Source organism: Actinacidiphila rubida (assembly GCF_900110255.1).
GTDB classification, from domain to species: domain Bacteria; phylum Actinomycetota; class Actinomycetes; order Streptomycetales; family Streptomycetaceae; genus Actinacidiphila; species Actinacidiphila rubida.
In genome coordinates this window covers 1-57,671 of record NZ_FODD01000044.1, presented here as the reverse complement: position 1 = coordinate 57,671, position 57,671 = coordinate 1, and the positions used below count along the sequence as shown (strand labels likewise).

General features: G+C 73.6%; 40 protein-coding genes and 4 pseudogenes (1 of these 44 running past the window's edge). 18 read left to right on the top strand and 26 right to left on the bottom strand.

The window, feature by feature from the left end:
- A protein-coding gene (locus BMW99_RS32365; protein WP_075018072.1) for an RICIN domain-containing protein crosses the window boundary here: on the top strand, positions 1-284 show its 3' portion. It extends 862 nt beyond the left edge of the window; 284 of the gene's 1,146 nt are visible here — the last part of the coding sequence; its start codon lies off the left edge, out of view; it ends in the stop codon at positions 282-284.
- Positions 285-626: 342 nt separating this feature from the next.
- The gene (locus BMW99_RS32360; RefSeq protein ID WP_069466422.1) at positions 627-3,614 is read left to right on the top strand and encodes a beta-galactosidase; all 2,988 of its coding nucleotides are present in this window, start codon (positions 627-629) and stop codon (positions 3,612-3,614) included.
- A gap of 196 nt (positions 3,615-3,810) precedes the next feature.
- Here BMW99_RS32360 and ligD read toward each other — a convergent pair whose 3' ends face one another.
- Together ligD and BMW99_RS32350 are read right to left on the bottom strand one after the other, a co-directional pair.
- Positions 3,811-4,749, bottom strand: a complete 939-nt coding sequence (gene ligD / locus BMW99_RS32355; RefSeq protein ID WP_245791720.1) for a non-homologous end-joining DNA ligase — start codon at positions 4,747-4,749, stop codon at positions 3,811-3,813.
- Positions 4,725-5,360 carry a DNA polymerase ligase N-terminal domain-containing protein gene (locus BMW99_RS32350; protein ID WP_069466429.1) on the bottom strand — a complete coding sequence of 212 codons (636 nt, stop codon included), beginning with the start codon at positions 5,358-5,360 and terminating at the stop codon, positions 4,725-4,727. Before BMW99_RS32350 ends, ligD begins: the two co-directional genes overlap by 25 nt.
- Before the next feature lie 252 nt (positions 5,361-5,612).
- Here BMW99_RS32350 and BMW99_RS42375 point away from each other — a divergent pair, with 252 nt between their 5' ends.
- Positions 5,613-6,104: a hypothetical protein gene (locus BMW99_RS42375; protein ID WP_069466423.1), complete on the top strand. Its 492-nt coding sequence runs from the start codon at positions 5,613-5,615 to the stop codon at positions 6,102-6,104.
- A gap of 469 nt (positions 6,105-6,573) precedes the next feature.
- Complete coding sequence (locus BMW99_RS32340; RefSeq protein ID WP_069466424.1) at positions 6,574-8,649, top strand: phosphocholine-specific phospholipase C; 2,076 nt, start codon at positions 6,574-6,576, stop codon at positions 8,647-8,649.
- A gap of 39 nt (positions 8,650-8,688) precedes the next feature.
- Here the strand turns inward: BMW99_RS32340 and BMW99_RS32335 are convergent, their stop codons facing one another.
- The 8 genes from BMW99_RS32335 to BMW99_RS32300 form a co-directional block, all read right to left on the bottom strand.
- Positions 8,689-9,930: an RNA polymerase sigma factor gene (locus tag BMW99_RS32335; protein WP_069466425.1), complete on the bottom strand. Its 1,242-nt coding sequence runs from the start codon at positions 9,928-9,930 to the stop codon at positions 8,689-8,691.
- A 144-nt stretch (positions 9,931-10,074) separates the two neighbouring features.
- Positions 10,075-10,434, bottom strand: a complete 360-nt coding sequence (locus BMW99_RS32330) for a YciI family protein (RefSeq protein WP_218108495.1) — start codon at positions 10,432-10,434, stop codon at positions 10,075-10,077.
- 180 nt (positions 10,435-10,614) lie between these two features.
- Complete coding sequence (locus BMW99_RS32325) at positions 10,615-11,022, bottom strand: hypothetical protein (RefSeq protein WP_245791718.1); 408 nt, start codon at positions 11,020-11,022, stop codon at positions 10,615-10,617.
- Between the two features lie 391 nt (positions 11,023-11,413).
- Positions 11,414-13,162, bottom strand: a complete 1,749-nt coding sequence (locus tag BMW99_RS32320; RefSeq protein WP_069466426.1) for an MFS transporter — start codon at positions 13,160-13,162, stop codon at positions 11,414-11,416.
- A 34-nt stretch (positions 13,163-13,196) separates the two neighbouring features.
- Entirely contained in the window at positions 13,197-13,637 is a 441-nt protein-coding gene (locus BMW99_RS32315; protein ID WP_075018071.1) for a MarR family winged helix-turn-helix transcriptional regulator, read from the bottom strand.
- A 474-nt stretch (positions 13,638-14,111) separates the two neighbouring features.
- Complete coding sequence (locus BMW99_RS32310; RefSeq protein ID WP_069466974.1) at positions 14,112-14,588, bottom strand: GNAT family N-acetyltransferase; 477 nt, start codon at positions 14,586-14,588, stop codon at positions 14,112-14,114.
- Positions 14,576-15,112: an NUDIX hydrolase family protein gene (locus BMW99_RS32305; protein WP_176735702.1), complete on the bottom strand. Its 537-nt coding sequence runs from the start codon at positions 15,110-15,112 to the stop codon at positions 14,576-14,578. Before BMW99_RS32305 ends, BMW99_RS32310 begins: the two co-directional genes overlap by 13 nt.
- Before the next feature lie 49 nt (positions 15,113-15,161).
- Positions 15,162-15,377 (bottom strand): hypothetical protein, encoded by a 216-nt coding sequence (locus tag BMW99_RS32300; protein WP_069466975.1) that lies wholly within the window; start codon positions 15,375-15,377, stop codon positions 15,162-15,164.
- 668 nt (positions 15,378-16,045) lie between these two features.
- On the opposite strand from BMW99_RS32300, the gene BMW99_RS32295 reads away from it, so the two are divergent.
- Positions 16,046-19,378 (top strand): GH92 family glycosyl hydrolase, encoded by a 3,333-nt coding sequence (locus BMW99_RS32295; protein WP_245791717.1) that lies wholly within the window; start codon positions 16,046-16,048, stop codon positions 19,376-19,378.
- Between the two features lie 221 nt (positions 19,379-19,599).
- Here BMW99_RS32295 and BMW99_RS32290 read toward each other — a convergent pair whose 3' ends face one another.
- Both BMW99_RS32290 and BMW99_RS32285 read right to left on the bottom strand, forming a co-directional pair.
- Positions 19,600-20,085, bottom strand: coding sequence for a (2Fe-2S)-binding protein (locus BMW99_RS32290; protein WP_069466976.1), 486 nt, complete (start codon positions 20,083-20,085; stop codon positions 19,600-19,602).
- An 8-nt stretch (positions 20,086-20,093) separates the two neighbouring features.
- Positions 20,094-22,427: a molybdopterin cofactor-binding domain-containing protein gene (locus tag BMW99_RS32285; protein ID WP_075018070.1), complete on the bottom strand. Its 2,334-nt coding sequence runs from the start codon at positions 22,425-22,427 to the stop codon at positions 20,094-20,096.
- A gap of 209 nt (positions 22,428-22,636) precedes the next feature.
- On the opposite strand from BMW99_RS32285, the gene BMW99_RS32280 reads away from it, so the two are divergent.
- Together BMW99_RS32280 and BMW99_RS32275 are read left to right on the top strand one after the other, a co-directional pair.
- The gene (locus tag BMW99_RS32280) at positions 22,637-23,140 is read left to right on the top strand and encodes a DUF1990 domain-containing protein (RefSeq protein WP_075018069.1); all 504 of its coding nucleotides are present in this window, start codon (positions 22,637-22,639) and stop codon (positions 23,138-23,140) included.
- Between the two features lie 134 nt (positions 23,141-23,274).
- Positions 23,275-24,081, top strand: coding sequence for a trypsin-like serine peptidase (locus BMW99_RS32275; RefSeq protein ID WP_079176258.1), 807 nt, complete (start codon positions 23,275-23,277; stop codon positions 24,079-24,081).
- Here BMW99_RS32275 and BMW99_RS32270 read toward each other — a convergent pair.
- The 4 genes from BMW99_RS32270 to BMW99_RS32255 form a co-directional block, all read right to left on the bottom strand.
- A complete protein-coding gene (locus BMW99_RS32270) occupies positions 24,006-26,153 on the bottom strand; it encodes a S9 family peptidase (protein WP_075018068.1) in 2,148 nt (715 codons plus the stop codon). The genes BMW99_RS32275 and BMW99_RS32270 overlap by 76 nt on opposite strands.
- A gap of 44 nt (positions 26,154-26,197) precedes the next feature.
- Positions 26,198-26,989 carry a helix-turn-helix transcriptional regulator gene (locus tag BMW99_RS32265; RefSeq protein WP_141726298.1) on the bottom strand — a complete coding sequence of 264 codons (792 nt, stop codon included), beginning with the start codon at positions 26,987-26,989 and terminating at the stop codon, positions 26,198-26,200.
- Positions 26,982-27,926, bottom strand: a complete 945-nt coding sequence (locus BMW99_RS32260; protein WP_075018067.1) for a serine hydrolase — start codon at positions 27,924-27,926, stop codon at positions 26,982-26,984. Before BMW99_RS32260 ends, BMW99_RS32265 begins: the two co-directional genes overlap by 8 nt.
- Positions 27,927-28,122: 196 nt before the next feature.
- Positions 28,123-30,942, bottom strand: coding sequence for an alpha-L-rhamnosidase-related protein (locus tag BMW99_RS32255; protein ID WP_141726297.1), 2,820 nt, complete (start codon positions 30,940-30,942; stop codon positions 28,123-28,125).
- Positions 30,943-31,425: 483 nt separating this feature from the next.
- Between BMW99_RS32255 and BMW99_RS32250 the strand changes: the two genes are divergently transcribed.
- The 3 genes and pseudogenes from BMW99_RS32250 to BMW99_RS32245 all read left to right on the top strand — a co-directional run.
- Positions 31,426-35,397 carry a family 78 glycoside hydrolase catalytic domain gene (locus BMW99_RS32250; RefSeq protein WP_075018066.1) on the top strand — a complete coding sequence of 1,324 codons (3,972 nt, stop codon included), beginning with the start codon at positions 31,426-31,428 and terminating at the stop codon, positions 35,395-35,397.
- A 113-nt stretch (positions 35,398-35,510) separates the two neighbouring features.
- Positions 35,511-35,948 (top strand): annotated as a pseudogene (locus BMW99_RS43335) (glycoside hydrolase family 78 protein); the annotation flags it as partial.
- Between the two features lie 585 nt (positions 35,949-36,533).
- Positions 36,534-38,753, top strand: a pseudogene (locus BMW99_RS32245) (family 78 glycoside hydrolase catalytic domain); the annotation flags it as partial.
- 118 nt (positions 38,754-38,871) lie between these two features.
- On the opposite strand, the gene BMW99_RS32240 reads toward BMW99_RS32245, so the two are convergent.
- Positions 38,872-39,876 carry an alpha/beta fold hydrolase gene (locus BMW99_RS32240; protein ID WP_075018064.1) on the bottom strand — a complete coding sequence of 335 codons (1,005 nt, stop codon included), beginning with the start codon at positions 39,874-39,876 and terminating at the stop codon, positions 38,872-38,874.
- 382 nt (positions 39,877-40,258) lie between these two features.
- Between BMW99_RS32240 and BMW99_RS32235 the strand changes: the two genes are divergently transcribed.
- Positions 40,259-41,764, top strand: a complete 1,506-nt coding sequence (locus BMW99_RS32235; RefSeq protein ID WP_075018063.1) for an FAD-binding protein — start codon at positions 40,259-40,261, stop codon at positions 41,762-41,764.
- Positions 41,765-41,788: 24 nt separating this feature from the next.
- Here the strand turns inward: BMW99_RS32235 and BMW99_RS32230 are convergent, their stop codons facing one another.
- The 3 genes from BMW99_RS32230 to BMW99_RS32220 form a co-directional block, all read right to left on the bottom strand.
- Positions 41,789-42,190 carry an SRPBCC family protein gene (locus tag BMW99_RS32230; protein ID WP_069467649.1) on the bottom strand — a complete coding sequence of 134 codons (402 nt, stop codon included), beginning with the start codon at positions 42,188-42,190 and terminating at the stop codon, positions 41,789-41,791.
- Positions 42,191-42,285: 95 nt separating this feature from the next.
- A complete protein-coding gene (locus BMW99_RS32225) occupies positions 42,286-43,089 on the bottom strand; it encodes a nucleotidyltransferase domain-containing protein (RefSeq protein ID WP_075018073.1) in 804 nt (267 codons plus the stop codon).
- A 43-nt stretch (positions 43,090-43,132) separates the two neighbouring features.
- Positions 43,133-43,774: an NAD(P)-dependent oxidoreductase gene (locus BMW99_RS32220; RefSeq protein WP_075018062.1), complete on the bottom strand. Its 642-nt coding sequence runs from the start codon at positions 43,772-43,774 to the stop codon at positions 43,133-43,135.
- A 210-nt stretch (positions 43,775-43,984) separates the two neighbouring features.
- On the opposite strand from BMW99_RS32220, the gene BMW99_RS32215 reads away from it, so the two are divergent.
- Positions 43,985-44,176 (top strand): DUF6381 family protein, encoded by a 192-nt coding sequence (locus tag BMW99_RS32215; RefSeq protein ID WP_069463731.1) that lies wholly within the window; start codon positions 43,985-43,987, stop codon positions 44,174-44,176.
- A gap of 184 nt (positions 44,177-44,360) precedes the next feature.
- On the opposite strand, the gene BMW99_RS32210 is transcribed toward BMW99_RS32215, so the two are convergent.
- From BMW99_RS32210 to BMW99_RS32190, 5 genes are read right to left on the bottom strand one after another with little or no spacing between them, the layout of a single operon-like run.
- Positions 44,361-45,566, bottom strand: a complete 1,206-nt coding sequence (locus tag BMW99_RS32210; protein WP_069463730.1) for an MFS transporter — start codon at positions 45,564-45,566, stop codon at positions 44,361-44,363.
- 5 nt (positions 45,567-45,571) lie between these two features.
- On the bottom strand, positions 45,572-46,141 hold the full coding sequence (locus BMW99_RS32205; RefSeq protein WP_069463729.1) for a GNAT family N-acetyltransferase: 570 nt from the start codon (positions 46,139-46,141) through the stop codon (positions 45,572-45,574).
- Positions 46,138-47,370: a type III PLP-dependent enzyme gene (locus BMW99_RS32200; protein ID WP_069463728.1), complete on the bottom strand. Its 1,233-nt coding sequence runs from the start codon at positions 47,368-47,370 to the stop codon at positions 46,138-46,140. Before BMW99_RS32200 ends, BMW99_RS32205 begins: the two co-directional genes overlap by 4 nt.
- A gap of 7 nt (positions 47,371-47,377) precedes the next feature.
- The gene (locus BMW99_RS32195) at positions 47,378-48,697 is read right to left on the bottom strand and encodes a DUF6271 family protein (RefSeq protein ID WP_069463727.1); all 1,320 of its coding nucleotides are present in this window, start codon (positions 48,695-48,697) and stop codon (positions 47,378-47,380) included.
- Positions 48,679-49,743, bottom strand: coding sequence for a phytanoyl-CoA dioxygenase family protein (locus tag BMW99_RS32190; RefSeq protein WP_069463726.1), 1,065 nt, complete (start codon positions 49,741-49,743; stop codon positions 48,679-48,681). Before BMW99_RS32190 ends, BMW99_RS32195 begins: the two co-directional genes overlap by 19 nt.
- Before the next feature lie 398 nt (positions 49,744-50,141).
- On the opposite strand from BMW99_RS32190, the gene BMW99_RS32185 reads away from it, so the two are divergent.
- The 6 genes and pseudogenes from BMW99_RS32185 to BMW99_RS32165 all read left to right on the top strand — a co-directional run.
- A complete protein-coding gene (locus tag BMW99_RS32185) occupies positions 50,142-51,653 on the top strand; it encodes a glycoside hydrolase family 3 protein (protein WP_069463725.1) in 1,512 nt (503 codons plus the stop codon).
- Positions 51,654-51,871: 218 nt separating this feature from the next.
- The gene (locus BMW99_RS32180; RefSeq protein WP_069463724.1) at positions 51,872-52,540 is read left to right on the top strand and encodes a class I SAM-dependent methyltransferase; all 669 of its coding nucleotides are present in this window, start codon (positions 51,872-51,874) and stop codon (positions 52,538-52,540) included.
- Between the two features lie 182 nt (positions 52,541-52,722).
- Positions 52,723-53,859 carry a DUF3533 domain-containing protein gene (locus BMW99_RS32175; RefSeq protein ID WP_107451568.1) on the top strand — a complete coding sequence of 379 codons (1,137 nt, stop codon included), beginning with the start codon at positions 52,723-52,725 and terminating at the stop codon, positions 53,857-53,859.
- Between the two features lie 334 nt (positions 53,860-54,193).
- Positions 54,194-54,964: a GNAT family N-acetyltransferase gene (locus BMW99_RS32170; protein ID WP_075018061.1), complete on the top strand. Its 771-nt coding sequence runs from the start codon at positions 54,194-54,196 to the stop codon at positions 54,962-54,964.
- A gap of 224 nt (positions 54,965-55,188) precedes the next feature.
- Positions 55,189-55,557: pseudogene (locus BMW99_RS43210) on the top strand (hypothetical protein); the annotation flags it as partial.
- Between the two features lie 96 nt (positions 55,558-55,653).
- Positions 55,654-56,754 (top strand): annotated as a pseudogene (locus BMW99_RS32165) (glycoside hydrolase family 64 protein); the annotation flags it as partial.
- A 59-nt stretch (positions 56,755-56,813) separates the two neighbouring features.
- On the opposite strand, the gene BMW99_RS32160 reads toward BMW99_RS32165, so the two are convergent.
- On the bottom strand, positions 56,814-57,332 hold the full coding sequence (locus BMW99_RS32160; RefSeq protein ID WP_079176259.1) for a hypothetical protein: 519 nt from the start codon (positions 57,330-57,332) through the stop codon (positions 56,814-56,816).
- Positions 57,333-57,671: the final 339 nt, after the last annotated feature.

The following is a 57,671-nucleotide window of genomic DNA, read 5'->3' as shown; positions in this document are numbered from 1 at the left end:
GCGGCGCCAACCAGCAGTGGGCCCAGCCCGGGGGCAACGAGCTGACCGTGAACGGCATGTGCCTGGACGCCACCGCCGGCGGCACGACCCCGGGCACCAAGGCCGAGATCTGGGACTGCCACGGCGGCACCAACCAGCAGTGGACGTTCGCCGCCGACGGCACCGTGCGCGGCGTGCAGTCGGGATTGTGCCTGGGACCCGTGGGCAACGCGACCGGCAACGGCACGGGCGTGGAGCTCCAGACCTGCGACGGCCGGGCGAGCCAGGTCTGGAGCCGCGGCTGACCCGAGCACCGTTCGCGACGCGGGCCGGAGGTCCTGGTCCTCCGGCCCGCGTTCGCCTGCCCGGCCCCGTCGACTCGGCATCCCCGGCCGCCGGGCGATCGGGACGGCGACTCCCCGCCGTCCCGTCAGCAACCTTGCACCCCATGCGTATCAGCAGGTGAGCGCGGTCTACGCGCGTCCGCTGTGAAGGTGGTGCACGGGCATTGACGGACCCCCATGACGCCGTTAGCGTTCACACGCTCACGTTCCAACATTCTTCGACACTTTCGAACGCTGAGCTCTGTTGACATCGCATCGGTTCGCATCGGCCCTCACCGGCCGCATCCGCCCAAGGGGACCGCAGTGGATCTGTCTCGTCGTGCCTTCGGAGCCCTCACCGGCTCCGCGCTCCTCTCGCTCGCCCTGCCCGCCGGCGCCGCCATGGCCGCGGACGCCGTGCCCCGGCCCGCCCGCCCGGGCGCCGGCGGCACCGTCACCTTCGACGCCTACTCCATGATCATCGACGGGGTGAGGGTCCCGCTGTGGTCGGGGGAGGTGCACCCCTTCCGGCTGCCGAGCCCCTCGCTGTGGCGGGACGTCCTGGAGAAGATGCGCGGCAACGGCTACAACGCCGTCAGCATCTACGCCTCCTGGAACTACCACTCGCCCGCGCCCGGCCAGTACGACTTCTCCGGAGTCCGCGACCTCGGGCTGTTCCTGCGGATGGCCGCCGACGCGGGCCTGTACGTGATCGCGCGCCCCGGTCCGTACATCAACGCCGAGGTCGACGCCGGGGGTTATCCCGGCTGGCTCGCCACCACGCCCGGGCGCGCCCGCAGCAACGACCCCACGTACCTGGGACATGTCGACGAGTGGCTGACCGCCGTGAACGCGGTCATCGCCCAGCACCTGCACACCGACGGCGGCGGCAGCGTCGTGCTGTACCAGCTGGAGAACGAGTACGCGTCCCACACCGCCGACGCGGTCGGCCAGGGGTACATGGCGCACCTGTACGCCAAGGTGCGGGCCGACGGCATCGACGTGCCGCTGTTCCACAACGACAAGGGCCGCAACGGCTACTGGATCCCTGGCAGTTTCGACACGGCCGGGGAGCAGGGCCGCTACCTGTACGGCTTCGACGGCTACCCCTCGCCGACCGGACTCCCGCCGGACTGGGGCTACTTCGGCTCCGGCGGCGCCAAGGGCGGTTCCACCGCCAGCCCCTCCACCCCCGGCCTGATGGCCGAGTTCGGCGGCGGCTGGTTCGACCCGTGGGGCGGCGCGGAGTTCGCGGGCAAGGGGTACGCCGAGTCCCGCCGCACCCGGGACGCCGCCTACGAGCGACGCTTCTACCTCACCAACCTCGCCAACGGCGTCAAGATCCACAACGTCTACATGACGTTCGGCGGCACGTCGTGGGGCTGGCTGCCGGCCCCCGTCGTCTACACGTCCTACGACTACGGCGCCGCCATCGACGAGGCCCGCAACGCCACCTCCAAGGTGGTGCCGATGCGCCAGACCGGCTCCATGCTCGCCTCGTTCCCGGAGTTCTCGGCGCTCGACCGCGCAGCGGACACGGTGGCCGCCGGCAGCGCCGTGCGGGTGTACCACCTGACCGCCGACGGGAGCGGCGCGCACGTCTACTTCCTGCGCAACGACGCCTCCGCGGACGCGACCTGCACGCTGCCGGTCGTCACCGCCGCCGGCACGGTCACCGTCCCCGCCGCCCCCGGCGGGCTGCGGGTCGTCGCCAAGGACATGGCGGTGGTCGCCACCGAGCTGTCCCTGGGCCGCCGCACCCTGCGCTGGACCACCGTCCAGCCGATGCTGCGCACCACGGGGGAGCGCCTGGACGTCACCGCCTTCGCCGGACGCCCCGGCGACCCCGCCGAGGCCGTGCTCGCGGTGTCCGCGCCGCCCACCGCGACCGTCCTGGACGGCACCGCCGACACCGTCTACGACGCGTCCGCCGGCACCCTGCGGATCAACACCGTCCTCGACGGCCTCACCCGGGTCCTGGTCGAGGGCGGCGGCACCGCCACCCCGATGCTGTTCCTCTTCGCCGACGACGGTGCGTCCGCCGTGCTGAGCTCGCTCACCGCGGACGGCGAACCGGTGGTCGTCACCGGCCCCGCCCTCGTCAGGTCCGCCGAACGTGAGGGCGCCGTGCTGCGGCTCACCGGCGACACCACCCAGGACAGCCCGCTGGAGGTGTGGGCGGCACCCGCCGTACGCGAGGTGTTCTGGAACGGCCGGCACGTCGCCGTCGCCCCGACCGCCTCGGGCGGCCTCCAGGCCCGCGAACCCCTCGCCGGCCCGCCGGCCGTCGACCTCCCCGCCCTCACCGGGTGGCGGTACGCCCCGGAGAACCCCGAGTCGGAGCCGGCGTTCGACGACAGTGCCTGGCGCGCCTGCGACCTGACGGCGTCGGCGAGCACCACCCCCGTGCCCGCGGGCACGCCCGTGCTCTTCGCCGACGACTACGGCTTCCACTACGGCGACGTCTGGTACCGCGCCCAGGTCGAGAGCGACGGGACCGCGGCCACGCTGAACCTGTCCTACTCCAGCGGCACCCAGGGCATGCTGATGGCCTGGTGGGACGGCCGGCCGCTGGGCACCCACCGCCAGCCGGTGCCCGCCAAGTCCCAGGACACGCAGGGCACGTGGGCGGCCACCGCGGCGTTCCCCGTGCCGGGCGACCTCGCCGCGGCCGGCAGCCACACCGTGGCGGTGCTGGTGCGCAGGATGGCCCACGAGGAGGACGGCGGCGCCAACGACGCGTTCAAGTCGGCACGCGGCCTCACCGCGGCGAACCTCGACGGCACACCGGTCGCGTCGGCCTGGCGCATCCAGGGCGGCACCGGCGGAGACGCCGCCCGCGGCCCGCTCAACACGGGCGGCCTGTACGGCGAGCGGGCCGGCTGGCACCTGCCGGGCTTCCCCGACCGCGACTGGGCATCCGCGGACACCCTGCAGGCCGGGCCCCGGCAGGGCGTGTCCTGGTACCGCACCCAGTTCCGCCTGGACATCGACCGCGGTGTCGACGCCTCGGTCGGCCTGACGCTGGACGACGACCCGGCGCACGCCTACCGCGTGCAGATCTTCGTCAACGGCTGGAACATGGGGCAGTACATCAACGACGCGGGCCCGCAGCACACGTTCGTGCTCCCCAACGGGATCCTGCGGCCCCGCGGCAGCAACACACTGGCGCTGGCCGTGCTCGCCGACGGCACCACTCCCGCCGGGCCGGCGGGCGTCTCCCTCGCCCTGCTCGGCAGCGCCGCCGGCGGCGTGCCGCTCACGCTCGTCGACGCGCCCGGGTACACGGACCTGCGGCCCTCGGCGGGCTGATCCGCCGGGAGCCCGGGAGCCCGGGAGCCCGGGGCCCGGAGCCGGGTGCCGGGTGCCCTGAGCCGAGTGGGGCGTGGCCGGTTCGTGCACGGCCGCTCCAACCGGGGCCACGCTCCGTCGCCGCGCGGGACCACGTGTCCCGCGCGGCGGCCGACCCGGCCGGTATCCCGGGAAGGCCGGCGACCGGAAGACGGCCTCACTCCTCCCGCAGCATCGCGTCGAGGTGTTCGCGGGCGGGAGCGAGGGAGCGACCGCGCGGGGCGTGGCGCCAGGGGTTGCCCTTGAGCAGCTCGTCGACGGAGTCGATGGTCCAGCGCCGGGGCGTCAGATCGGGGTCCTCGACGTCCTCCCACGTCAGGGGAGCGGCGACCGGCGCGCCGGGCAGCGCGCGGACCGCGTAGGGGGCGACCGCGGTCTGCGCGTAGGCGTTGCGCTGCACGTCGAGGTACAGACGTCCGCGCCGCGCCTGCTTGCGGGTCTCCGTGGTCAGCGTGTCCGGGTGGCGTGCGGCCAGCAGCGTCGCGAGGTCGCGGGCGAACGCCCGGGTCTCGTCGAAACCGGCCCGTGCGTCGAGCGGGACCACGACGTGCAGGCCCCGCGACCCGGTCGTCATCACCGTGGACGGCAGCCCCAGGTCGTCCAGGAGGTCCCGCAGCAGCAGCGCCGCGGTCCGCACCGGCCCGAAGTCGTGGCCGGCGGGGTCCAGGTCGACGATCAGCCGGTCCGGCCGGTCGGGGTGACCGGCCGTCGACAGGAACCGGTGCGGGGTGATGCACGCCTGGTCGGCGAGGTACACCAGCGTCGCCTTGTCGTCGCACACGGCGTACGTGACCGTGCCGCCCTCCTGTTTCGGCAGTTCCACCCGGTGCACCCAGCGCGGGAAGTAACGGGGCACGTCCTTCTGGATGAACCCGTGGTCGTCGATGCCGCCCGGATGCCGCTCCAGCATCAGCGGCCGGCCGCGCACCTGCGGGACCATCCGCCGGGCCACGCCCCGGTAGTAGTCCGCGAGGTCCCCCTTGGTGAAGCCGTCCCCGGGGAAGAGCACCTTCGACGGGCGGTGGATCTCGACCGTGCGCCCCCCGGCGCGGATGGTCCGCCCGCCGGCCGTCACGAGCCGCCGCCCCTCGTCCACGTCGGGCCGCCCTCCGCGGCCACCTGGCCGAGGGTGTGCCCGCTGCGGGCCGAGCGGGCCCGGCGCGGATCGGGGGTGTGGCCGTGCGAGGCGCGGCTGTCGCCCCGCTTGACGAGCAGCCACGCGTCGCGATCGCCGTACCGGTTGTTCCGGATGCGCGTCAGCGAGTAGCCGCCGTGCAGCTTGCTGCCGTCCAGCCAGAAGGAGACGTGACCGTTCTCCAGGGCCTCGGCGAACGGGACCGGGCGGTGCCGGCGGTCCTCCGTGATGTTCCGGTACGTGCCCTCGTCCCAGATGATCACCGCGCCCGCACCGTACTCGCCCTGGGCGATGATCCCCTCGAAGTCCCGGTACTCCAGCGGGTGGTCCTCGGTGGGCATCGCCAGCCGCTTGTCGTGCGGATCGGCCGACGGGCCCTTCGGGACCGCCCAGGACTTCAGCACGCCCTCCACCTCCAGCCGGAAGTCGAAGTGCGTCGTGGTCGCGTCATGGATCTGCACCACGAAGTTGGACCGGTCCGCGGCCGGACCGGTGTCGCCGCCCTCGGGCTCCCCGGTCCTGGAGAAGTCCCGGCGCCGGTGGTACTCGGCCAGCGATGCCCTCTCGGCCATGACGTCGCCTCCGTCGCGTGCGTTCCGTTCGTCCCGTTCCGCCGTACCCGCTGCGGGTACCCGATCGGCCTGGCGGTACCCGCGCGCGACGACGCCGGTTCGCCTCGGGGCGACGCACAGCGGGCTGCGGCGGCCGGACGCCGGGGACACGCGCTGGTGGGGAGGCTCCTGCCGGGCGTGTCGCACCGCTGTGTATGCGCCCGTGCATCGGGGGTAGCCGAACCGGCAGCAGAGCACGTGGAGGTGACACCCATGCTGATCCTGGGCTTGCTGTTGCTGGCCTGTACGGCAGCGTTCGTGGGGCTGGTGATCGCCGACAACCTCGGCGGCGGCCCCGACTACTCGGTGACCGTGTTCGGCCACCACATCGCGACGATGGACGGGCTGGCGATCTTCTGCGCCGGACTGGCCCTGGCCCTCGTCTTCGCCCTGGGCGTCGTGCTGGCGATGACCGGCATGAAGATGCGCCGGCGCACCGGCCGCAAGCTGCACGCCGCCCGCCGGCAGGCGGCCGAGGCCGCCCGTGAGCGCGACGAGCTCGCGGAGCGCCTGGACCGCGTCCACGCCGAGCACGAGGCCGCGGAGCGCGACACGCCGGCCATGGGCCCGGCGGACGGCGATGTCGACGTCGAAGCCGCAGGGCAGGGCCCTGTGTCCGCACCGGCGGAGACCGCGGCCGGCACGCCCGCAGGCGAACCGGAGCACCCCGCCCACCGGCGGCAGCGGCACCTGTTCGGCCACTGAGGCCGAGGCGGGCGGCCGCCACCGCGCCGAGCCACTCCCCACCCACCCATCCGTCCATCCACTCAGGACACCCGTCCACGACACCCGTTCGGGCCAGGCGATCCACCGCGAGGACGCGGGCATCCGCCGACGACATCCACCCATGACATCGCCCCCACGGCATCGAAGCGTTGTCAGCGATCCACGCCATCCGAGGCACGCGCACCCGGCCGCCGATCCCGCCTGGTGCGCACCGCGAGGCGCCGGCCCCCGAGCGGGGGCCGGCGCCTCGCGTGCTCCTGCCCCGGCGCGCCCGCCGGGGCGGGAGGGGACCCCCACCTATCGTGGCCGTAGCGAACCCCTGGCCGACGCTCGCCGCCGCCCCGCACCGCCGCACCGCGCCCGGCAGCGCGCGCCGCCCGCGTGTCCGACCACCCGCGTCGATCCGGCCCCCGCTCTCCACCGGATCGGGAGAGGACGGTGAGCGTCCATGAAAGCGCAGGTCACGCGGAGACGGTTCGTGACGATGTCGGCGGGAGCCGCCGCCGGAGCGACGGTAGGGGGCGCGGGGCCGGGCCATGGCAGCGCGGACCACCCGCCGGCCGCGAGTCCCGCGGCCGGCGCCGCGACCGGCACGATCGCGGACGTCCGGCACGTCGTGGTGCTGATGCAGGAGAACCGCAGCTTCGACCACTACTTCGGCACGCTCCGGGGCGTGCGCGGCTTCGCCGACCGCAGCGGGATCCTGCTCGCCGGCGGCCACGGCGTCTTCGACCAGCCGAACGGGCCGCGGCGCCAGTACCCGTGGCAGTTCAGCGCCACGCACCGGGCCGGCGGCGCGGATCCCGAGCGCCTCGCGCAGTGCAACGGCGACCTCGCGCACTCCTGGAAGGACCAGCACGCCGCGTGGAACGGCGGCCGGCTCGACGCCTGGGTCGCGGCCAAGGGCAACGTCCGCACCCTGGGCCACCTCACCCGCGCCGACATCCCGTTCCACTACGCGCTCGCCGACAACTGGACGATCTGCGACGCCTACTTCTGCTCCGCCCTCAGCGCCACCGGACCCAACCGCACCTATCTGTTCAGCGGCACCATCGACCCGGCGGGTACCGCGGGCGGACCGGCATACGACGGCGCCGAGGAGTCCGGGCTGCGCTGGCGGACCTATGCCGAGGCGCTGGAGGCGGCCGGGGTCAGCTGGAAGGTCTACCAGAACGCGTCCGACAACTTCGGCGACAACGCCCTCGCCTACTTCACCCGGTTCACCTCGGCGCCCGCCGGCAGCGCCCTCGCCGTCAAGGGCATGGGCTCGGTGCCCAGGGCCACCGGGCACACCCCCGACGACATCGCCGCCGCGATCCGCGCCGACGCTCTGGCCGGCACGCTCCCGCAGGTCTCCTGGGTGGTCGCCGACGAGGGCTCCTCCGAGCACCCGTACGCCACCCCGCAGGACGGCGCGCACTTCGTGCACATGGTGATCGACGCACTGGCCGCCGCCCCCGACGTCCGCGACTCCACCGTGCTCTTCCTCACCTACGACGAGAACGACGGCTTCTTCGACCACGTGCCGCCACCCGTCCCCGCGCCGGGGACCGCCGACGAGTTCTGCGAGGGCGCCCCCATCGGCCTGGGAGCCCGGGTGCCGATGATCGCCATCTCGCCCTGGTCGCGGGGCGGTTGGGTCACCTCGCAGGTCAGCGACCACACGTCGGTGATCCGCTTCCTGGAGCGCTGGACGGCCGCACTGGGCAGGCCCGCCCGGTGCCGGAACATCTCCGCCTGGCGCCGCAGGGTGTGCGGCGACCTGACCGGGATGTTCGACTTCGCCCACCCCGTGTACGGGCTGCCCGCCCTGCCCGCCACCGGCGCGGAGATCGGGCGGTCCGCCTGCGGGCCGCTGCCCAACCCGGTGCCGGTGCACAACGCGCTGCCGCGGCAGGAGCCCGGCACCCGGCCGGCCCGGGCCCTGCCCTACCAGCCCAACGCCTGGCTCACGGCGTTCCGGTCCGGCGCGAACGGCCGGATCCTGGCCCGGATCCCGATGGCCAACCAGGGCGCTCCCGCCACCCGGGCCGCCCACCTCGCCGTGTACGCCAACGCCCACCGCGGCGGCGGACCCTGGCAGTACACCCTCGACGCGGGCGGCACCGCCAGCGGTGCCTTCGACTGCGGCGCGGGCTTCGGCGGCGGCCGCTACGACCTGTCCGTCGTCGGGCCCAACCGGTTCCTGCGCCGGTTCCGCGGCGACGCCACCAAGACCGGAAAGGACCTGCGGGTCACACCGTCCTACGCGGTCGAACAGGGCACCGGCAAGCTCGCGTTGTGGCTCGCCTTGACCAACGGCGCTGCGGGCAGGGCGACGTTCACCGTCACTGCGGGCAACTACCGTACCGACGGCCCCTGGACGTACCCCGTCGAGCCCGGCGAGTCCGCCCACGTCTACTTCAACGCCGTCGCGTACGCGCACGGCTGGTACGACGTCACCGTCACCGCGGACGTCGACACCACCTGGTCGCAGCGGTTCACCGGGCACCTGGAGCACGGCCAGGCGTCGGTCACCGGCTGAACCGCCCGCCCTCGCACCGGCGTCCGGCACGGCGAGCGGTCAGCCCCCCGCCAGCCGGCCGCGGACCTCGTCGAGGCGGCGGACCAGGAAGTCCCGTTCCACGGTGTTGTCGGTCAGCGTCAGCGCCTCCTCGTACGCGGTCACCGCCTGCGGCCACATCCCCAGCCGGCGCAGGAAGTCCGCGCGGGCGGCGCTCAGATAGCCGTAGGTCGCCAGTGCCGGGTCGTCGAGCAGCGGGGCCAGCGCCTCGAGTCCGGCCCGCGGTCCGTCACGCAGACCGACCGCCACCGCACGGTTCAACTCCACGACCGGGGAGGGCCACAGACGGCGCAGCACGCCGTACAGCGCGACGATCTCGCCCCAGTCGGTGCTCTCCCAGGACGGCGCCTCGGCGTGCACCGCCGCGATCGCGGCCTGCACCGCGTACCGCGACGGCGGCCCCGCGCCCAGCGCACGCGTGAGCAGGGCGACGCCCTCGGCGATCCGGTCGCCGTCCCAACGGGTGCGGTCCTGCTCGGCGAGCAGCACCAACTCGCCCGACGCCGAAACGCGGGCGTCGCGCCGGGCGTCGACGAGCAGCAGCAGCGCGAGCAGGCCGTCCACCTCGGGCGTGGCGGGCAGCAGCCCGTGCAGCATGCGGGCCAGCCGGATCGCGCAGTCCACCAGGTCCGCGCGCACCAGCCGGTCACCCACGGGCGGCGCGTGCCCGGTGGTGAACAGCAGGTGCACGACCTCGCAGACCGCGTCGATCCGCTGCGGCAACTCCTCACTGGACGGCACCCGGTACGGGATCGAGGCGGCGGCGATCTTCTTCTTCGCCCGCGTGATGCGCGCCGCCATCGTCGTCTCCTGCACCAGGAACGCGTGCGCCACCTCCGCCGTCGACAGCCCGCACACCAGGCGCAGCGTCAGCGCGACCTGAGCCTGCGGCGACAGCGCCGGATGGCAGCAGGTGAACACCAGGCGCAGCCGGTCGTCGCCGATCGGCGCGGCCTCGTCGGCCGTTGCGGTCTCCTCGGGACCGGGAAGGGTGTCGTCGACCACCAGCAGCGGCATCGCCCGCCGCCACGCCGACTCGCGGCGCAGCAGGTCCCGGGCCCGGTTGCCGGCGACCGTCGTCAGCCACGCCGCCGGCCGGTCCGGCACACCCGTGCGCGGCCATGTCCGCAAGGCGCGGGCGTAGGCGTCCTGCGCGCACTCCTCCGCGAGGTCGAGGTCGCGGGTCAGGCGCACCGTCGAGGCCAGGACCGCGGCCCAGTCCCGCCGGTGCGCCCGCGCCACGGCCTCGGCGACGGCCCCGGCACCCCCACCGGCTCCTGCACCGGGGTCGGCACCGGCACTTGCACCGGCACCTGCACCGGGGTCGGCACCCTCACCGGCCGGGAGGGGCCCGGCGGTCCCCGCCATCTCAGTCACCGCCCCGCGTCAGTGCCGGACGAGGGGCCGCACCTCGACCCCGCTGTGGTCGTGGGCGACCTCGGCCAGACCGCCGGACAGGGCGATCGCCTCGTCGAGGTCCCGGGCCTCCAGCAGGTAGAAGCCGCCCAGCACCTCCTTGCTCTCCAGGAACGGCCCGTCGGTGATCGCCGGGCGTCCGCCGGAACCCGCCCGCAGGCTGGTCGCGGTCGTGGCGGGCTCCAGCTCGCCCGAGGCCAGCACGGCGCCGCCGGCCTTCCTCCGGCGACATGCTGTTCCAGCGCTGCGCGTCGCCGTAGATGAGGACCATGTACTGCGCCATGCCGTCCATCCCTTCGTCCGGGCCCCCTTGCCGGGCCCCTCACCCATACGACGAACCGGCGGCCCGCTCATCGACAGCCGCCGCGTACGAGTCTGCGCGAGCGCCCGTACCCGTTCGTGAGCGGTTCATGAGGGGACTGCCGTGGGGTCTCGGCGTCTTTCCGGGTCAGGAACGGGACCGCTCATCACCAACCGTCAGTCGTCGACCGCAGGCCGCGGTCGAGGCGGTCAGTAGGCCACGTACCCGCTGTTGTCCTGGTTGAACGACAGGTGGAAGGACGTGCCGTCCAGTACTCCCGTGGCGGCCAATCCCCAGGTGCCGCCGGAGATGGTGCGCCAGGCGTTGCAGGCGCCGGTACTGCGGAAGCAGGTCCGCACGGAAACGGTCTTGCTGGGTTTGACGTTGATGTCGGAGCAGTTCGAGGTCGTGGTGGCGAATCCGGGGCTGGGCCAGTCGTCATAACCCGTGCTGTAGCTACGGGCACCGCCGAGGCACGACTGGGCGGCCGCCGGAGCCGCACTGGCCTGCCCCCCGGCGGCGACCACCGCTCCTGCCGCCAACAGACCGACGGCCAGAAACGTGGTGGTCCGCGACGGCAAACCGACCGGCGGCGCTGAGTGTGAACGGGTCGACATCGTTCTCTCCCTCCCTTGGAGGCGGCTGTTGGTGGCCGCCCTGTTCGTCCGGTTGCGTCCATGCCATCACGCCAAGCCCGTCGCCCGCGATATTCGGTCGCAAGTGAGCTCAACACGGGACGGCATGTGCGTTGGCCTGCGACGTTGCGCATCGCCCGGACACAGAGCCGGGATGCCCGCCCCCGCCGGTCGTCGGCGATCCACTCCCGCAACCCAGGCAGTCCCGCACTCCGGGCGCACGGCCCGGCCGCACCACCCGGTTCTGCACCCACCCGCTTGCGCAGCCCCAGGTCCCGACGCCCCCGCCTGACACGGACATGCCGTAGAGCGGAACCTCACTCGAGCCACTCAAAACCGGGGATCGAAAACAGGCACTCACGGGAGGCGACGCTCAGCGGCGGGGCGCCCGCTGTCCGCGGTCGGCCGGCGGCAGGGGCGCCGGTGCGGACGCGCCGCCGGCGGGCGCGGGACGGTGGCCGCGCAGCAGCGAGGCGAGCGCCGCCAGCACCGCGAGGACGGCGCCGAACGCGAACACCACCACCAGGCCGGAGTGGAACGGCCCGGCGATGAGGTTCGGGAAGAACTCGCGGCCGGTGAGCGCCTGCCGCTGCCCCGCCGTCAGACGGCTCAGCGTCCCGCTCGGCTCCAGCAGGTGCTGGACCGGGTTCACGCCCAGCTGGGCGGCGAACAGCGACGAGACGGGCGGCAGCGAGCCGACCTGGGCGGCCACGTGCGCCGGCACGCCCTGCTGCTGCAACCCGGCGGTGAGGCTCTGCGGCAGGGTGCCCGCGAGCCCGGCGATCATCAGCGAGAAGAAGACTCCGATCGAGACCGCCGTGCCCGAGTTCTGGAACGTGGCGCGCATCCCGGACGCGACGCCCCGCAGCTCCGCCGGCACGCTGCCCATGATCGACGAGGAGTTGGGGGACGCGAACATCCCGCTGGCGATGCCGTTGAGCGCGATGAGCAGTGCGAACGACCAGTAGGCGAACTCGATGGGCAGCAGCATCAGGCCCACGAAGCTCGCGCCGAACAGCAGCGCGCCGCCGGTGGCCAGGCCCCGTGACCCGATCCGGTCCGACAGGTAGCCGGAGACCGGACCCGCCGCCAGGAACCCGGCGGTCAGCGGGAGCATGAAGATGCCCGCCCACAGCGGAGTTTCGGCGTAGTCGTAGCCGTGCAGCGGCAGCCAGATGCCCTGCAGCCAGATGATCAGGACGAACTGCATCCCGCCGCGGCCGATCGAGATGGCCAGGCCCGCCAGGTTGCCGAAGGTGAAGGCGCGCTGCCGGAACAGGGCCGGCTGGATCATCGGCGCCGCGACCCGCCGCTCGATGACCACGAACGCCACCAGCAGCCCGACGCCCGCCACGATCAGCGCGACGACCGGCGGGTTCGTCCACCCCATGCTGTGCCCGCCGTGCGGCTGCAGACCGTACGTCACGGCGACCAGCACGGCGCTCAGGCCCACCGCGAAGGTGATGTTGCCCCACCAGTCGATGCGGCCGCCGTCGCGTCGCACGGTCTCCCGCAGCGTCCGGTACGCCCACACCGTGAAGAACACGCCCACCGGGACGTTGACCCAGAACACCGCGCGCCAGTCCCAGGCCGCGAGAAGCCCGCCCGCGACCAGGCCGATGAACATGCCGGCCAGCGCGGCGACCTGGTTGATGCCGAGGGCGAAGCCGCGCTGCTCCTCCGGGAACGCGTCGGTGAGGATCGCCGCCGAGTTCGCCGTCAGCATCGACCCGCCGACGGCCTGCACGACGCGCCAGCCGATCAGCCACATCGCGCCGTGCCCGCCGTCGAACGGATCGAACGACAGCAGGATCGACGCGAAGCTGAAGACCGCGAACCCGGCGTTGTATATGCGGACCCGGCCGTACATGTCCCCGAGCCGGCCCACCGTGACCACGAGGACCGCCTGCACCAGCCGGTAGCCCATGATCATCCACAGCAGGAAGGCGATGTTGCCCGGGGCGAGCGGGTCCAGGTGGATGCCGCGGAAGATGGCCGGGAGGGCGATCAGCACGATCGAGCCGTCCAGCGCCGACATGAACACGGCGGCGGTGGTGTTGGTGAGCGCCGTCCACTTGTAGCGGTCGGGCCGCGCGGACTTCGCCGGGGCAGGAGCGGTCATGCGAGGGTCCCTCCGGGCTGCTGCGGGGTCGGTGTCAGACGGTCTGCGCGAGCCGTTCCAGCAGGGGGGCGGCCGCGGCGAGCCGCGCCAGTTCCTCCGGCGTGAACGCCCCGCCGGTCAGGGCGCCGGCGAGCATCTCCGTCCGCGCGTCCCGCCGCCGCTGGAGAGCGGCACGTCCCGCGCCGGTCAGGGCCAGCAGCACGCGCCGGCCGTCCTCCGGGTCGCGGCTGCGCTCGATCAGGCGCTGCGCCTCGAGGCCGGCCAGCGTCGCGCCCATCGCCTGCGCGGTGATCTGCTCCTGGCGCGCGAGTGCCGAGGAGGTCGTCGGGCCGCCGCGGTCGAGCAGGCCCAGGGCGCGCCGCTCCGGCATCGTCAACTCGCCCTGTGCGGCCACCGTCCGCACCCGCCTGACCAGCACGCTGACCGCGGCCAGCAGGGAGGCGGCAAGGTGCTCGGCATCCGGTTCCACGGTCATACCGTAAAGCTACCTTATCAATCTGCCTTAGTGAATATCGGCCTGGAGGTGCCCGGTGGCGGGGGAGGAGGCGCGCGGTGGAAGGAGCCCCCGCGGTGCGGCCGGGGCGCGCGGCGTGAGCGCGTGAGCGGGCTGAGCGGCTCAGGCGGGTACCCGGGTGGGGGAGCGGGGCGTCGTGCGAGCCGACGTCAGCAGGGAGTTGGGGCGAGGACGGCCCGCGTGCCGTCGACGGCCACCGGAGCTGGGCCGTTCGCCGCGCCCCACGGCCGGCGACGCTCCCCGCGAGGGCAGGGGCGCACAGGGCGGCGCCCGCCAGGCAGGTGGTTCGAGGCGGAGCGCGGCCCTGGGGCGCCGGGAGCGAACGCGGGGGTGGGCGTCCCGGCCGCGCCTCCGCCTGAAGGGCGGCCGAGGCCGCAGCCTGCCGCCCCGCCCGACGCCACCCACCGCCGAGCGCAGTCCGTGCACGGCCCGGCGTCAGCCGAGCTTCAGGCGCACCTCGTCGATCTCGCCGTCCCTGGCCCGGGCGAAGCCCCGGTCCCGTCCGATGACGACGAAACCGCACTTCTCCAGGACCCGGACCGACCCGGCGTTGTCGGCCGCCGCCCACGCGAACATCGGCCGCGTGGGATCGAGTTCGAGCAGTGCCGTGAGGGCCGCGGTGGCGATGCCGCGGCCCCACAGGCCGCGGTCGATCCAGTAGGTGACCTCGCGCTCGTCCGGCGGCCCGAACGCCGCGACGCTTCCGGCGACCACGTCACCGTGGACGACCGTGCGGGTCAGCGCCTCCGGGTTGCCGCGGACCCGCGCCCAGTGGCGCTCGAACGCCTCCCGGTCGTAGTGGTAGTCGCGCGTCACCGCGGCCACCTGCTGGGCCTCCGGGTCCGACAGGTGCGCCCAGAACGCCGGCAGGTCGCCGTCGCGCACCTCGCGCAGTGCGATCACGGCGCGCATCCGACGTGCGCGAGCGCCTGCTTGAGCAGGAACCCCTGGCCGCCCGGCATGTCCGCCTGCAACTGCGGCGACGACGCCTCCTGCGGGGTGAACCACACGAGGTCGAGGGCGTCCTGCCGCGGCATGCAGTCCCCGGCCACCGGCACCACGTAGGCGAGGGACACCGCGTGCTGGCGCGGGTCGTGGTACGGCGTGATGCCCTGCGTCGGGAAGTACTCGGCGACGGTGAACGGCTGCAACGACGCCGGGATCCTGGGCAGCGCCACCGGCCCGAGGTCCTTCTCCAGATGGCGCAGCAGCGCGTCCCTGACCCGCTCGTGGTGCAGCACCCGGCCGGACACCAGAGCGCGGCTGACCGTCCCGTCCGGGCCGATGCGCAGCAGCAGGCCGACATGCGTCACCTCCCCGCTGTCGTCGACCCGTACGGGCACGGCGTCGACGTACAGGATCGGCATGCGGGCGCGCGTCATCTCCAGCTCTTCGGGCGCGAGCCAGCCGGGCGTGGTCTCGGTCATGTCAGCCATTGGCTGATCGTACGTGGACCGCGGGCCGCGTGGTCGGCGCGGCGGCGCGTCAGCCCCCGCCGCCGTGCCGCGGAATGTCCGGGACGTCCGGGAAGGCGGTGACCTGCGGGTGCGCGCTGACCCAGGCGTGCGGCACGGGACCCAGCGGCCCGCACGCCTCGGCTCCCACCATCCGCGCGCAGCGGTCCACACGGGCCCGCGGATCGGCGCCGCGCTCGTTGTGGCCGACGGCCGCCGCTTCGTCGGCGTACTCCTCCAGCGCCACGGAGGCGCCGTCCCCGGCCCCGAACGCGGAACGTCCGCGGGCCGGCCTCGCCGTCCGCCTGCCGGCACAGCGCGAGGACGAGTGCGCCGAACTCGTCCCGCCGGCCGTCGAGTACCTCGAGTACCTCGAAGCGCGCGCACGAAGATGCTCGCCGCGGCATTCCACGAGAGCGCGCCGCGGTCCGCCCCCCGGTCGCCGCCACCCGTCGCCGCCCGCCCCGGAACCGGCGGCCCGCTCGTGGGCAGCCGCCGCGGTCCTCGTGAACCGCCGCGTCCCCGCCCCGCCGGCGGTGCCGATCCCGGGCGTGTCCTCCTCGCGCCGACGACGCCCGGACGTCCGCCGCCCGGCGTGTCGCGCCCGTCGGCCAGGGGCCCCGCGCACGGCAGTTGCGGCACGGGACGCCCCGCCGCGGGAGCGTTCCGTGCCGCCCGGACCCGGTCGGCGCAGTTCCGGGCGCCACGCGGGTGACGCTCCCACGTTTCACTGCCGCCGCCATTGACACACCCTCACCATCCGCGTTGTACTCAACGCTCGTGCAGGTTGGCAACGTTGTCGGGTTCTTCAGCGTCGTCGACAACGTTGTCCGATCCCGGGCCGTCCGGCCCCTGGCACCGCCATGCGCAAGGCACGACTCTGTGCGGAGGCAATCTGTGGTCAGACAACGGCGTTTGAGTGCACCAGGTTCCAGCGGCAGATTCCGGCGGCGCCTGGCCGTGGTGTCCGTGATGGGCATCATGGCCCTGCCGCTCCAGGCCCTCGGCTCGTTCGGCTCGGCGTCCGCCGCCTCCGGGCCGGACTTCGTGAAGGACCCCGCGTCGCTGGTGAACCCCGTCATCGGCACCTCGGGCGCGGTCAACACCTTCCCCGGCCCCGACATGCCGTTCGGCATGATGCAGTGGGGACCGGACACCACGCCGCACCGCACCCAGGGCGGCGGGTACGAGTACAAGGACAGCAAGATCTCCGGCTTCAGCCTGGCCCATGTGTCGGGCCCGGGCTGCGACGTCGCCGGAGACGTGCCGATCCTGCCGGTGACCGGTGCCCTGTCGGGCAACCTGTCCGACACCTCCGCCGGGTTCAGCCACGCCGACGAGCAGACCGGGATCGGCTACTACGGCGTCACCGACGCGTCGGGTGTGAAGACCGAACTGACCGACACCACGCGGTCCGGGCTCGGCAGGTTCACGTTCCCCGCGGGCGCCCAGTCGAACCTGCTGCTCAAGCTGAGCAGCGGCGCGACCACGGTGGACGCGACCCGGGTCAAGGCCGTCAGCGACCACGAGGTCAGCGGTTCGGTCGACAGCGGCCACTTCTGCGGCGCGAAGAACCACTACACGCTGCACTTCGACATCAGGTTCAACCAGTCGTTCACCGGCAGCGGCACCTGGGTCGGAAGCACCATCAACCCGGACGCCACGTCGCAGACCCTCGGGCGCGCCCCGCAGACGTCGGCCAAGCACGCCGGCGGTCCGCTCCACGAGCAGCACTTCACCGTCCCGGACCACCCGGCCCCGACCGTGCACGGGGCGGCGCAGACCGCCGCGGCCGCGCCGGTCACCGGCGCCAACGGGATGTACCTGACGTTCGACACGTCGAAGAACGCGACCGTCACGGCCGCCGTCGCCATCTCGTACACCAGCGACGACAACGCCGCGGCCAACCTCAGCTCCGAGGTCAAGGGCTGGGACTTCAACGCGATGCGCCAGGCGAACCACGACGCGTGGAACGCGATCCTGGGCCGCGTGAAGATCGGCGGCGGCAGCCACGACCAGCAGGTGCAGTTCTACACCGCGCTGTACCACACGCTGCTGCACCCGAACACGTTCTCCGACGTCAACGGCGAGTACATGGGGATGGACGACCAGGTCCACAAGGTCGCCAAGGGCCAGTTGGCGCAGTACGCCAACTACTCCGGCTGGGACACCTACCGTTCGCAGACGCAGGCCATCGCGATGGTCGCGCCGCGGCAGACCAGCGACATCGTCACCTCGATGCTGAACGGCTACGACCAGACCGGTCTGCTGCCCAAGTGGGCGTCGAACAACGGCGAGAGCTACGTGATGGTCGGCGACCCGGCCGACGGCATCATCGCCGACGCGTACGCCTTCGGCGCCCGGGACTTCGACAGCGCCCACGCCCTGGAGGCGATGGAGCACGAGGCCTCCGCGGCGAGCCAGAACCGGCCCGGCCAGGCCGTGCGCGACCAGTACGGCTACCTGCCGCTGGACCAGTCGAGCTACCCGTGCTGCAACTTCTACGGCCCGGTGTCCACGCAACTGGAGTACGACACCGCGGACTACGCCATCGCGTCCCTCGCCAAGTCGCTGGGCAAGGCGGCCGACTACCAGAAGTTCGCCACCCGGGCGCAGGACTGGATGAACGTGTTCAACCCGCAGACCGGCTACCTGCAGGGCAAGGACAAGAACGGCCAGTTCGCCGGCGGCTTCACGCCGGGCACGTCCAACGGCTTCGTGGAGGGCACCTCCGCGCAGTACACGCCGATGGTGCCGTTCGACATCGCCCAGCTGGTCACCGCCCGCGGCGGCACGGCCGCGTACTCCTCGTACCTGGACAGCCTGCTCGGCAACATCGCCAACCCGGGCGGCACCAACGCCGACCTGAGCAACGAGCCGAGCCTGGAGATCCCCTGGGAGTACGACTACCTGGCGCAGCCGTGGAAGACCCAGGCGGCGGTCCGGCAGGCGCAGCAGAAGCTGTACTTCAACGCGCCGGTCGGCTCGTTCGGCAACGACGACCTGGGGGCCATGAGCTCCTGGTACGTGTGGTCGTCGCTGGGCATGTACCCGGAGACCCCGGGTACGGACACCCTCGCGCTGGGCAGCCCGGCCTTCCCGGTCGCGCAGGTCACCTTCGCGAACGGCCGCCAGGTGCGGATCAACGCGCCGAAGGCCGCCCCGGACGCCCCTTACGTGCAGTCGCTGAACGTGGGCGGCAAGGCGTCGGACAACTCGTGGCTGACGTTCGGCCAGTTGCAGAAGGCCGGCACGCTCGACTTCGATCTCGGCACCACCGCGAACACCTCGTGGGCGGCGTCCGCCGACTCCGTCCCGCCGTCGGACACCACCGGCGGAGGCCGCGTGCTGGCCGCGACCGGGCCCACCAGCGACGGGCTGATCGTGCCTCCGGGCACGAGCAGCCAGGGCCTGCTGAAGCTGACGAACCTCGGCTCGGCCCCGGTGACCGTCGACTGGGCCGCCAGCGCACCTGACGGTGTGTCCCTGGGGTCCGCCTCCGGATCGGTGACGGTCCCGGCCGCGGGCAGCGCCGAGGCGCAGGTGCCGGTCACCGCCGGCGGCAGCGAGGGCTCGTACGCGGTGACGTTCTCGCTCACCAACCGTGCGGGCGGCTCCAACCTCGGCGGGGCGACCCTGCGGGTGGCCGTCGCCAAGCCCGGTGAGCTGTGGCCGTACGAGACGAACGAGGGCATCTACCCGGACGGGACGCACTTCTCCGGCGGCTTCGACGACGGCGGCTGGGCGTACTCGCAGGACGCGCTGGCCGCTGCCGGAGCCACCGGCGGCAGCAAGGTCACCGCCGACGGCATCACGTACACGTGGCCGACCCCGGCCTCCGGGCAGGCCGACAACCTCGAGGTCGCGGGCCAGAACCTCCCGCAGCCCGCGGGCAGTTCGGGCGCGTTCCTGGGACTGCTGGGCTCGGCGACCAACGCGCCCACGGACGGCACCGGCGTCCCCGGCGAGCTGACGGTCACCTACACCGACGGCAGCACGTCGAAGGCGACCGTGACCTTCTCCGACTGGACGCTCAACGGCGGCGGCACCCAGCCGGTGGCCGGCAACACCGCGGCCGTCACGACCGGTTACCGGAACACCGCCAGCGGCGGCACGGACACCGTGAAGGCGTACGTCTTCGCGGTGAAGGTACCGCTCGACGCCTCGAAGACGGTCGCGTCGATCACGCTGCCGGTCACCGGCGCCAGCGGCACCGTGCACCTGTTCGCCCTGGGCTACGGCGGATGACCGCGGGCGGGCGGGGGCCGAGCGTCCCCGCCCGCCGTCGGCCACCGCCGCCTGATAGGGCCGCCCGCCCCTCCGGCGGTCGGCCACGAGACCGGAGCCTGCTCCCCGCGACCACACCCCGCGGGGAGCAGGCTCCTCCCGCACCGGCCGGGCGCCGCCCGCTGTTCGCCGCCCGGCTCGGAAGCGGCCGGCACGAAAGCGCCTGGCTCGGAAGCGGAGGCTCAGAAGCGGTCGGCGGCCGCCAGGACGGCCTCCCGGATGCGGTGGTACGTCCCGCACCGGCAGATGTTGCGGATCTCGTCGAAGACCGCGTCGTCCAGACCGCTGATCTCGTGCCCTGCCTCCCGGGCCTGCCGCACCTTCGCGACCGCCGCCATGATCTGCCCGGGCTGGCAGTAGCCGCACTGCGGCACGTCGGCGTCGAGCCACGCCTCCTGCATCGGGTGCAGGTCCTTGCCGACCGTGGCGGGCAGGCCCTCGATGGTGGTGACCTCGTCGGTCGGCGCCAGGTCGCCGACGGGCACGCAGCACGGGTTGAACGCGCGTCCGTTGATGTGGCTGGTGCACGCCTGGCAGACCCCGAGACCGCACCCGTACTTGGGGCCGGTGACACCGAGGACGTCCCGCAGCACCCACAGCAGCCGCACGTCGCTCTCCACCTCGACGGTCACCGGCTCGCCGTTGAGGACGAAGGTGTGTTGGGGCACGGGCACTCCTAGGAGACGCGGCTGAGGCCGTCGGTGGGGGAGGCGGGGATCGGCGGCACGGCGGGCAGCGGCTCGAAGCCGAGCGGTTCGCCGTGGTTGACGGGAAACGTGGTCGGCACGGTGCCGGTAGCCCGGCCGTACGCGCAGGCGACCGCGGCCATGGCGCCCGCCACGGCCAGCTCGCCCGCGCCGCCCGGCGCCCCCGTCGTCGGCGGCATCACGACGATCTGCAGCTCCGGCGGGGAGTTCCACTGCCGCGTGTAGTAGTAGTGGTCCCAACTTCCCTCGAGGAAGCGGCCGTTCTCAAGATGCAGGCTGGACGTCAGGGCCACGGCGATGCCGTCCATGATGCCGCCCATCATCTGGGCCTGCAGGCCGCGCGGGTTGACGGCCAGGCCCACGTCCACCGCGCACACCACCTTGGTGACCCGCGGCCCGGTGTACGCGTCGGGGATCTTGCGGCCCGTGGTCGGCGGCCGGCAGTCGATCTCCGCGAGCACTGCCACGACGCCGTGGTACTCCGGGTGCAGCGCGATGCCCTGCGCCGTCCCGGCCGGCATCGCCCGGCCCCAGTTCCCCGCCGTGGCGACCGCGTCCAGCACCGCGCGGGCGCGTGCGTCCTTCAGGAAGCGGCGGCGGAAGGCGTAGGGGTCCTGGCCCATGCCCTTGGCCAGCTGGTCGACGACCAGTTCCTGCGCGGTCCGCACGTTGGGCGAGTAGATGTTGCGCATGCTCCCGGTGTTGAAGCCCCGGTCGGCCTCGGCGAGCAGCTGCGTGGTGACCCCGAACTCGTACGGGGTCTGCTGGGTGAGCTCGAAGATCGTCTCGGAGAAGCCCAGGTCGCCGACCGGCAGCTTCGCCGCCAGTGCCGTGACGATCTCGCCGAGCCCGTGCCCGAAGTCCGTGCCGACGGACGTGTGCCGCTGCTCGTAACCGACCACCTGGCCGAGCGTGTACGTGGCGCGCACCCGTGACAGGGACATCGGGTGGGTGCGGCCCTGCCGGAAGTCGTCGGTGCGGTGCCACATCAGGCGGACCGGCTTCCCCGTCGCCCGCGACACCTCGGCGGCCTCCCGCGCGCCGTCGAAGAACAGCTTGCGGCCGAACGACCCGCCGCCCTGGGTGACGTGCACGGTCACCGCGGACACCGGCAGCCCGAGATCCGCGGCGATCGTCTCCTGGGCGACGATCGGGGACTTCAGCGACCCCCATATCTCGGCCCGGTCGGGGCGCACGTCGGCCACCGCGCAGTTGGTCTCCAACGCGCTGTTGCTGGCGAAGTGGAACGTGAACCGAAGGTCGACGGCCTTCGTCAGCAGCGGCAACGGCGGGATGACCAGGGGCAGTTCGGCGCGGCGCAGTTCTGCCAGGACGTCCGCCTCCGACGTGCCCTCCTCGGTGCCCGGCCCCCAGTCGACGTCCAGCGCCCGCACCGCGTCGATGCACTGCCCGAACGTCCGCCCCCGCACGGCCACTCCGGTGGTGACCGGCACGACGTCCGTGATGCCGGGCATCGCCCGCACCGTGTCGGCGTTGCGCACCGACCGGACGGTGCCGTTGATGGTGGGCGGGCGGCAGATCATCGCGGGGAGCGCGCCCGGCACGGCCAGGTCCATCGCGAACTGCTTGCGTCCGGTGACGGCCTCCAGCGCGTCGATGCGGTTGCGCGGCGTGCCGATGACCGTGAACTGCCCGGCGTCCTTGAGCGTGACCGGCACGGGCACGATGGTGGGGCTCGCGGCCTTCACGGCCAGTTCACCGTAGCCGACGACCGCGCCCCCCGGCCCCAGGACCGTCCCCGCCTTGGTCGTCAACTCCGTGACGGACGCGTTGAGTTGTTCGGCCGCAGCGGCAAGCAGCCGGCCGCGGGCGAGCGTCGCGGCCACCCGGATCGGGGTGTACGTGGAGATGGTCGTGTTGGAGCCGCCGGTCAGCTGGTTGAACAGCAGCTCGGGGCGCGCGTCGGCGAGGGTGACGTGGACGCGGTCCAGCGGCAGGTCCAGCTCCTCCGCGATCAGCATCGCCGAGGAGGTGGTGACGCCCTGGCCCACCTCGGCCCGGGGGAGGGCGAACGACGCCGTGCCGTCGGCGTGCACCTGGATGCTGATGAGGTTCGCGGTGGGCAGCGTCGCGTCCGTCAACAGGTCGTTGAGGTCGTACAGTTCGGACGGTTCGGGCGGGGAGGGTATCGCCGCGGCGGCGCGCGACGGCGCGGTCGCCGCCTCGCCGAACTCGGCGGCCACGGTGAGGGTCGAGGCGGCCAGCACGTAACCGAGGAAGGTCCGGCGTCCGACGCCGTGACCCCTGCCGACCCAGTCGCCGGCCTCGCCGTTGTCCGCCATGCCTTGCCCCTTCCAGCCGTCCTGCCTGTCCTGCCCGGAGCACCCGCCGGCCCGCACCCGCGGGTCCGCCGTCGCCTGCCCGCCGTCGCCCGTTCGCCCCGTGCGAGCCTCCGGTGATCGCGACGGCGCAACCGGAGCGTGTCATGTCCATCCCGTGTCGCGACATCACCCACAGGAGTGACAGCGGGGGCAGGGGGTACCGTGCCGGCATGCAGGACCTGACCTACCCCCAGCCCGGTCTCACCTCCGAGAACGGCCCGCCGGCCCCGCCCGGCTTCCACACGCTGCGGCTGAGCACGCGACTGCCCGAGGGCAGCTTCGACGCCGCCGCCGACGCGCTCTTCGGGTGGCGCATGCACCGCGCGGTGCCGCTGCTCACCATCGCGCCCCAGCAGCCGCCGGCCGCGCCGGGCGTGGACGTGGTGCTGCGGCTCGGCCCCCTCGCGGCGCCCTGCCGTGTGGTGTGGGCCGAGCGCGAGGAGCACCGCGCCGCGTTCGCCTACGGAACGCTGCCCGGCCACCCCGAGTGCGGCGAGGAGGCGTTCGTGCTGCGCCGCGACCCGTCCGGCGGCCCGGTCACCTTCACCATCGTCGCCGTCAGCCGGCCCGCCGCCTGGTACGCGCGCGCCGCGGGCCCTCTCGGGCGCGGGCTGCAGCGGGCAGTCGCCGTGCAGTACGGCCGCGCCATGCGACGTGCCGCCGCGGCGCGGTGAACGGAAGCCCGCACCTCTGTTCCGGGGCCGGACCGCGGGGGTAGCCTTCCCCGATCGTGCCGCCGCAGGGCGCCGGACCTCCGGCGGTCGTGTCGCGGCCACGCCGAGGCGACCGTCCGACGAAGGGGCCCCGCATGCACACGTTCTCCGGAGCGCGAGCGGTCACCGTGCTCGCCGCGGCCCTGGTGGCCCTCGGGATCATGGCCGCCCCCGCCCTCGCCGATCCCCCCGCCCCGCCCGGCACCCCCACCGCCACCGCGTCCGACGGCATACCGACGGTCGGCCCGCTGTTCCGCCACGGCCTCGACCAGAACCACGGCTGCACCGCCAGCGTCGTGGCCAGCCCGGGCGGCGACCTCCTGCTGGCCGCCGCGCACTGCGTGTCCGGGACCGCGTCCGGCTGGCAGTTCGCCCCCGGGTACCGCAACGGCCAGACGCCGTACGGGGTGTGGACCGTCGTCGGCGCCTACGTCGATCCCCGCTGGTCCAGCGGCCAGGACCCGCAGTACGACTACGCGATCCTCCAGGTCGCCGACCGGTCGGTCGACGGGCGGCGGACCGCGATCCAGGCCGTCACCGGGGCGAACGTGCTCGGCCGGGCCCCACGCACCGGCCGGACGATCACGGACGTGGCGTACAACTCGGGGATCGACGACCGCCCGGTCACCTGCACGACCACCGTCTACTACACCGACGGCTTCCCGGGCTTCAACTGCCACGGCTTCGTCGGCGGAAGCAGCGGCAGCCCCTGGCTCGCGAAGGTCCCGGGGACCGGACTCACGGAGGTCGACGGCCTCATCGGCGGCCTGCACCAGGGCGGCTGCTACGAATACACCTCGTACTCACCGGCGTTGACCTGGCAGGCCTACAAACTGGTCCTGCGGGCGACGCTCGGCGAGCCCTCCGACACCGTGCCGGCCGCCGGCAGCGACGGCTGCTGACCGCTCCCCAGCGGCGGTCGGCCGTCCCGGCCGCGAACCCCCAAGTGGCCCCGCAGAAAGGCGCTTTGACGCCGCAGCACCTCCACCGTGGCGGACGATCCCACCACCTGGTGGCCCACGCCCGGCAGCAGGAGAAGCTCGTGCGGACGCTCCGCGGCGAGCAGCGCCCTGGACAGGCGGACGGCGTTCGCCGGATGGACGGTGGTGTCGGCCAGGCCGTGGATCAGCAGCAGCGGCCGGTCGAGGCCGCCCGCCGCCCGCACCACCGACCAGGCGTCGTAGCGCTCCGGGAAGGCCTCCGGGTGTCCGAGGAAGCGCTCGCGTGACCGGGCGTGGAAGAGCCGCTGGTCGGTGACCGCCGAGGCGGCGACCGCGGCGTGGAAGCAGTCCGGCCGCCGCAGGACGGCCAGGGCGGCGAGCGTCCCGCCGAAGGACGAGCCGCGGATGCCGACGCGGGACGGATCCAGGTCCGCGCACCGCCGGACCGCCTCGTGGAGCGCGGTGACCTGGTCGTCCAGCACCGGCCCGAACAGGTCCCCGTGGACGGCGCGTTCCCAGTCCGGCCCCCGCCCGGGCGTGCCGCGCCCGTCGGCCACCAGGACCGCGAAGCCCTGCTCGGCGAACCACTGGGAGACGGGCGCCCGCCAGTCCGGCGCCGCCGTCACCCGCTGCCGCTTCGGGCCCCCGTACGGGTCCAGCAGTACCGGCAGCCGCCCGCTGCCCGGGCGGTGCCAGGACGGCAGGTACAGGTCGGCGCGCAGTTCGCGCGGGCCCAGTACCAGCCGCGTCGGCCGGGCCTCCAGCGCCGGCGGCTCGCCGGCGGACCGCACATCGAGTGGCGGCCGCCCCTCCCGGACCGCCTGGGCCCGCCCGTGCGGACGGGTGCCGGCGGCGACCCGGACGAGCGTGCCGCCGCGCCGAACGCCGGAGTGCACGCCGGGCCCTCCGCTGAGCCTCCGCGGGCCGGAGTCCGGGGCCCGCCAGACCCACAGATGGGTCTCGGCCGGGTCGTCCGACGCGGTGAACACGACATCGTCGCCTTCCGTGCCGAGCACGGCCCGCAGATGGAGCCCGGGAGGGGAGACCGGCCGGCCGTCCGCCGTGAGGCGCCGGGTGCCGTCCCCGTCCGCGTGCCCGAGCAGGACGCCTGACGCAGTGCGGGCCGGCAGGCCGGGAACGAGCGCGACCCAGCGGGGGTCGTGCTGCTCGGCGAGCACCGAAGTGGCGCCGTCGGCGGGGTCGATCGCCAGCGTCCGGACACGCCGCTGGTCACGGGACGCCACCACGGCGCACGGGCCGTGCGCGTCCCACACGGCGCCGACCAGATACGGGAACGCGTCGGCGTCGTGGGCCACGCGGATCCGCGTCCCGTCCAACCCGGCGATCCACAACGACACCTCGGCATGGGGCTCGCCGACCGCGGTGCAGCGCACCTTCTTCGGGGGCTCGGCGGGATCGTCCGAGCCTGCGACGTGCCAGAGCGGGACCCGGGCCGAGTCCACACGTGCGACGAGCAGCCGCCCGCCGTCCGGTGCCCACCAGAACCCGCGCGCCTCGTCCGCCGCGACCGCGGCGGTGTGCTCGCCGATGCCGAACTCCACGTGCGGGCCGTCCGGCGAGGCCACCGCGCGGTCGCCGCCCCCGGCCACGTCGACGACCCGCAGTGCCCCGCCGGCGAGGTAGCCGATCCGCCGCCCCGCCGGATCGGGGCGCGGTTCGGCCACCTGTCCCGCGGTCACCAGCTTCCGCGGCCGCCCGCCGTGGACCTCCAGCGTCCACAACGCCCCGCCCAGGGCGAACGCCGCGACGCGGCCGTCCGAGTCCGCCCCGTACCAGCCGATGCCGCTGCCCGGCGCGTCCGGGCACAGCTCCGCCGGGTCGGCGAGCACCCGTTCCGCCCCCGACCGGACGTCCAGGGCCCACAGGCAGGCGACGGGGTCGTGCCCCGCCCGGGACCGCAGGAACAGCACCGTCCCGCCGTCGGCCGACACCGTGAACCGGGCCGGCTGCCCGAGCGTGAACCGTCGTGTCCGGACGAGCTGTTCCGGCAGGGATGCGGGGTCCGTGGCCATTGCGGCAGCCTGCCACGCCGCACGGTGTCAAACAAGTGTTCGAATCACCCCGCCGGTGCGCCAGGAGGCACGTCCTCGGCCATGGCCCGCGCCGTCTCCGCGAGCTGCCTGGTCTGCCCCGCCGACAACCGCCTGGCCTCCCACAGGAGTTCGCGTGTGTCCACGACCCTCTGCGGGGGTGGCGGAGGTGATTCGTCGAGGACGATGTCCGCGATCGCGGCCAGTTCGAGTGCGTCGATGTCCAGTGCGAGCGCGAAGTCCGCCACGCGTCGGGAGGACAGCGCGACCCGTTCGACGCCGATCATGAAATAAGTGGAGGCCGACAGGCAGGTCGGTGTGAGGAGGGCCATGAAGTGCATCAGGCCCGTCGGGCCGAGGTTCCGGTACCGGAGCATGCGGATGATCCAGTTGCCGGGGTTGCCCATCGATGCGGGAAGCCACGGCGGGTCGAACGGCGCGGTCCGCTCCGTCTGCGGCAGCGAGCGCGCGGCCAGGAGGAGTTCGCGGCGATCGTCCGCGGGAAGGCGCATCGCGACGTCGTAGATCATCTGCCGCACCCCGTTGTGCGCCTCCGCGTCCAGCGGCGCCAGATCCTCCGGCACCGGTGCGCCGGCCAGCACGAACAGGTCGACCGCGTGGTATCCGAGCGCTGCTGCGAGGTGCCGCAGCAACCCCGCGTCCGGTGTCCCGCCGGCCAGCAACGCCGTGATCTCGGCCGGCTCGGACCCGGCTCGCGACGCCAACGTGCCGGCAGTGAGCCCGCGGTGGCGCAGCAGCCGTCCCAACGGCACCCCGAATCCGGGGTGGAGCGGCTCGTGCGCCTGTGCGTCAGGCACCCGCGGTCCCAAGGGGACGGGTCAGCGTGCCGGGGGTGTGGACCGGGATCCTGGGCCGGGTGACGAGCTTGTTCACGGGGGCGGCGGGGTCCAGGTCGCGGTGGACGACGCGGGCGACCGCCTCGATCGTGGCGATGCCGTAGTCCATGGTGCTGTCGTCCTGGGTCAGGACCACGATCGCGTAGTCCCGGCCGCCCCCGGTGAACGCGCCGACGCTGTGCACGCGCCACGCATGAGTGGACCGGGGGAGCCAGCCGTTCTTCACATGGACGGTCACACCGGCGGGAGTTCCGGCCGGGACGCCCCAACGCTGGGAGGAGACGACCCTGTTCATCAGGTTGAGTGCGTAGGCCCGGGAGTCGGAACCGAGCACGGTGTTGTCGGAGGTGAGCAGCGCCATCAGCTTGAGTTCGTCGCCCGCGGTGATCTGCGTCAGGCCCCAGTAGCCGTTCGCGCCGGGCGTGGTGTGGGTCATGCCGGCGAGCGTGAGGAAGTGCTGGATCCGGCCGACGCCGAGCTGGTTCCACAGCGCGGTGGTGGCGTCGTTGTCGGACTTCGTGATCATCGCCGTCGTCAGGGTGACCTCGCGCGCGGTCAGCGACCGGTCGGCCTCCTTCGCCTGGCGCAGCAGCGCGCCCAGGACGGTGACCTTGACGGTGCTCGCCGAGTCGAAGTGGCGGCCGGAGTCGAGCGTGCACTGCGTGCCGGTCGTGCGGTCGTACAGGGCGATCGCGGTGGTGCTGTGGCGGCCGCCGAGGGCTCCGGTGATGTCCCTGCCCAGGTTGGGGGCGATCCGGGCCCGGTGCGAGGTGCACAGGACCTGCGGTGCCGCGGCCGCGGCGGGTGCGGCCGCGGCGAAGAGCGGCACCAGGGCGCCGGCGGCTATGGCGAGGGGCAGCGCTCTGCGGGCGCCGCGTGCTGTCGAACGTACAACCATGGGTCCGTTCCGTCCTGTTCGTGGTGACGGGCACACCGGCACGGCCCCCGTGCGCCGTCCGCTCCCCTCGGGCGCGCCGTGTCCCCCTCGACGCGCGCCGGCGTGCCACGCCGACGCGCTTGCCCGACATGACGATCGGGCCCGCCGCGTGGTTGCACGCGGCGGGCCCGGCGACCGGTACGCACAAGCGGCTGTGTTACGGGGTGAGTTCGGCGACCCGCGAGAAGTCGCCGTTCTGCGTCTGCGCCGCGTTCACCACGATCCGCACGGACGTCGTGGTGACGGGGGAGTCGAACGCGACCCACCGGTCCACCGCCGTGTTGCCGGTCACCTGGGCGTGCGTCACCCAGGCGGTGCCGTCCCAGGTCTGCACGGCGAAGTCCGTCGGCACGCCGTCCACCATGGACGCGAACCCGACGCCGTGCAGGGTGACGTCGGCGGGCGAGGTCACGGTCAGGGTGTCGGGGAACGCGCCCGGTGTGTCGTCGTTCCAGAAGGTCGAAGGATCGCCGTCGAGGGCGTTCGCCGGGTCGTACGTGCGCTGCTGCCCCTCGTACACGTTCGGCGCGTGGAAGCTGGACGCGGCCGCCGTGGTGCCCTCGGGCCAGACGCCGAACACCAGCACCTGGGCGGCCGTGTGCGCGGACGCGCCGCCCGCGGACGCGGTGAACGTGAGGGACTGCGGACCGCCCGCGGCGCCGGCCGGCGCGTGGACGGTGACCGGGACGACCGTGTCGGTCGGACCGTCGCGGGTGTCGACCGTGAACGCGGCCGGGTCGGCGGTCCAGCCTGCGGGCAGGCCGGCGGTGACCGAGCCGTGCAGCACCGTGTCACCCGTCGCGCTGACCGTGACCGGCACGGTCAGCGTCTGGCCGGCCCGCAGCGGCGTGCTGGGCGCGGCCGTCACCGCGGCGCTCAGCGCCGTGGTCACGCGCCCGAGGGCCTGGCTGCCGATGTCCGCCGTGGACGGCACGCCACGCAGCACCACGTAGCCGCCGTCGGTGTGCGCGCCGTACGCCGATCCGCTGCGCCCGTTCCAGACGACGCTGCCGTTGACGGTCACCCGGGTCCTGGCGCCGAACGTCGGCACGTCGACCTCGGTCACCGCCGCGGCCGGAGCGTCGACCTTTTCGGTGAACGTCCGCGCGGAGACGTCGTGGTGCCAGGCGAGGCGGATGTCGCCGAGCGGCGTGCGCAGCGACCCCTGCGCCGAGGCCAGGTCGCCCGGTTCCGGGCGGAGCGCGTAGCCGCCGGTGACCGACTGCGGCCGGATGCCCAGGACGTAGAAGGTCAGAGCGGAGGTGGGTCCGGTGGCCCAGCCGTGCGCGGCACTCATGTAGGCGCCGCCGTAGCCGAGCCGCCCGTCGGCGAGATAGCCCTCCCAGAACGTACTGCCCGTGCCGAGGGGGGAGTCGAGCATGTATCCCCACTCGCGCCGCATCAGGTCGAGCGCCCGCGTCGCGTCACCGGCCTGCAGGTGCGCCTGGAGTTCCATGGAGCCGGGGAAGGTGGCGATCTCGCCGTTCTTCTCCGGGGTCGTGGCGCCGTAGGCGTTCCAGTTGCGGCTCAGCGCGGCACTGACCCGCAGGGCGCGGTCCGCCGGTGCGACCTGGAACCACACCGCGGCGGAGTTGCCGTCCTGGGGGTGCAGGTCGCTGCCGGGGTTGTCGCGGTACTGCCCCGCGGCCTCGTCCCACAGAGTGGAGTTGACGGCCTCCTTGAGCTTCGCGGCGGCGGCGGTCCACGCGGAGCCGGACTGCGCGTCGCCCTCGACGTCCGCGAGCGCGGCGCCGGTCACCAGCGCCTGGTACAGCAGCGCGTTCGCCTCGATGTTCTCCCCGCCCTGCCCGCCCCGGGCCCAGTCGGCGGTGCCGGTCACCGACATCAGGCCGTCCGGCTGCACCTTGGCCAGGGAGAACGCCACGGCGCGCCGGTAGCCGGCCCATTCTCCGTCGAGCCACGCCCTGTCGTGCGCGTACTGGTAGTAGTTCGCGGTGCCGATCAGCGTCCACAGGTGGTAGGTGTCCGACCCGTAGAAGTTCACCTGCGGCCCCGCAAAGGGGAGTTCGCCGGAGGCTGCCTGGTGCTGGTACAGCGTCGTCAGGGCGTTGCGGGTGGGCGTGAGGTCGCCGAGGGAGGCGTACTCGGTGGGCACGGACACGCCCAGGTCGCCCGGCCACACCGTGCGGTCGCGCTTGGCGCCGTCGACGAGGACGGTGTCGCCCGTGCCGACCGTCGCGGAGTTGTCCCAGCCGGTGGCCGGCGGGCCCCACACCCGGCCCGTCGTCGGCGCGATGGTGTTGGTCTGCACGGTGTACGCGCCCGCGTACCAGATGCGGTTCAGCAGCGGGTCGCTGGAGGAGAAGGAGTTGGCGTAGGCGCGCAGGTCCGTCATCGTCGGCGCGAAGCTGATCGCGAGCGAGACCTGGTCCAGGGCGACGGGCGTCCCGGACGTCCCGAACAGCGTGAGGTAGCGGAATCCGCCGCGCAGCGAGGCGGCCGGCATCGTCCAGGACGCGCCGGGCGCGACGTCGGCGAAGATCGCGCCGTCGCTGCCGCCGCCCCCGTTGCTCGCGTCGCTGGTGGTGCCGATGTACTGCGACGACTCGGTGAAGGCCAGGCCGAGGCGGCTGCCCGCGGTGGCCCCGTTCGTGAAGCGCAACGTGACCAGGCCGCCGACCTCCTTGCCGAAGTCGAGGGTCAGCGAGGAGTCGGCGCCCGTCAGGGCCGTCGGCCTCCCGTCGAGCAGGCCACCGGGGTCGGTGACCGACCCGGTCGTGCGGGTCACCCGCACGGGGGCGACGGTGCGGGTGGCGGGCGCGAAGTTGTCGGCGTCGCCGGGGCGGTCGTGCGACGCGGCCGCGGTCCCGGCAGGCAGGGCGGATCCGGCGGTCGTCGTCGCGGCCGCGGTGGCGCCGGCGGCGGGCAGCCCGGCCAGCGTCATGCCGGCGAGCGCCAGGCAGAAGCCGAGACGTCTGCGGCCGCGAGGGTGGACCGCACGGTGTGGCGTGGCCATCAGCAGCTCCCAAAGAGCGGGGACAGGGAATGAATCGTTTCATTCCCAGAAATACGCCGGGGAATATACGGAGGGGAATCGGGGCCGTCAATAGGTGCGGCAGAGGTGGTCGCACACACGTGGACACCGGCGCGCTCCCCGGGTCGGATGCGGCGAGAGATCCCGCTCGCGAATTGAAGACGTTTCAATTCGAAGACGTGATCCCGGCCGGCTTTTCCTCACCGCATGCCTCTTGACCACCTGTCAGAACGCCACCTATGGTCGCGGGCAGTCTTGAATCGTTCTATGCGTCACCGCACGACCGGTCGGCGGTCCGCTCGCCGTCCGCCCGCCCGCCGGGGCGCTCGCCGTAGTGCCACCGCGGGTCCGCACTCCCGCTGAAACGTTTGCATCTCCGCAGATCGCGTACCTCCGAGGAAGGGGTGCCCCATGCCATGGCCCGGGTTTCGACCAGGGCGGCGGTCGCGTACCGCCGGACACGCCGTGACGGTCGCCGTCACCGGCGTCGCCGCGGCGGCCGCGCTGCTCGCCACCGCGCCGGCGGTGCCCGCCGGCGCCGTGACCCCGCGCGACGCCGCGGCCGGCTCCGGCCCGCTCGCCCCCACCGGCCTGCGCGTCGACGGGCACGGCGCCGGCCTGCCGGCCGGCGAGTCCCGCCCCCTCCTGGCGTGGACGGTGCGCGACACCGGACGCGCCCAGGCGCAGACCGCCTACGAGATACGGCTGGGCGCCGCGCCGGGCCCGAACCGGGCACGCGACCACGCGGCGGACTGGGACTCCGGCCGGGTGGTGTCCGCCGAGTCGACCGGAGTCACCTACGGCGGGCCCGAGTTGAGCAGCGACCACAGCTACACCTGGTCGGTGCGCACCTGGAACCGGCAGGGCGTGCCGTCGCCCTGGTCGGCGCCCACCACGTTCGACACCGGACTGCTGCATCCCTCCGACTGGTCGGCGTGGTGGATCCAGGCCGACGACGGCGCCCTGCTGCGGGGGGACGTCGACATCGTGAAGCCGGTCGCCCGCGCCCGCCTGTACTTCGCGGCGCAGGGACTCGTCGAACCGCACCTGAACGGCGCCGTCGTCGACCCCACCGAGGTCCTCGACTCCTCGGTCACCGACTACGCGTCACGCGCGCTGTACCGCGACCTCGACGTGACGACCCTGCTGCGCCACGGCAGCAACGCCCTCGCCTTCATGGCCGGCAAGGGCCAGGCGAGCGGACGGCCGGCGTTCGTGGGACAGCTCGACGTGACCTACACCGACGGCACCCACACGCAGTTCGGCACCGGCCCGGACTGGAAGACGACCCCCGGACCGGTCACCGGCGACGACTTCTACTACGGCGAGACGTACGACGCGCGCAGGGCCGTGCCCGGCTGGGACTCCGCCGGGCTCGACGACAGCGGCTGGGCCGACGCCCGCGCCATCGCGCCCGCGGCCCACCCGCTGAGCCTCGCGCAGGGCCGGCCGGTGACCGCCCTGGACACGACCTCCTGCTGCGGCTGGTCGCCGGCGGCCCTCACCGACGGCGTCGACGGCTCCTCCGACGCCTCCGAGGGCTACCACTCGGCGATCGAACAGAGCGACGACAGCACCAAGTGGGTGCAGACCGACCTCGGCCAGGACCGCGCCATCCGGCAGATCACGCTGTTCCCCGCGCGGCCCACCAACGACCCCGCGGGCGACTTCAAGGGCGCCGGCTTCCCCGTCCGCTACAAGATCGAGGCCGGTGACGACCCGACGTTCGCCCACGCGACCACCGTCGTCGACCGCACCACCGCCGACCAGCCCGGACCCGGCACCGCACCCGTGACGGCCACGGTCGCCACCACCGCCCGCTACGTGCGGGTGACCGCCACGAAACTCCGCTGCATCGGCACCAGTTGCACCTTCCGGCTCGGTGAACTCGGCGTCTACGGGGCGCAGCCCGACACCGGCTACTCCGCCGTCACCCGGCTGGAGGCCGACACCGCGCCCCCGACGCGGATCGTCCGCACCCTCACCCCCGTCAAGCAGACCCGGCCCGCCGCCGGATCCCGCGTCTACGACTTCGGGCAGGACGTCACCGGCTGGGTGACGCTCACCGCGACCCAGCCCGCCGGCACCGCCGTCGCCGTCAAGAAGGGCGAGATCCTCGACTCCGCCGGCCACGTCACCACCGCCAACATCAGCTTCTCCGCGAGCGATCCGCCGCGCCAGACCGACCACTACACCTTCGCCGGCACCGGCTCCGAGAGCTACGCCCCGCACTTCAACTACTCCGGGTTCCGGTACGCGGAGGTCACCGGTCTGCCCGACGACGCCGACGTCACCGTGACCGCCCAGGTCGTCCACACCGACGTCGCGACCACCGGCGGCTTCAGCACGTCGAACCCGCTGCTGAACTCCATCCAGGACGCCGTCGCCGCGACGCAGCTCAACGACCTGCAGTCCATCCCGCTGGACTGCCCCACGCGCGAGAAGCACGGCTGGCTCGGCGACGCGGGGGACTCCGACGTCGAGGCCATGGCCAACTACGACATGCAGTCCTTCTACGACAAGTGGCTCGGCGACGTCGTCACCAGCGCCAACGCCGACGGCAGCATCCCGTCGGTCGCGCCCGCCAACGGCGGCCAGAACTCCTGGCGCACCGACCCCGCGTGGGGCTCGGCCTACCCGCAGATCATCTGGGACGCCTACCAGGCGTACGGCAGCACCCGGCCCGTCACCGACAACTACGCCCAGGTGAAGGCGTGGGTGGACTATCTGGGCACCATCAGCGACGCCGACCACGTCGTCGTCCACGCGCCGACGTCGTGGGGAGACGACTGGGTCGCCTCCGTCAGCACCCCGCACGAGTACTTCCAGACCGGCTTCGCGTACCTCGACGCCCGCCTGCTGGCGCGGATGGCCGGCGTCGTCGGCAACACCGCCGACGCCGCCCACTACAGCGCCCTCGCCGGGCAGATCGCGGCCGGCCTCACCAAGCGGTACTACGACGCGGACACCGGGGTCTGGGCCAACGGCACCCAACTCGCCTACGCCATGCCCCTGATGCTCGGCATCGTGCCGGCCGGTCGCGAACAGGCCACCGTGGACCGGCTGGTGCAGGACATCGCCGCCCACGACGACCACCTCACCACCGGATTCGTCGGCTCCACGATGGTCTTCCAGGCCCTCGGCGCCTACGGCCGCAACGACGTCGCCCTGGCCGTCGCCGAGCGCACCGACTACCCCAGCTTCGGCTACATGGTGCAGCAGGGCCCCGGCACCATCTGGGAGAAGTGGCCCAACTCCAGCGCCCCCGACGGTACCTCGTCCAAGGACCACATCGGGCTCGGCGGCTCGATCGGCCAGTGGTTCTACCAGCAGCTCGCCGGGATCCAGCCCGGCACGGACGGCGGCGGCTACCGCACCCTCACCCTGGCGCCCGGCGTCGTCGGCGACCTCACCAGCGCCTCGGGCCGTCAGGAGACCGCCCGCGGCACCGTCGTCAGCGACTGGACGCGGGACGGGGCCACGCTCACCTACCACGCCGTCGTCCCCGTCGGCGCGACCGCGACGGTCAAGCTGCCGCTCCTCGGCGGCTCCGGCTCGACCGTCGAGGAGAGCGGCCGCACCGTCTACGCGGCGGGCGGCCCGGCGCAGCAGGATCCCGGGCTGACCGTCGGCACGGCGACCGACGACACGCTGACCATGACCGCCGGTTCCGGCGACTACACCTTCACCGTGCGGCCGCCCGCCCAGCCGTTCACCCGCGTGTCGGTCACCGCCGCGCAGGCGTCGGCGGCGCCCGTCACCCCCGGCGGCAGCGGAGACCTGACGGCGCTGGTGGAGGAGCGTTCCACCGGCGGCGGCTCGGCCGCCGTCACCGCCGACGTGCCGCAGGGCTGGACCGCGACCGCCACCCCGGCGCAGATCCCGCTCACCCCGGCCACCGCGCAGGCCCGCACCACGCTCCGCGTCACCGTCCCGGACGGCACCCCCGGCGGCAGCTACCCGGTCACGGTCAAGGTGACGGCCCCCGACGGGACCACCGCCTCGACCACCGTCGAGGTTCCCGTCTTCGGCCGGTGGGCGCCCGGTACGACCGCTTCCGCGTCGAGCGAGCACGCCCCCAACGTCGTGGACGGCGCGACCCGCACCTACACCGCGTCCAACGCCGTCGACGGCAGTCTCACGACGTTCTGGAACGACGACACGCAGGGCAGCTACCCCGACACCCTCACCGTCACCGCGCCCGCCGCCGTCGCGCTGCACGGAGTCGGCTTCGCGTCCTTCAGCGACGGCGTGCCCGTCGACTTCACCGTCCAGACCTGGGACGGCAGTGCATGGGTCACGCAGGCCACCGTCACCGGCAACTCGTCCGTCTACCGGTGGGTCCCGTTCACCTCGGCCGTCACCACCACCCAGGTCAGGCTCACGGTGACCGCCACGCAGGACGGCTTCACGCGGGTAGCCGAACTGACGCCCTGACCCGTCACGGCGCCGGGGCCCGCCGCACGCGGGCCCCGGCGCCCCTCCCGCCACCCCGGCGGCACTCCCGCAGCGTCCGCCTCCAGCGCTCGCCCCCAGAAAGGCAGCCCCCGATGCCACGTCCCCGCCCCCCGCTGCTGCGCCGCCGTGCCGCCGCCCTGCTGGCGGCAGTGCCCGTCGTGGCGGCGGCGCTGCTGACCGCGCCGTCCGCGCGTGCCGACTCCGGTGGCCTCCAGGTGCGCGGCCCCGTCGTCGACGGCACCGCGAACCCGGTGGCCGTGACCGGCCGGACACCGCGCCTGGGCTGGCAGGTGAGCGCCCAGCGCAGCGACGAACTGCAGACCGCCTACCGGATCCTCGTCGCCGACAGCCCCAGCCGGCTGGCACCCGGGCGGGCCGACGTGTGGGACAGCGGCAAGGTCGCGTCCGCCGAGTCGGTGAGCGTGCCGTACGGGGGCCCGCAGCTCGCGCCCGGGCACCACTACTACTGGACCGTGCGCGTGTGGGACAACCACGGCGCCACCTCCGGCTGGAGCCGCCCGGCCACCTTCGACACCGCGCTGGCCGGCGCCGCCGACTGGAAGGGCGCCCAGTGGATCACGCCCGACCGCAGCGGCACCTCGTCCTGGTCCGACTTCACCCTGGACACCGACTTCACCGTCAAGTACGCCGCCGCGGCCGTCGTGTTCCGGGCCAAGGACGCCTCCGACTACTACATGTGGCAGATCAACACCGCGAGTTCACCCGGCAAGGTGCTGCTGCGCCCGCACGTGAACGTGGGCGGCCGGTTCACCACCCTCAAGGAGGTCGACCTCAGCCCGGTGATCACCCCGGCCAACGCCGGCGACCGGCACCACCTGCGGATCACCGCGGACGGCAGCACCCTCACCACATGGATCGACGGCACCCAGGTCGACACCCTCACCGACAGCTCCCTGACCAGCGGCACCATCGGCTTCCGCTCGTCCACCACCGACGGCCGTCAGGAGGACAGCCTCTACGACAACCTCAGCGTCCACGCCCTGGACGGCACCACCCTGTTCAGTGACGACTTCTCCGCCTCACCCGACCCGTCGTTCCCCGGAACGCCCGTCACCGGCGGCCAGCTGGAACCCTCGGGCGACCCGACCCTGCTCGACCGGGACGCCGCCGCGCCCATGCTGCGCACCACCTTCACGCTCGACCGCAAGATCGCCGACGCGCACGCCTACGTCTACGGACTCGGCCTCTACGAACTCCACCTCAACGGAGCCAAGGTCGGCGACCACGTGCTCGCGCCGGCCAACACCCCCTACACGCAGCGGAACCTGTACGACACCTACGACGTGACCTCCGCGCTGCGCCAGGGAAGCAACGGCGTCGGCATCTGGCTCGGCACCGGCTACGGCGCGCACTTCAGTCCGTACGGCTTCCGCTGGAGCGGCCCCCCGCAGGCCATCATGCTGATCCACGTCACCTACACCGACGGGACCACGGCCGACATCACCACCGACCCGTCGTGGAAGTGGTCGACCGGTCCCGTCCTCGCCGACGACCTCTACAACGGTGAGACGTACGACGCGCGGGCCGAGCAGCACGGCTGGGACACCGGGGGATTCGACGACACCGCCTGGCACCCCGTCACGACCGCGACCGCCCCCAGCGCCACCCTCGCCGCCGACACCATGCCGCCGGTCCGGGTCGTCCAGGACCTGCGGCCCGTCAAGGTCACCCAGCCCCGGCCCGGCACCTTCGTCTACGACTTCGGACAGAACTTCGCCGGCTGGGAGCGGATCGGCGCGCGCGGACCCGCCGGCACCGCCCTCACCCTGCGCACCGCGGAGGAACTGAGGAGCGACGGCACCCTCGACACCACCACCAACCGGAACGCCGCCTCCACCGACACCTTCGTCCTCGCCGGAACCGGCGGCACCGAGACCTACGAACCCCGCTTCACCTACCACGGGTTCCGCTACCTCGAGGTCACCGGCTACCCCGGCACCCCCACCGCCGCCGACGTCACCGGGCGCGTCGTCCACGCCGACGTCGCCTCCACCGGCAGCTTCGACTCCTCCGACGCGCTGCTGGACCAGATCTGGCAGAACAACCGGTGGAGCATGCTCAACAACTCGATGAGCACCCCCACCGACAACCCCGTACGCGACGAGCGGACGCCCCCCGGCATGGACGTGCAGGCGTACCACGACGCCGCGGTGAGGGAGTTCGGCATGGACGGCTTCTACGCCAAGTACCTCCAGGACATGCCGCCCGGCACCGCGCTGCCCAACGACGCGGGCAACGCGCAGCAGCCCGACATGGGCGGCGACCAGATCTCCCTCGCGTGGACCCTGTACGAGCAGTACGGCGACACGGACACGCTCGCCGCGAACTACCCCGCGATGCGCACGTTCGTCGACACCAACGCCGCGAACGTGCCCGGGCACATCTGGCCCGACGACCACGGCTTCGGCGACTGGTGCCCGCCGTACTACGGGCCCGGGACCAACGACGGCATGGGCAGTCCCGGCGCGGGGAGCTGCTTCAGCGAGGTGTCCCTCGTCAACACCGCGCTGTCGTACCTCCAGGCCGTGGACGTCGCCAAGTCGGCCCAGGCGCTGGGCCGTTCCGACGACGCCGCGCACTACACCGCACTGGCCGCGGACATCGGCCAGGCGTTCAACGCCCACTTCCTCAACAGCGCGGGCGACACCTACGGCGACGGCCGCCAGGTGACCAGCATCCTGCCGCTCGCGTTCGGCATGGTTCCGCAGGACAAGGTCGCCGCGGTCGGCGCCCAGCTGGTCCACACGATCACGGTGACCAACGGCGGCCACCTCGACACCGGGATCTTCGGCACCCGCTACCTCGTCGACGCGCTCGCCGCGATCGGCCGCGTCGACCTCGCGACGGCGGCCCTCGACAAGACCGACTACCCCGGCTTCGGCTTCGAGATCGCCCACAACGCGACCTCGTCGTGGGAGGAGTGGCTGTACAGCTCCGGCATGGAGACCCACGACCACGCGATGTTCGCGGGCGTCAACGCGTCCCTGTACACCGTGCTGGGCGGCATCCGGCCGACGTCCGCCGGATACGGCACCGTGACCGTCGCCCCGCAGGTGCCGGCCGGGCTGCGGCACGTCACCGTCACCCAGGACACGGTGCGCGGCCGGATCACCAGCAGCTGGGCGCACGACGGCACGGCGTTCGACCTCACGGTCACCCTGCCCGCCAACACCACGGCGGTGGTGCGGGTGCCGCTGACCGGGGCCGGGCGCGCGGTCCACGCACCGGCGGGCGCACGGCCCGCGCCGGGCTCCGGCGCCGGAGCGGCGGCGTACCGCGTGGGGTCCGGGACCTGGCACTTCCACGTGGACTGAGCCGACGCCCCGGCCGGCCGCCTGAGGGGGGCCGGCCGGGGCCGTCGCGCGGCGGGTGCGGCAGGCCCGCCCTGCCCCGGTGGGCCGTCTCGCCATCGCCGGCGGCAGCCCACCGCCGTCATGGCCGGCGGGGGAGCGCGTCGAGCCAGGCGGTCAGCAGTCCGTTCAGCTCCTCGGGGCGCTCCTGCTGGATCCAGTGGCCGCACCCGTCGAGGATGTGCGACCCGGACAGGCCCGGCAGCGTCGCCGGGAACGCCGCGATCGCGTCGGCCAGCCAGGTCGTCGAGGCGTCGAGTGCCCCGCCCACGAACAGGGAGGGCTGGGGCACCGGCGCGCCGTCGAACTCCGCGAGGTCCTCCCAGTCACGGTCCATGTTCCGGTAGCGGTTGAGCGCCCCGGTCAGGCCGGTCCGCTCGAACTCACCAGCGTAGAAGTCGAGTTCCTCATCCCCGAGCCATCCCGGCCGTGCACCGGACGGGAAGCGCTCACGCAGCGTGCCGCCGCGCGGCACGAAGTGCGGGTCGGGCGCGCCGGGTCCGGGCATCGTGTCGGCGGACAGCGCGGCGTAGAAACCGGCCAGCCAGCCGCGGACGTCCGGCTCGATCTCCTCCTCGGCGCCGCCCGGCCGCTGGAAGTACGGCACGTAGAACTCCTCGGCGGCGTCGGCGCCGCCCATCCGGGCGAAGACCTCACTGGGCCGCGGGCCGCCCCTCGGCGTGTACGGCACGCTCAGCAGGCCGACCGCGCGGAACACGTCGGGCCTGAGCAGCGCGGCGTTCGCGGCGATCCCCGCGCCCCAGTCGTGGCCCACGACGACGGCCGTCTCCTCGCCCAGGCCGTGCACGGCGGCGACGGCGTCCGCCACCAGCTCGCGCATCCGGTAGGCCGCCACGTCCGCGGGCCGGGACGAACGGCCGTACCCGCGGACGTCGACGGCGGCCGCGCGGTAGCCGGCGGCGGCCAGCGCGGGGAGCTGGCGGCGCCACGAGTACCAGGACTCGGGGAACCCGTGCACGAGCAGCACCAGTGGTCCCTCGCCCTGCTCCACGAGGTGGATGCGTCCGGCGGGGCCGGGCAGCAGCCGGTGCGCGGGCTGCGTGGTCGGAGCGGCGGGCTGGGGCATGGGACCTCCTCGGTTCACCTGGCGTCGACGGGCTGCCGGCGGGCGGCATGCGGGCGGCGGCAGCGGGCGCGCGGTGCGCGCCGGCCCGGCGACGCCTCCGAGGATGCGGTGCGGGCCGCGACGCGAGCCACCGAAGTTGCCGGTTCGGCAAATCCGGAGGCCGGCGGGCAGCCGGGCCGTGCGGGTCGGGGCGCCGCGCGAGTGGCACCACCAGGACCCCCGCCGACGCACTCCCGGGCCGATGTGCCCACCCCGATCCGCCACATGACACCCCGTCATGATCCCGACGCCGGTAGCATCACGCTGGTCTCCGGCGCCGGCGCGCCGGGCCGCCGCCGTACGCCACGTGAGCGGGTCGCGACCCGCCGAGGAGGGGGAAGCCATGCTGCCGCAGCCCACCCGACGGAACGTTCTCCACGGCCTTGCCGCGGGCGTCGGAGTGATCGCCTTCGACCCGCTCACCCGGAGCTGGCGGACCGGCGGCGACGCGCCACGGGACACCTCCGGCGGCGGCGCCTTCGCCCACGTGCCCCCGCTCGACGGGACGCTCCTCACCGACCCCGCGACGCTCGCGGCCGACGCCGACGACTTCGGGCACACCGTCCACCGGAGCCCGGCGGCGGTGCTGCGCCCCGGATCCGTCGCCGACGTCGTGGCCATGGTCCGGTTCTGCGCAACCCACCGCATCCGGATCGCCGCGCGCGGCCAGGGACACGGCACCAACGGCCAGGCACAGGTCGAGGGCGGCCTCGTCATCGAGACCACGCCCCTGAACGCCATCGGGCCCGTCACCCCCGGCCCCGCCGGCACCGGCACCGTCACGGTCGGCGCGGGGGCCCTGTGGAGCGCGGTCGTCCACGCCACCCTCGCCCACGGCCTGACCCCGCCGGTCTTCACCGACTACCTCGAACTGTCCGTCGGCGGCACGCTGTCCGTGGGCGGGCTCGGCGGCCAGTCACGCCTGCACGGCGCCCAGGTCGACAACGTGACGGAGCTCCAGGTCGTGACCGGCGCCGGAGAACTGGTCAGCTGCTCGCCGGGACGGCGCGCCGACCTCTTCCACGCGGTCCGCGCGGGGCTCGGCCAGTGCGCGGTGATCGTCGCCGCCACCCTGAAGCTCGTCACGGCACCCACGTCCGTGCGGCACTTCCTCCTGCCGTACACCGACCTGGACACCTTCCTCGACGACCAGCGGCGGCTCGCCGGGGACGAGCGCTTCGCGTACGTGGAGGGCGAGGTCGTGCCGGACGCGGACGGCGCGTTCACCGGCTACGTCCTCGAAGCGGTCGCCTACGGCCCGCCCGCCGGACCCGAGCCGGACGACGCCGCGCTGCTCAGCGGGCTGCGCTACGACACCTCCGGCGCGGTCACCGCCGAGACCCTCGGCTACTTCGACTTCCTCAACCGCCTCGCGCCCGGCGTCGCCGCCCTGGAACAGGCCGGCCTGTGGGCCTGGGCCCACCCGTGGCTGAACCTCCTCCTCCCCGGCGACCGCGCCGCCGGCCTCGCCCGCACCCTCCTCGACCAGCTCGCCGGCCAGGACACCGGTCCCGGCGGCGTCGTCCTCCTCTACCCCCTCACCGCCGCCCGCCTCCACGCCCCCCTGCTGCGCGTCCCGGACGACCCCCACCCCTACCTCCTCGCCGTGCTGTGGACCCTCGACCCCGCCGACCCCGCGGCCGTCACCGCCCGCACCGCCGCCAACCACGCCGCCTACCGCACCGTCGCCGCCGCCGGCGGCACCCAGTACCCCGTCGGCACCATCCCCATGACCCCCACCGACTGGCGCACCCAGTACGCCCGCGCCTGGCCCGCCTTCAGCGCCGCCAAACACCGCTACGACCCCCTCGACCTCCTCGCCCCGGGCCAGCACGTCTTCACTCCCTGACCGACAGCCCCCGCGTCCGGGCGATCAGCGTCGTTCCTCGAGGAGGCGCTTGAGGGTGGCCAGGTCGGCGGTGACGGCGGCGGCGTCGCGGGCGAAGTCCTCGTCGGAGACGTCGGGACGGCGGCGGAGGGTGAAGACGACCTCGGAGCCGGGAGGGTCGGCCAGGACGCGCATCGGGTTGTGGACGGTCTCACCGGAGGGGAGGGTGACGTCGTGGTCGAGGACGCCGAAGTCGTTGCGCGGTGCGAAGACGACGACGCAGCGGCCCATGGGGGAGTCGGCGATCCACGTGCCGTCGACCTCCTCGACGCTGCTGCCGAGTCCCGCGGCCCAGGCGGGAAGGTTCTCCGGGCGGCAGGCGTACTCGTACACCTCTTTGGCGGGCCGGTCGATCCAGGTGCTGATGTGGCGCGACGCGATGGTCATGGCGGAAGTCTGGCAGGGAGGGCCCCGGCGCGCACGGCACGTCACGGGGCCGTCCGTGTGGTGCCGCCACCGGGCACGGAGCGGGCCGGGCGGGTTCAGCCGGCGGGCGGCAGAAGGGCGCAGACCTCCGCGACGAGCGCGTCCGCGGTGTCGAGGACGGCGCCCAGGGCCTCGGGGGACGCACCGGCCGAGGCGAACAGGGCGTGGGCGCGGGACGCGAAGTCCGGCGGTGCGGACGGCAGGCGCGCGGCCGACGCGACCGCGCCCTTCTCGTTGACCAGCCACCGCCGGTCGTGCGCGTGCATCGCCTGGACCAGCACGCCGACCGCGCGGAACAGGCAGCCGGACACGTAGAACGCGTCGCCGCGCGCCGCACCCTTGCGTGCGCCGCCCAGGATGAACGCCGGTTCCCAGTGCGCGTTGGCGATCAGGGCGTCGCGCAGGGGCTCGGGGTAGGCGGACATCCGCTCCTGCAGCGCCCGCAGTTCGCCTTCGGGGTCGGCGAGAATGCGCCCCAGCGCCAGTTCGCCGGGGTACGCGTGGGAGTACACGCCCAGCGGATGGCCCGGCTGCGTGCCGATCTCGAATCGGCCCCGCTCGCACTCCTCCCACAGCCGACGCACCCGGTCCACGTCCCGGTAGATCCAGTCGACGGCCCGGCCGCCGACCGCCAGCCACGCGCCGCCGTCCACCCACGGACCCCAGCCGCCCGGCTCCGTCACCTCGACGGCCGCACCGGTGAGTTCGGTCGCGAGCCGCCGCAGCGTGGCCGTGTCCAGGGGCGCCCGGTAGTAGAGGCCCAGATCGACGTCGGAGCCGGGTTGGTGTGCGCCGCGGGCCCGGCTGCCGCCCAGGCACACCCCGACGACGCCCTCGACGGCGGCCAGTTGACGCGCCATGCGGGGCCATCGGTCCTCGGCGTCGGCGGCGGTGTCCACGGCGCTACCTCGACGCCACGACGACGGTCGACCGCGGGTGCGCGCCGGCGGCCGCCTCGGTGACCATGAAGTCCGCGACGTCGGCGCGGCTGATCCGCGGGACACCGCGCAGACGCAGGTCCGTTCCCGCGGTGCAGCGGCCGGTCAGCGGGCCGTTGGACAGCATCGGCGGACAGACCAGGGTCCAGTCCAGGGTGCTGGCCCGCAACACCCGCTCCCCGGCCGCCTTGTCGGCGAAGACCCGGCTCAACGACGGCTTGTAGAGCGCCTTCAGGGACGGTGGCGTCACGGCCCAGGACTCCCCGACACCGAGGGAGGACAGGAACACCAGCCGCCCGACACCCGCGTCCGGCAACGCCCGGACGATCACCGGCACCGCCTCGGACATCACCGTCGGTGCGAGCACGCTCCGCAGGCTGTGGCCCGAGCCCAGCGCGCTGACGGCGGCGCCGCATCCCTCGGCGGCCGCCGTCACGGCGGCCCGGTCGCGGGTGACCTCGCCGACGGCCACCGTCACCGCGGGGTCCCGCACGCGCATCCGCGCCGGATCGCGGACCAGCGCCGTCACCTCGTGGCCCGCCGCCAGCGCCCGCCGCACCACCTCCGTGCCGGTCAGGCCGGTCGCGCCGAGTACCAGGATCCTCATGGGGAAGCCGTCCTTCGTCCGGTGGGGAGGCGGGCATCGCCAAGATCCTCGCAGCGGCACGGGGACGCGGCAACAACCTCGGCGCAAGGTCCGGCCGGCCGCCGCGTCCCGGCGCCCGCGGCCGCGGCCGAGAGCCGCCGGGTGGCACCGGGGCGCCGGGCCTGTTTGGCTGGGAGGAGCAGGTCTCCCGGCACGGAGCGAGGGTCGATCATGGACGCGACAGGCGACAGCCACCAGCACCTGCGGCAGATGCGCCGGCGGGCCGCCGAGATGGAGGCGGAGGCCGAACGCAGCACGGATCCCGAGGAGCGCAGGCGGCTCCAGGAGCGGGTCAAGCAGCTGGAGTTCGAGAACGAGCAGGAGAGCATGATGGCGGCGGGCGACATCTACCCCACGGAGTGAGCGAACCGTTCCGCGCGGCGCGTCGAGCCGGCACGGCCAGCCGGCCGCTCACGGCGCGAGCGTGCGGTCCGCGCGGCAAGCCGCCCGGGGCCGGCGGTCGGCCTGTCCGCGCAAGCCGTCCCGTCGCGTGACGAGTCGGCCCCACGGCGTGAGCGGGGCCGGCCTCGGAGGGGAGAGGTGCGCCTCACGGCGCCGACGCGGCGGCGGCCACCGGAGCGACCTCCGGCTCCGGCGCGGTCCAGCGGATCTGCGTGCTGCACAGCGACACCACGACCGCCGACGCGGCCACCGCGCCCAGCCCCCACACCAGGCTGCTCGCGTTGGCGACGAAGCCGATGACCGGCGGTCCCGCCAGCAGGCCCGTGGTGCCCATCGTGGCCACCAGGGTCAGCGCGTCCGAGCCCTGACCCGCCGCCGCCACGTAGACGCACGGCGTGACCGCCGCGATGCCCAGGCCCACGCACGCGAAACCGATGAGCGCCGGCCCCACACCGCCGCTGAGCAGGGCGAGCGCCAGGCCGAGCCCGGCCACGGCGCTGCCGGTGCGGACGACCCGGCCGTCACCCCAGCGGGCCCGCCACCCGTCGGCGAACAGCCGCGCCAGCACCATCATCACCGACACCACGGCGATACCCAGCGGTGCCACCTCCGCCGAGGCCTTCGCCACGTCCTTCATGTACAGCGCCGACCAGTCGTTCATCGCGCCTTCGGTCACGGTGCCGAACGCCATGGCCAGGCCCATCCACAGCGTCATCCGCGCGGGCAGCGACCACGTGCGGCCGGCGGGCTTCGCCGTGTCCGCCGGCTGGTCCGGCGCCGTCACCTCGTCGACCAGGAGCCCCGGCCGGGAGGAGGCGAGTACCAGCAGGAGCAGCACGGCGGCGACGGCGAAGTGCACGGCCACCGTGGACGTCACCGCGTTCATGGCCGACGCGAGCAGGGCCGCCGCGAGCGAGCCGCCGCTGAAGGTGGCGTGCAGCCGGGCCATCGCGTTGCGCTCGAAGCGGGCCTCGAGCGCCGCGCCCTGCGCGTTCATCGCCACGTTCAGGCACGCCACGAGCACCCCGTCGCAGCACATCACGACCAGTGCCACCGGATAGTCGGGCGCCGCGGCCATCGCGAACAGCAGGAGCGTCAGGCCCAGCGCCGACACCAGTGACAGGCGGCGCGAGCCGACCCGCCGCATCAGCCACGCCACGAGGGGGAACGAGGCCGCGGCGCCCACGCCGGTGGCCATCAGCAGCAGGCCCACCTCGGCCGAGCTCAGCCCGAGGTGCGCCTTGATCGCCGGCAGCCGGGACGCCCAGGTCGCGTACTGGAACCCCAGCGAGCAGAACAGCGCCGCGATGGCCAACTGGCCTCTGCGGAAGGGATCGTGCACGCGGAACATCGGATTCAGACCACCTCGTGTTGTGTTGACCACCCGCGCAGCGGACCGCTGGCCGGATGCGGTGCGCCGGTCCGGTCCGCGGGGACCGGCCGGGACATGTACACCGGATCGGCGCCGTAGCCCTCCGCCGGGGGCGCCGTGCCCCCGGCGGCGAAGCCGTTCGCCGACCAGAAGGAGTCGCTGCCGCCGACGGCGACCAGCGAGATCTCCTCGAAGCCCGACGCCGCGGCCACCGCCGTGAGGTGCCGCAGCAGCCGCCGGCCCAGGCCGCGGCCGCGCAGATCCTCGGCGACGACGAGGTCGTGCAGGTGCAGGTTGGCCGACCGGTGCGCCACCGCCTCGGCGCGGGCCAGGTCGGGGTACGCGGACGCGGGGTAGGGGAGCGCCAGCAGGTAGCCGGCGAGCCGGTCGCCCACGTGCAGCACGAAGCACGTGGACGGGGACGCCTGGGCCCTGGACCGCAGCACGGACGGCTCCTCGGACAGGCCCAGCGGCGCGTACGCGCGGCTCTCCAGCCGGATGATCCCGGGCCAGTCGCCCTCGCTGACCCGGCGTACGCGGACGTCGGCGTTCATGAGCCCCCACCTGCGCCGCCGCGTCGATCCCCGTCCCCGCTCGTGTCCCCGTTCCCGTTCCCGCCGCCGACGCAGACGTGGGGAAGCGGGGCGAACCCGTTGAACCCCTGCGACATGTAGCTGATCGCGTACGCGCCGCTGGACAGCACCCAGACCGGGTCGCCGGACGCGAGTGCCGCCGGGACCGGCACCGGCGCCCGGCCGGGCGTATGGGTGTCGGCGCTGTCGCAGGTCGGGCCGGCGACGGTGGCGGGCACCAGCGGGCCGTCCGGGTGCGTGGGGAAGACCAGCGGAAACCGTACGTCGTCCATCTCGTACAGGCCGTTGAACTTCCCGCAGCTCAGGTACAGCCACCGTCGCAGCCGGCCGTCGGCCCCCCGCCGGGTGGTGAGCCGGGACACGTGCGCCCGGATCGCGCCGTGGTCGGCGACCAGGTGGCGGCCCGGTTCGACCACGAAGTGCAGGCGGTGTCCCGCCACTCGGGCGCACCGCTCCATGCCCTCCCGGACCACGGCGAAGATCTTGTCCAGCGGCGGGTCGAGCGGCGTGCCGTGCCCGTCCAGGTAGCCGAGCGCCGGCAGGCCGCCGCCCAGGTTCACGTGATCCAGCGCGACGCCGTCCTCGGCGAGTGCCTCCAGGACGTCGGTGAGCTGGTCGAAGGCGCGCTGCCAGGCCTCGGTGGTCATCTGTTGCGAGCCGACGTGCACGGACAGGCCGGCCGGCGTCAGCCCGGCCTGCCGGGCCGCGCGCAGGACCAGCACCGCGTCCTCGACCGAGCAGCCGAACTTGTCGCTCAGGCCCCACAGCGCGCCGAACCCGTCGGTGGCCAGGCGGCAGAAGACCCGCGCGCCCGGGGCGTGGCGGGCGATCGCCGCGACGTCCTCCGGGCTGTCGGTCGCGAAGAGCGTCACCCCCAGACGGTGGGCCTCCGCGATGTCGGTGTCGGACTTGACGGGATTGCCGTAGTGGATCCGCCCGGGCGGCACTCCGGCGGCGATCGCCTGCGCGATCTCGTGCGGGCTCGCGGCGTCCACCCCGGACCCCTTGCGCGCCAGGCAGGCGAGCACCTCGTCCAGGGGACACGCCTTCATCGCGAACCGGACGGCGACGCCCGGCAGTTCACGCAGAAGGCTCTCGTAGCGGGCTTCGATGCCGGCGAGGTCGAAGACGATCCGGTCCTCGTCGGCATCGGCCAGGGCGGCCAGCAGGGCCGCGTCGTCGTGCGTCATCGACGGATCAGCCGGGAATCCGCTGTGACCGACGCAGGACGGTCTCCCTGCTCGCCGCCACCAGGGCCGGCCAGCACTCGACGAGCAGGGCGAAGTCGTTCGCGTCCTGCAGTGCCTCGTCCAGCAGCCGCTCGCGGCGCGACGCCAGCAGGTCCGCGAACTCCGCGTACCGGCCGCCGAGCGTGCGGTAGGAGCGGTCCAGGCAGTCGAGCCGTTCGACGTTCTCCGTCCGGTCGAGCAGGGTGCTCGCCCGCACGAACTCCGCGACGTGCGGGGCCCGGACGTGATGGTGCTCGTCGAGCAGGGCGCCGCCGGCCGCCGCCATGTCCGCGTAGACGGCATTGAAGTACAGCATCGACAGGAAGAACTTCGCGAACCGCAGGTGGTAGGCGCTGAAGCCGGCGTCCGTCCTGCGTTCCGGCGTGTAGTAGTTGACGATGTGCCGGTTGTGCAGCACGCCCGGCAGCGTCGCGTCGTGCACCAGGTGGATCAGGAAGTAGTCGCTGCCGATGGTGTCGGTGGCCGGCGGCAGCGGCACCTCCTCGTGCACCTGGTGGAACGCGATGTTGCACATGTCGACCCGCATCGGGTCGACGGCCCCGAGCACCGAGTGGTCCGCGGTGAACGCCTCCGAGCCGGCGCCGCGGAACGACTCCACGGCCAGCTCGTGCTTCCGCGCCGCCGGCCAGCCGGCCGGCGCCCACAGGCCGACCACCTCGTGGTACACGTCGGGGTCGAGGCGGTGCATCTCCTCGATGTCCACGGACATCTCACCGACGAACGAGGCACCCACCATCGCCACCGGCTTGCCGGCGTCCGCCGGCGCGACCCGCGACTCGTCCACGCCGTCGACCGCGTCCCCGGCCCGCCGGCCCAGCGACATCAGCTCGTGGTGGACGGGGAAGACGGGTGCGCCGTCCAGCTCCTGGAACCGGCTGTCGGAGTCGCGGCGGTGCACCGACTCGCAGCCCAGCGCCGCGGCGATCAGGAACGCCCGGTTGGTGCACGCCCCGTAGGACGACGCGCCGGGCAGCATCAGGTCGAGGACCAGCTCCGGCTTGGCGACGCCGGAGCGCTCCACCACCTGCCGCAGGAACTCCCCCTGCTCGGCCTCGCCCAGGTGGTGCGCCACCACGCCCGGTTCCGCGGGCAGTTCGCGGACCGCGCGGGCGTGTTCGGCGAAGTCCGGCGCCTGGCTGGAGTCCAGCACCAGCAGGTGGACCTCGACGCCGAACCGGCGTGCCGCATAGACCGCCTCGCGCCCCACCGCCTTGATGGCCGCGACGCACGCCCGGTTGGTCGGCAGGGTCAGGCAGATGCGCCGCATATCCGCTCCCCGCTCGGCGTGGTGTCGTCCTGCTCGTGCCACGGCGTCAGCCCCAGCAGCCGCTCGCCCAGCCCGGTCAGCCTGGCCGGCCCGTAGCGCAGGGACTCGTGCCGGGTGGCGTCGCCCACCAGCGTCCCGTTCCACTCCGGAGTACTCAGGGTGCGCCACGAGTCGACGCGGGAGCGGCGCAGTTCGGCGTGCGACTCCAGTGCGGGCATCATCGACAGGTACTGGACCGCCCGCACGCCCTCCTGGGAGGTGTTGGGCGCGACGCCATGGGCCAGCAGGCCGTTCCAGATCAGCAGGTCGCCCGCCTCCAGGCGGGGCCGGACCACCGGGAACTCGGCCCGGTCGACGGCCGGCCTGATCGGGTCGCGGTCCTCCGGCTGCACCGCCCGCCACCGCTCGAACCGCCGGAACAGTTCGGGGGAGCACTGGAAGCCGCCGAGCTCCTCCTCGGTGTCGTTGAGGGCGATGATGCCCTGCACGCGCTGCGGGAGGATGCCGAGCATGGTGTCGACGTCCCAGTGGAGGTTGATGTCGAAACCGCGCTCGGTGGGCGTGATGAGCCCGCGGTCGCGGTTCTTGATGTTCGGCGGGTTGAGGTTGAGCCGGTCCAGGGTCACCCACAGTTCGTCGCAGTCCCACACGTCGGCGAACGCGTCGTAGACCCGCTGCGTCTGACGGCTGTCCCAGATCAGCTGGTGCTGGTAGGCCTCGACGAAGCCGTAGATGTGCAGCTCGCGGTCCAGGTCGGTGCGGAAGTCCCGCTCGTCGTACCAGGTGTCGGGACGGGCCGGGTCGAGGCCCTGGAACTCCCAGGTGAAGTCCAGCAGCGCGGCCGCCGCCTCGGCGGGGATCGCCTGCTTGACCACGACGTAGCCGTAGGTCTGCCAGAACGCGAAGTCCTCCTCGCTCAGGACGCGGAGCTGCTTCGTCTTCTCCAGATCGCGCAGCTGGGTCCGCGCGAGATAGGTCTCCCCGTCCGAGCTGAAGTAGGGGACGTCGGAAGGGGCTCGGAACAGATACGGGTGGTTCGGCGCCATGCGGTTGCTCCAGCGAAGTGCGGGTGTGCGTCGGCGCATTCGGCACAGGAGTGATCACGGATGGTGATGGACATCGTTGCCGGACCATGCGAGGGGCGGTTTTCGCCGCTCCCGGGCATGCCCGTCCCCCGGCAGAGTGCGTCACCCACACCCCTTGCTGAACTTGCGCCTCACTAAACTGGACTAGACCAACGTCACGTGTCAACCAACGACATGAAGAGATCCCGTGACCGATTCCCTTACGTCCGTTGCCAGTTGAGGGGCCTGCGAGACACCCGCCGGCCGGCGGCCGGCGATCTTCTTGACACTGCCGATCGGGCTAGGCGACTATCGATTGGTCTGTACCACAGCTCATCGGTGCGACCGATGTGTCGGCACTATCCGGAAGGCCCCAGCCGATGTCCTCCAGCAAGCACAGCAAGGAGTTGCGACGGCTCGCGCTCTCGGTCCTGCAGCCGGGATTCGTCGGCACCGAGGCCCCGGAGTGGGTGCTGCGCGCCATCGCTGACGGCCTGTCATCCGTGGTGCTGTTCTCCCGGAACATCGCCTCACCCGAGCAGGTCGCCCGGCTGGCCGCTCAACTGCGCGCCGAGAACCCGTCGTTGATCATCGCTATCGACGAGGAGGCCGGTGACGTCACCCGGATCGAGTCCGCCACCGGCTCCACCCGGCCCGGCAACTTCGCCCTCGGCGCCGTCGACGACACCGAACTGACCGAGTCCGTCGCCCGCGACCTGGGCCGCCAGTTGCACGCCACCGGCGTCAGCCTCGACTACGCACCCAGCGCCGACGTCAACTCCAACCCGGACAACCCGGTCATCGGCGTCCGGTCGTTCGGCGTCGACCCCGCCGTCGTCTCCCGCCACGTCGGCGCCTGGATCACCGGACTCCAGTCCGCGGGCGTCGCCGCCTGCGCCAAGCACTTCCCCGGCCACGGTGACGTCGCCGTCGACTCCCACCACGGGCTGCCCAGCTACGACGCGAGCCTCGCGGAGATCGAGGCGCAGGCGCTGCCGCCGTTCCGCGCCGCCCTGGAGGCCGGCGTCCGCGTGGTGATGACCGGGCACCTCCTCGTGCCGGCGTACGACCAGGACGTCCCGGCGACCCTCAGCCGCCGCATCCTGGAGGACCTGCTCCGCAAGGAACTCGGCTTCGACGGCGTGATCGTCACCGACGCCATCGAGATGGGCGCGGTCACCGACCGCTACGGCATCGACGGCGCCACGGTCCGGGCCCTCGCGGCGGGTGCCGACGCTGTCTGCGTGGGCGGCGAGCACGCCGACGAGGGCACCGCGTACCTGCTGGCCAGGGCTCTCGAACGGGCCGTGACCGACGGCGAGTTGAGCGAGAACCGGCTGGTCGAGGCGTCGGAGCGGGTGACCGCTCTCGCCGACTGGTCCAGCCGGATCGGGCGCGCCGTCCCCGTCAACCCGATCAGCGGTGACATCGGCTACGTCGCCGCCCGCCGCGCCATACGGCTCAGCGGGTCCGCGCAGGACGTCCTGCCGCTCACCGCCGCACCGCACGTCGTCGAACTCGTCCCCACCACCAACCTCGCCATCGCCAAGGAGACGCCGTGGGGCGTCGCCGTGCCGCTGCGCGAGCGGCTGCCCGGGACCACCTTCGTGCGCGTCCACCACGAGGACCTCGCCGAACGTCCCGAGGTCCTGCGGGAGTTCGCGCTGGCCCCCGCGGCGGGCCGCCCGATGGTCGTCGTGGTCCGCGACGCCGCCCGCAACAAGTGGATGGGCGCGGCACTCGCCGACCTGGCGGCCGCGCGCCCCGACGCGATCGTCGTCGAGATGGGCATCCCCGGCCCGAACGCGCCCGGCGCCGTGCAGATCTTCACCCACGGCGCCACCGCCGCCTCCGGGGTCGCCGCCGCCGAGGTGCTGGTCGGCGCACGCTGAACGGGGCCCGGGCCCGGCGGCGGTAGGCCGCCGGGCCCGGAACGCCCGCTGATCGGGCTCCCGGCGCGCCGCCGATCCACCGCCGACGCGTGGGGAGGCGGCCACCTGGCGGGCACGCGAACTTCCCCGCCGGTTTTCCGGAAGCACAGGTCGCGGACGGCGGGGGACCGGCATGATGAGCCGGCCGTGGCACGCGGTGTCTCTGGGAAAGGAGTCCGATGGACCAGCAGGTGCACGAAGGACAGGCAACCTACAACCCGTTCACACTCGCCCTGTACGACCTGTTCGTCCTCGGCCTGTCGTGCCGGTACGTCTGGGGCTGCCGCAAGAGCCACCTGGTGGGGATGTTCCGCCGCGGCATGGGCGGGCGCCACCTCGACGTAGGCGTCGGCACCGGCTACCTGCCCGCCCGCGGTGCCGGCCCGGACACCACGCACGTCACGCTCTTCGACGCCAACCGCCATTCCCTGCACGCCAGTTCGCAGCGCCTGAAGCACCTTCAGCCCACCACGGTCGAGGGCAACGCGCTGGAGCCGCTGCCGTTCGCCGACGCCGCGTTCGACTCCGCCAGCGCCAACTTCCTGTTCCACTGCATGCCCGGCACCCTGGCCGAAAAGGGCGTGCTGCTCCAGGAGCTGGGCCGGGTCGTCCGGCCCGGCGGGACGGTCTTCGGGGCCACCATCCTCGCCTCGGGGGTGACCGTCACCGGGCGGGCCCGGCGGCTGATGGGCCTCTACAACTCCAAGGGCGTCTTCCACAACAGCGCCGACACCCTGGAGGACCTCGAGGCCGGCCTCGGCGGCGCGTTCAAGGAGCACACGGTCACCGTCCACGGCTGCGTGGCGCTGTTCGAGGCCACCGTCGGCACCGCCGAGCCGGAACTGTAGCCGACCGGTCTCCTCGCCCCGCGGGTGCTCCGGCGCCTGCCACCTGCCGCCGGACGTCACCCGTCGGAAGGCATTTCCGGCGGTGCGCCGTCCGGATCGCCCTCCGACCGGGCAGGCATCCCCGGCACGGTGCCCAACGCGGCGTCGTGCCCGGTCCCGCAGGACAGCGAGGAGGACCAAGGATGCCGTCGGACACCCCGCACGACCCGGCGCACCGGCCCGGAGAGGGCCCGGGGCGGCACCCGGCGGCCGCGGCACCCGCCGCGCCGCCGAGGCGCACCTTCATGGGAGAGATGAAGGACGCGCTCAGCCTGCGCGCGCTGATCCTGGTCACCGGTGTCCTCGTCCTGCAACTCGGCTTCATCCTGTCGTACATCGGCGCCTTCCACGCGCCCAAGCCGCACCACATCCGGTCCGGCGTCGTGGCCCCCGCGCGGATCAGCGCACGGCTGACCGCCGAGCTGAACGCCCTGCCCGGTACCCCGTTCCGGGCCCAGGCCGTCCCCACCGAGGCGCAGGCCCGCCGGATGATCCTGCACCGCGACCTCGACGCGGCCGTGGTCGTCAACCCGCTCAACGGCAAGGACCGGCTCCTCGTCGCCTCCGCGGCCGGACCGTCCGTCTCCACCGTCACCACACAGATCGCCCAGCGCATCGAGGTGGGCAGGAACCGGCAGATCACCGTCGTCGACCTGCGCGCCCCCAACCCCCAGGACGGCCGCGGGCTGTCCTCGTTCTACCTGGTCGTCGGCTGGATGGTCGGCGGGTACCTGGCCGGGTCCATCCTGGGCATCGCGGGCGGAGCGCGGCCCGCCACCCTGCAGCGCACCTTCGTCCGGCTCGGCGCGCTCGTGCCCTACGCGATCGCCTCCGGGCTCGGCGGCGCCCTGATCGCCGGCACCGTCCTCGGTGCTCTGCCCGGCCACTTCGGCGCCCTGTTCGGCATCGGCACGCTCCTGGTCTTCGCGGCCGCCGCCACCACCGTCGCCCTGCAGGTCGCACTCGACCTGGCGGGCATCGGGCTGGTGATCCTGGTCTTCGTCGTCCTCGGCAACCCCAGCGCAGGCGGGGCCTACCCCAGCAGCCTGCTGCCACCGTTCTGGCGGGACATCGGGCCCTGGCTGCCGCCGGGCGCGGGCACCACCGCGGTCCGCAACACCGTCTACTTCACCGGCCACCACACCACCGGGCCGCTGTGGGTGCTCGGCGTCTACGCGGCCGGCGGCATCATCGTGTCGGTCGTCTGCTCCGCGTTCGTCGTCCGGCGGCGGCAGAAGAAGGCGCTCGCCGCGGGCGCGGCCGCGCCCGCGGCCGCCTGACGGCGGGGCGCCGGGGGCGACCGGAAATCCGTTGCCGCCCGCGGCGCCGCCGTGGCACGATCAGCTGCGCTGAGCACCGCAGCGCACCCACCCCTGCGAAGGACTGACGCCCATGGCCTCGGCGAGCCCTCACGGCCGCCGCCGGCACTGAACGGACCGGGTAGGCGAGCGCGCCCGCGCACGGAACCTCCCGGCCACCGCCCTGCCGGCACCTCACGGCGGCCCCACGCCGCGGCGCCCTGCCCGCCGCCCGTCTCTCCCGCGGAGAGAGCCCCGGCGCACCGCCGGGCCCGTACCGTACGTATCGCTCCGTCGTCATCGTGAGGCCAACACCGTGGACACCACCGTCCAGAACTTCGCCGTCGCCAACCTGCGCCGCCGCCCCGTGGTCATCGAGAACCCCAGCTTCGTCGCGGGCTTCGACCCCGCCACCACCAGCCCGTACGTCAACTACGCCTCGCCGCTGCCCGGCGCCGAGCCCACCCGGCGCGAGGTCGCCCATCTCGTCGCCGCGTTCCGCGAGCGCGGCCTCAGACCGAGGGTGGAGTTCGCGCTGTCCACCGCGCCCGCCGTCGAACCGGCGCTGCGCGCCGCGGGCTTCACCACCGAGGAGGTGCACGAGTACCTGGTGTGCACCCCCGCCACGCTGACGATGCCGCCGCCCGCGGCCCGGGACTCGGCGTTCGTCCCCCGGGCCCGGACCCCGCACACCGACGAGGAGTTCGACGCGATCGACGCCGCGCTGGCCGAGGCGTTCGGCAGCGAGTTCGACGCGTCGCCGGAGGGCGGCGCCCGGCTGCGGCGCATCCAGGACGCCGGCGGCGTCATCCGGTTCGTGCCGTCACCCGGCGGCGGATGCGCCGGCGCGGCCTCGTGCTCGGCACCGGCCGCCGGCACCGGCGAGCTGTCCGGCGTGGGGACCCGGCCGGCGTTCCGCGGCCGGGGCGTCGCCGCGGTGGTCACCGCCGAGGTGGCCGCGGAGATGTTCGCGCGAGGCGCCCGGTCGGTGTGGCTGGAGTCCTCCGGCGACGGGCCGCGCCGCATCTACGAGCGCCTCGGCTTCCGGCCCGAGGGCACCCGCCTCTACCTGTCGATCAGCGACTGAGCCGGCGGAGCCCGGGCATCCGAGCCGGCCTCCGTGTCTTGACGTGTCCGCGTCGTAAGTGGAGACTCCGTTTCGATCCTGGTGTTTGAGAGCGCTTCCAAGTCGATGGTTCGAAGGCGTTACGGGAGGAGGGGCGAGACCGCGCCATCCGCGCCACCCGCGCTCGGCACCCGGTCACCCCTTCGCCCACGCCCTTTCCCCCCACCTGAAGGGACCTCCGACCGATGCGCCAACCACCGCCGCCGACCCACGCCCGCAGTCGCCCGCGCGCCCGCCGCGGCCTCGTCGCCGTGCTGTCCGCCACCGCGCTGATCCTCGCCGGGCTGTTCGGCCTCGCGACGCTCCCCGGCAAGGCCGCCGCCGACGCGTCCGACTACACGCAGAGCGCCGTCGCCACCAGCCAGAGCCAGGCGCTCATCAGTTTCACGCCGGCCACGGCCTCGCAGTACGTCGACGTCCACTACCTCGTCAACGGTGCCGGCCAGCAGAACTTCCGGATGACCCAGAGCGGGGGCACCTGGACCCGCACCGTCGACCAGCTCACCACCGGAACCGTGCTGACGTACTGGTTCACGTACGAGAAGAACGGGCCGCAGTACGACACCCCGCAGTTCACCTACACACAGGGGAGCGCGGGCACCAGCACCACCGGCGGCACGACCGGCACCACCACCGGCGGCGGAGGCGGCGGTGCCGTCCCCGACACCATCCCGCTGACCCTCACCAACAACTCCGGCCGTGGCGACGCCGTCTACGTCTACGACCTGGGCACCCAACTGTCGAGCGGCCAGCAGGGCTGGGCCGACGCGGGCGGCGGCTTCCACGCCTGGCCGGCCGGCGGCAACCCGCCGACCCCCGCACCCGACGCGTCCATCACCGGACCCGCCCCCGGCCAGACCGTCACCATCCGCATCCCGAAGTTCTCCGGCCGCGTCTACTTCTCCTACGGCCAGAAGCTCGTCTTCAAGCTGGCCACCGGCGGCCTGGTCCAGCCCGCCGTGCAGAACCCCTCCGACCCGAACCGCAACATCCTCTTCAACTGGTCCGAGTACACGCTCAACGACAGCGGCCTGTGGATCAACAGCACCCAGGTGGACATGTTCTCGGCGCCCTACGCCGTCGGCATCCAGTCGCCGAGCGGCACGCAGACCACCGGGCACCTCAAGTCCGGCGGCTACCAGGCCGTCCTCAACGCCCTCCGTGCCCAGCCCGGCGGCTGGGGCGGCCTGATCCAGACCGCGCCCGACGGCTCCGTGCTGCGCGCCCTCGCACCGGGCCACGGCATCGAGACCGGCGCGCTGTCCACCACCGTCCTCGACGACTACATCAACCGCGTCTGGCAGCAGTACGCGACGTCCACGCTCACGGTCACCCCGTTCGCCGACCAGCCCGGCACCCGGTACTTCGGCCACGTCTCGGGCAACACGATGAACTTCACCGACCCCTCGGGCGCCGTCGTCACCAGCTTCCAGAAGCCCGACGCGGACAGCATCTTCGGTTGCTACAAGCTCCTCGACGCGCCCAACGACCTCGTCCGCGGCCCGATCTCGCGCACGCTGTGCGCCGCGTTCAACCGCTCGACGCTCGTCGCCAACCCCAACCAGCCCGACACCAGCGACTCCGGCTTCTACCAGGACGCCGTCACCAACCAGTACGCGCGCGCCATCCACGCGCAGATGGCCGACGGACGGGCCTACGCGTTCGCCTTCGACGACGTCGGCAACCACGAGTCGCTCGTCCACGACGGTTCGCCCCAGCAGGCGAGCATCACTCTGGACCCGTTCTCCTGACAGCCCCTCCGGGGGCGGCCACTTCCCGGCCCGCGGCCGGCGGCCGCCCCCGGCGGGTGTCAGGACGTCAGCGACGCGGCGAAGTCCGCGAGCGCCCTGAAGTCCGCGTCGAGGAGCCCGAGTCGGGGGTTCACGTGGTGCAGCAGAGCGGGCGCCGGATGGGCGGCGGCCACGAAGGCGTGGTCGGGCGGGCCGAGTTCGTCGTCGATCCACGCGAAGGGCCGGCCCGCGGCGTAGGCCACGACGCGCTCCGTCTTCCAGTGCACCCCGTCGGGCCGCTCGGCGAAGAGGTCGTTCCCGAAGTCGACGAAGGGCAGTTCGGGCAGCCCGAGCACCGGACCGATCCAGCGGTTCGCCTGATCCATCCACGTCGTGGCCCAGCACAGCTCGTACCCCAGCGCCAGCAGGCCGGCGCCGTGTGCCGGGTTGAGCCACACGCGCAGCATCCGCGAGGCGTACACGCCGGCGCCGGCCTCCCACGGCACGCGGATCGTCACGTAGCCGTCCGGCCGTCGCTGCGGCTTTGCCGCATACGGATTCAACGGGCCGTCCACGTCCACGAACAGCACAGGCTCCACCGCCCCCACGCTACCCCCCTCCGGGGCGGTCGCCCTGTCTCCACCCGGGCCGCCCAGACGCGCTGCGCGCTCTGCGCGCTGCCGTCTGCGGGTCTCGTCGTGGTTCCTCGCGGGCCCCTGCGGGGCGCGTCCTCCCCGTTGGGCGCCGTCGCCGTGTCCCGGCCCGTGGCGGGTTGCTCGCGTTGGGGGCACCTCCCGGCCGAAGGCTGGGGGACCTCGCGCCCCTTCGGCTTCCGGGGTGCCGCGCGCTGCGCGCTGCCGTCTGCCGGTCTCGTCGTGGCTGGTCGCGCAGTTCCTCGCGCCCCTGGCGGTGCAGGTTCGTGGGTGGGGTCAGGGGCC

Coding starts and splice junctions, on each gene's coding strand:
- BMW99_RS32305 (WP_176735702.1), bottom strand. CDS start 15,112: ATGGCTGACATGACCGAGACCACGCCCGGCTGGCTCGCGCCCGAAGAG.
- BMW99_RS32280 (WP_075018069.1), top strand. CDS start 22,637: ATGCAGGACCTGACCTACCCCCAGCCCGGTCTCACCTCCGAGAACGGC.
- BMW99_RS32315 (WP_075018071.1), bottom strand. CDS start 13,637: ATGACCGTGGAACCGGATGCCGAGCACCTTGCCGCCTCCCTGCTGGCC.
- BMW99_RS32275 (WP_079176258.1), top strand. CDS start 23,275: ATGCACACGTTCTCCGGAGCGCGAGCGGTCACCGTGCTCGCCGCGGCC.
- BMW99_RS32205 (WP_069463729.1), bottom strand. CDS start 46,141: ATGAACGCCGACGTCCGCGTACGCCGGGTCAGCGAGGGCGACTGGCCC.
- BMW99_RS32255 (WP_141726297.1), bottom strand. CDS start 30,942: ATGGCCACGCCACACCGTGCGGTCCACCCTCGCGGCCGCAGACGTCTC.
- BMW99_RS32340 (WP_069466424.1), top strand. CDS start 6,574: ATGAAAGCGCAGGTCACGCGGAGACGGTTCGTGACGATGTCGGCGGGA.
- BMW99_RS32180 (WP_069463724.1), top strand. CDS start 51,872: ATGGACCAGCAGGTGCACGAAGGACAGGCAACCTACAACCCGTTCACA.
- BMW99_RS32220 (WP_075018062.1), bottom strand. CDS start 43,774: ATGAGGATCCTGGTACTCGGCGCGACCGGCCTGACCGGCACGGAGGTG.
- BMW99_RS32225 (WP_075018073.1), bottom strand. CDS start 43,089: ATGGCGCGTCAACTGGCCGCCGTCGAGGGCGTCGTCGGGGTGTGCCTG.
- BMW99_RS42375 (WP_069466423.1), top strand. CDS start 5,613: ATGCTGATCCTGGGCTTGCTGTTGCTGGCCTGTACGGCAGCGTTCGTG.
- BMW99_RS32325 (WP_245791718.1), bottom strand. CDS start 11,022: ATGTCGACCCGTTCACACTCAGCGCCGCCGGTCGGTTTGCCGTCGCGG.
- BMW99_RS32230 (WP_069467649.1), bottom strand. CDS start 42,190: ATGACCATCGCGTCGCGCCACATCAGCACCTGGATCGACCGGCCCGCC.
- BMW99_RS32215 (WP_069463731.1), top strand. CDS start 43,985: ATGGACGCGACAGGCGACAGCCACCAGCACCTGCGGCAGATGCGCCGG.
- BMW99_RS32185 (WP_069463725.1), top strand. CDS start 50,142: ATGTCCTCCAGCAAGCACAGCAAGGAGTTGCGACGGCTCGCGCTCTCG.
- BMW99_RS32175 (WP_107451568.1), top strand. CDS start 52,723: ATGCCGTCGGACACCCCGCACGACCCGGCGCACCGGCCCGGAGAGGGC.
- BMW99_RS32310 (WP_069466974.1), bottom strand. CDS start 14,588: ATGCGCGCCGTGATCGCACTGCGCGAGGTGCGCGACGGCGACCTGCCG.
- BMW99_RS32260 (WP_075018067.1), bottom strand. CDS start 27,926: ATGGTTGTACGTTCGACAGCACGCGGCGCCCGCAGAGCGCTGCCCCTC.
- BMW99_RS32320 (WP_069466426.1), bottom strand. CDS start 13,162: ATGACCGCTCCTGCCCCGGCGAAGTCCGCGCGGCCCGACCGCTACAAG.
- BMW99_RS32195 (WP_069463727.1), bottom strand. CDS start 48,697: ATGCGGCGCATCTGCCTGACCCTGCCGACCAACCGGGCGTGCGTCGCG.
- BMW99_RS32285 (WP_075018070.1), bottom strand. CDS start 22,427: ATGGCGGACAACGGCGAGGCCGGCGACTGGGTCGGCAGGGGTCACGGC.
- BMW99_RS32240 (WP_075018064.1), bottom strand. CDS start 39,876: ATGCCCCAGCCCGCCGCTCCGACCACGCAGCCCGCGCACCGGCTGCTG.
- BMW99_RS32200 (WP_069463728.1), bottom strand. CDS start 47,370: ATGACGCACGACGACGCGGCCCTGCTGGCCGCCCTGGCCGATGCCGAC.
- BMW99_RS32210 (WP_069463730.1), bottom strand. CDS start 45,566: ATGTTCCGCGTGCACGATCCCTTCCGCAGAGGCCAGTTGGCCATCGCG.
- BMW99_RS32330 (WP_218108495.1), bottom strand. CDS start 10,434: ATGGGTGAGGGGCCCGGCAAGGGGGCCCGGACGAAGGGATGGACGGCA.
- BMW99_RS32350 (WP_069466429.1), bottom strand. CDS start 5,360: ATGGCCGAGAGGGCATCGCTGGCCGAGTACCACCGGCGCCGGGACTTC.
- BMW99_RS32270 (WP_075018068.1), bottom strand. CDS start 26,153: ATGGCCACGGACCCCGCATCCCTGCCGGAACAGCTCGTCCGGACACGA.
- BMW99_RS32190 (WP_069463726.1), bottom strand. CDS start 49,743: ATGGCGCCGAACCACCCGTATCTGTTCCGAGCCCCTTCCGACGTCCCC.
- BMW99_RS32235 (WP_075018063.1), top strand. CDS start 40,259: ATGCTGCCGCAGCCCACCCGACGGAACGTTCTCCACGGCCTTGCCGCG.